The 55,334-nt window shown below is 71.6% G+C and carries 50 protein-coding genes and 1 tRNA gene (2 of these 51 running past the window's edge); 25 read left to right on the forward strand and 26 right to left on the reverse strand.

Annotation, left to right across the window (positions count from 1 at the left end; all coding sequences use genetic code 11):
- Together DY262_RS03990 and DY262_RS03995 are read left to right on the forward strand one after the other, a co-directional pair.
- Positions 1–3,459: the 3' portion of a DUF748 domain-containing protein gene (locus tag DY262_RS03990; protein ID WP_116957688.1), read on the forward strand. It extends 252 nt beyond the left edge of the window; 3,459 of the gene's 3,711 nt are visible here — the last part of the coding sequence; the start codon falls outside the window, past its left edge; the stop codon is at positions 3,457–3,459.
- 92 nt (positions 3,460–3,551) lie between these two features.
- Positions 3,552–6,191 carry a DUF349 domain-containing protein gene (locus tag DY262_RS03995; RefSeq protein ID WP_116957689.1) on the forward strand — a complete coding sequence of 880 codons (2,640 nt, stop codon included), beginning with the start codon at positions 3,552–3,554 and terminating at the stop codon, positions 6,189–6,191.
- Here DY262_RS03995 and DY262_RS04000 read toward each other — a convergent pair.
- Genes DY262_RS04000 through DY262_RS04020 form a run of 5 tightly spaced genes read right to left on the reverse strand, consistent with a single transcriptional unit; the run spans position 6,181 to position 9,545 of the window.
- Complete coding sequence (locus DY262_RS04000) at positions 6,181–7,035, reverse strand: M90 family metallopeptidase (RefSeq protein WP_116957690.1); 855 nt, start codon at positions 7,033–7,035, stop codon at positions 6,181–6,183. The two genes, DY262_RS03995 and DY262_RS04000, sit on opposite strands and share 11 nt — an antisense overlap.
- The gene (locus DY262_RS04005; protein ID WP_116957691.1) at positions 7,032–7,832 is read right to left on the reverse strand and encodes a UDP-2,3-diacylglucosamine diphosphatase; all 801 of its coding nucleotides are present in this window, start codon (positions 7,830–7,832) and stop codon (positions 7,032–7,034) included. The genes DY262_RS04000 and DY262_RS04005 overlap by 4 nt, the downstream gene beginning before the upstream one ends.
- A gap of 17 nt (positions 7,833–7,849) precedes the next feature.
- The gene (locus DY262_RS04010; protein ID WP_070398074.1) at positions 7,850–8,356 is read right to left on the reverse strand and encodes a peptidylprolyl isomerase; all 507 of its coding nucleotides are present in this window, start codon (positions 8,354–8,356) and stop codon (positions 7,850–7,852) included.
- Between the two features lie 2 nt (positions 8,357–8,358).
- Positions 8,359–8,952, reverse strand: coding sequence for a peptidylprolyl isomerase (locus DY262_RS04015; RefSeq protein ID WP_116957692.1), 594 nt, complete (start codon positions 8,950–8,952; stop codon positions 8,359–8,361).
- Positions 8,953–8,963: 11 nt separating this feature from the next.
- Positions 8,964–9,545 carry a tetratricopeptide repeat protein gene (locus tag DY262_RS04020; protein WP_116957693.1) on the reverse strand — a complete coding sequence of 194 codons (582 nt, stop codon included), beginning with the start codon at positions 9,543–9,545 and terminating at the stop codon, positions 8,964–8,966.
- 222 nt (positions 9,546–9,767) lie between these two features.
- Here DY262_RS04020 and cysS point away from each other — a divergent pair, with 222 nt between their 5' ends.
- The 7 genes from cysS (at position 9,768) to DY262_RS04055 (ending at position 16,317) form a co-directional block, all read left to right on the forward strand.
- Positions 9,768–11,216: a cysteine--tRNA ligase gene (gene cysS, locus DY262_RS04025; protein WP_116957694.1), complete on the forward strand. Its 1,449-nt coding sequence runs from the start codon at positions 9,768–9,770 to the stop codon at positions 11,214–11,216.
- Positions 11,216–11,854, forward strand: coding sequence for a DNA-3-methyladenine glycosylase family protein (locus tag DY262_RS04030; RefSeq protein ID WP_116957695.1), 639 nt, complete (start codon positions 11,216–11,218; stop codon positions 11,852–11,854). The genes cysS and DY262_RS04030 overlap by 1 nt, the downstream gene beginning before the upstream one ends.
- Positions 11,855–11,878: 24 nt before the next feature.
- Positions 11,879–12,865, forward strand: coding sequence for an acetyl-CoA carboxylase carboxyltransferase subunit alpha (locus tag DY262_RS04035; protein ID WP_116957696.1), 987 nt, complete (start codon positions 11,879–11,881; stop codon positions 12,863–12,865).
- The gene (gene tilS / locus DY262_RS04040) at positions 12,801–13,826 is read left to right on the forward strand and encodes a tRNA lysidine(34) synthetase TilS (protein ID WP_245980805.1); all 1,026 of its coding nucleotides are present in this window, start codon (positions 12,801–12,803) and stop codon (positions 13,824–13,826) included. The genes DY262_RS04035 and tilS overlap by 65 nt, the downstream gene beginning before the upstream one ends.
- A gap of 98 nt (positions 13,827–13,924) precedes the next feature.
- Positions 13,925–15,205: an aspartate kinase gene (locus DY262_RS04045; protein ID WP_116957698.1), complete on the forward strand. Its 1,281-nt coding sequence runs from the start codon at positions 13,925–13,927 to the stop codon at positions 15,203–15,205.
- A gap of 45 nt (positions 15,206–15,250) precedes the next feature.
- A tRNA-Ser gene (locus tag DY262_RS04050) sits at positions 15,251–15,343 on the forward strand.
- A 77-nt stretch (positions 15,344–15,420) separates the two neighbouring features.
- Entirely contained in the window at positions 15,421–16,317 is an 897-nt protein-coding gene (locus tag DY262_RS04055) for an EamA family transporter (RefSeq protein ID WP_116957699.1), read from the forward strand.
- 21 nt (positions 16,318–16,338) lie between these two features.
- On the opposite strand, the gene DY262_RS04060 is transcribed toward DY262_RS04055, so the two are convergent.
- From DY262_RS04060 to DY262_RS04070, 3 genes are read right to left on the reverse strand one after another with little or no spacing between them, the layout of a single operon-like run.
- Positions 16,339–16,770 (reverse strand): RNA-binding S4 domain-containing protein, encoded by a 432-nt coding sequence (locus DY262_RS04060; RefSeq protein WP_116957700.1) that lies wholly within the window; start codon positions 16,768–16,770, stop codon positions 16,339–16,341.
- Complete coding sequence (locus DY262_RS04065; RefSeq protein WP_116957701.1) at positions 16,767–18,194, reverse strand: sensor histidine kinase; 1,428 nt, start codon at positions 18,192–18,194, stop codon at positions 16,767–16,769. The genes DY262_RS04060 and DY262_RS04065 overlap by 4 nt, the downstream gene beginning before the upstream one ends.
- Positions 18,191–18,859: a response regulator transcription factor gene (locus DY262_RS04070; protein WP_116957702.1), complete on the reverse strand. Its 669-nt coding sequence runs from the start codon at positions 18,857–18,859 to the stop codon at positions 18,191–18,193. The genes DY262_RS04065 and DY262_RS04070 overlap by 4 nt, the downstream gene beginning before the upstream one ends.
- A gap of 121 nt (positions 18,860–18,980) precedes the next feature.
- Between DY262_RS04070 and DY262_RS04075 the strand changes: the two genes are divergently transcribed.
- From DY262_RS04075 to DY262_RS04120, 11 genes are all read left to right on the forward strand, one after another.
- Positions 18,981–19,940 carry a Bug family tripartite tricarboxylate transporter substrate binding protein gene (locus DY262_RS04075; RefSeq protein ID WP_116957703.1) on the forward strand — a complete coding sequence of 320 codons (960 nt, stop codon included), beginning with the start codon at positions 18,981–18,983 and terminating at the stop codon, positions 19,938–19,940.
- 13 nt (positions 19,941–19,953) lie between these two features.
- Positions 19,954–20,475, forward strand: a complete 522-nt coding sequence (locus DY262_RS04080) for a tripartite tricarboxylate transporter TctB family protein (RefSeq protein ID WP_116957704.1) — start codon at positions 19,954–19,956, stop codon at positions 20,473–20,475.
- Position 20,476: 1 nt separating this feature from the next.
- The gene (locus DY262_RS04085; RefSeq protein WP_116957705.1) at positions 20,477–21,979 is read left to right on the forward strand and encodes a tripartite tricarboxylate transporter permease; all 1,503 of its coding nucleotides are present in this window, start codon (positions 20,477–20,479) and stop codon (positions 21,977–21,979) included.
- A gap of 154 nt (positions 21,980–22,133) precedes the next feature.
- Complete coding sequence (locus DY262_RS21555) at positions 22,134–22,352, forward strand: hypothetical protein (protein WP_147326174.1); 219 nt, start codon at positions 22,134–22,136, stop codon at positions 22,350–22,352.
- Between the two features lie 278 nt (positions 22,353–22,630).
- Entirely contained in the window at positions 22,631–24,109 is a 1,479-nt protein-coding gene (locus DY262_RS04090; RefSeq protein ID WP_116957706.1) for a sigma-54 interaction domain-containing protein, read from the forward strand.
- A 162-nt stretch (positions 24,110–24,271) separates the two neighbouring features.
- Positions 24,272–25,468 (forward strand): substrate-binding domain-containing protein, encoded by a 1,197-nt coding sequence (locus tag DY262_RS04095; protein ID WP_116957707.1) that lies wholly within the window; start codon positions 24,272–24,274, stop codon positions 25,466–25,468.
- A gap of 33 nt (positions 25,469–25,501) precedes the next feature.
- A complete protein-coding gene (locus DY262_RS04100; RefSeq protein WP_116957708.1) occupies positions 25,502–26,263 on the forward strand; it encodes an ABC transporter ATP-binding protein in 762 nt (253 codons plus the stop codon).
- Positions 26,260–26,997: an ABC transporter ATP-binding protein gene (locus tag DY262_RS04105; protein WP_116957709.1), complete on the forward strand. Its 738-nt coding sequence runs from the start codon at positions 26,260–26,262 to the stop codon at positions 26,995–26,997. Before DY262_RS04100 ends, DY262_RS04105 begins: the two co-directional genes overlap by 4 nt.
- Entirely contained in the window at positions 26,994–28,028 is a 1,035-nt protein-coding gene (locus DY262_RS04110; protein WP_181936408.1) for a branched-chain amino acid ABC transporter permease, read from the forward strand. Before DY262_RS04105 ends, DY262_RS04110 begins: the two co-directional genes overlap by 4 nt.
- A 12-nt stretch (positions 28,029–28,040) precedes the next feature.
- Complete coding sequence (locus DY262_RS04115) at positions 28,041–29,138, forward strand: branched-chain amino acid ABC transporter permease (RefSeq protein WP_181936409.1); 1,098 nt, start codon at positions 28,041–28,043, stop codon at positions 29,136–29,138.
- A complete protein-coding gene (locus DY262_RS04120) occupies positions 29,135–30,007 on the forward strand; it encodes an alpha/beta fold hydrolase (protein ID WP_116957711.1) in 873 nt (290 codons plus the stop codon). Before DY262_RS04115 ends, DY262_RS04120 begins: the two co-directional genes overlap by 4 nt.
- A 10-nt stretch (positions 30,008–30,017) precedes the next feature.
- Here the strand turns inward: DY262_RS04120 and hemH are convergent, their stop codons facing one another.
- A complete protein-coding gene (hemH, locus tag DY262_RS04125) occupies positions 30,018–31,106 on the reverse strand; it encodes a ferrochelatase (RefSeq protein ID WP_116957712.1) in 1,089 nt (362 codons plus the stop codon).
- A 19-nt stretch (positions 31,107–31,125) separates the two neighbouring features.
- On the opposite strand from hemH, the gene DY262_RS04130 reads away from it, so the two are divergent.
- The 3 genes from DY262_RS04130 to DY262_RS04140 are packed head-to-tail and all read left to right on the forward strand — an operon-like array spanning position 31,126 to position 32,987.
- A complete protein-coding gene (locus DY262_RS04130; RefSeq protein ID WP_116957713.1) occupies positions 31,126–31,869 on the forward strand; it encodes an HAD family hydrolase in 744 nt (247 codons plus the stop codon).
- Between the two features lie 13 nt (positions 31,870–31,882).
- The gene (locus tag DY262_RS04135) at positions 31,883–32,533 is read left to right on the forward strand and encodes a glutathione S-transferase family protein (protein ID WP_116957714.1); all 651 of its coding nucleotides are present in this window, start codon (positions 31,883–31,885) and stop codon (positions 32,531–32,533) included.
- A gap of 22 nt (positions 32,534–32,555) precedes the next feature.
- Complete coding sequence (locus tag DY262_RS04140; protein ID WP_116957715.1) at positions 32,556–32,987, forward strand: GNAT family N-acetyltransferase; 432 nt, start codon at positions 32,556–32,558, stop codon at positions 32,985–32,987.
- 15 nt (positions 32,988–33,002) lie between these two features.
- Here the strand turns inward: DY262_RS04140 and DY262_RS04145 are convergent, their stop codons facing one another.
- From DY262_RS04145 to DY262_RS04190, 11 genes are all read right to left on the reverse strand, one after another.
- Entirely contained in the window at positions 33,003–33,464 is a 462-nt protein-coding gene (locus DY262_RS04145; protein ID WP_116957716.1) for an SH3 domain-containing protein, read from the reverse strand.
- A 160-nt stretch (positions 33,465–33,624) separates the two neighbouring features.
- Positions 33,625–34,938, reverse strand: coding sequence for a hydroxysqualene dehydroxylase HpnE (gene hpnE / locus DY262_RS21940; RefSeq protein ID WP_245980807.1), 1,314 nt, complete (start codon positions 34,936–34,938; stop codon positions 33,625–33,627).
- Positions 34,935–35,801 carry a presqualene diphosphate synthase HpnD gene (gene hpnD / locus DY262_RS21945; protein ID WP_245980809.1) on the reverse strand — a complete coding sequence of 289 codons (867 nt, stop codon included), beginning with the start codon at positions 35,799–35,801 and terminating at the stop codon, positions 34,935–34,937. Before hpnD ends, hpnE begins: the two co-directional genes overlap by 4 nt.
- A gap of 66 nt (positions 35,802–35,867) precedes the next feature.
- The gene (locus DY262_RS04155) at positions 35,868–38,264 is read right to left on the reverse strand and encodes a hypothetical protein (protein ID WP_116957717.1); all 2,397 of its coding nucleotides are present in this window, start codon (positions 38,262–38,264) and stop codon (positions 35,868–35,870) included.
- A gap of 79 nt (positions 38,265–38,343) precedes the next feature.
- On the reverse strand, positions 38,344–38,844 hold the full coding sequence (locus DY262_RS04160; protein ID WP_116957718.1) for a Csu type fimbrial protein: 501 nt from the start codon (positions 38,842–38,844) through the stop codon (positions 38,344–38,346).
- On the reverse strand, positions 38,841–41,135 hold the full coding sequence (locus DY262_RS04165) for a fimbria/pilus outer membrane usher protein (protein ID WP_116957719.1): 2,295 nt from the start codon (positions 41,133–41,135) through the stop codon (positions 38,841–38,843). The genes DY262_RS04160 and DY262_RS04165 overlap by 4 nt, the downstream gene beginning before the upstream one ends.
- A complete protein-coding gene (locus DY262_RS04170) occupies positions 41,116–41,808 on the reverse strand; it encodes a fimbrial biogenesis chaperone (RefSeq protein WP_116957720.1) in 693 nt (230 codons plus the stop codon). The genes DY262_RS04165 and DY262_RS04170 overlap by 20 nt, the downstream gene beginning before the upstream one ends.
- Positions 41,809–41,821: 13 nt before the next feature.
- The gene (locus DY262_RS04175; protein ID WP_116957721.1) at positions 41,822–42,319 is read right to left on the reverse strand and encodes a Csu type fimbrial protein; all 498 of its coding nucleotides are present in this window, start codon (positions 42,317–42,319) and stop codon (positions 41,822–41,824) included.
- A gap of 208 nt (positions 42,320–42,527) precedes the next feature.
- Complete coding sequence (locus DY262_RS04180) at positions 42,528–43,010, reverse strand: acyl-CoA thioesterase (protein WP_116957722.1); 483 nt, start codon at positions 43,008–43,010, stop codon at positions 42,528–42,530.
- Between the two features lie 88 nt (positions 43,011–43,098).
- Complete coding sequence (locus DY262_RS04185; RefSeq protein ID WP_116957723.1) at positions 43,099–44,820, reverse strand: FAD-dependent oxidoreductase; 1,722 nt, start codon at positions 44,818–44,820, stop codon at positions 43,099–43,101.
- On the reverse strand, positions 44,817–45,809 hold the full coding sequence (locus DY262_RS04190; RefSeq protein WP_070398041.1) for a Bug family tripartite tricarboxylate transporter substrate binding protein: 993 nt from the start codon (positions 45,807–45,809) through the stop codon (positions 44,817–44,819). Before DY262_RS04190 ends, DY262_RS04185 begins: the two co-directional genes overlap by 4 nt.
- A gap of 103 nt (positions 45,810–45,912) precedes the next feature.
- Between DY262_RS04190 and DY262_RS04195 the strand changes: the two genes are divergently transcribed.
- Complete coding sequence (locus DY262_RS04195) at positions 45,913–46,821, forward strand: LysR family transcriptional regulator (protein ID WP_116957724.1); 909 nt, start codon at positions 45,913–45,915, stop codon at positions 46,819–46,821.
- Positions 46,822–46,859: 38 nt separating this feature from the next.
- Here DY262_RS04195 and DY262_RS04200 read toward each other — a convergent pair whose 3' ends face one another.
- From DY262_RS04200 to DY262_RS04210, 3 genes are read right to left on the reverse strand one after another with little or no spacing between them, the layout of a single operon-like run.
- Entirely contained in the window at positions 46,860–48,080 is a 1,221-nt protein-coding gene (locus tag DY262_RS04200; protein ID WP_116957725.1) for an efflux RND transporter periplasmic adaptor subunit, read from the reverse strand.
- On the reverse strand, positions 48,077–50,443 hold the full coding sequence (locus tag DY262_RS04205) for an ABC transporter permease (RefSeq protein ID WP_116957726.1): 2,367 nt from the start codon (positions 50,441–50,443) through the stop codon (positions 48,077–48,079). Before DY262_RS04205 ends, DY262_RS04200 begins: the two co-directional genes overlap by 4 nt.
- A gap of 17 nt (positions 50,444–50,460) precedes the next feature.
- On the reverse strand, positions 50,461–51,183 hold the full coding sequence (locus tag DY262_RS04210) for an ABC transporter ATP-binding protein (protein ID WP_116957727.1): 723 nt from the start codon (positions 51,181–51,183) through the stop codon (positions 50,461–50,463).
- A gap of 154 nt (positions 51,184–51,337) precedes the next feature.
- On the opposite strand from DY262_RS04210, the gene DY262_RS04215 reads away from it, so the two are divergent.
- A complete protein-coding gene (locus DY262_RS04215; protein WP_116957728.1) occupies positions 51,338–52,696 on the forward strand; it encodes a class II fumarate hydratase in 1,359 nt (452 codons plus the stop codon).
- A gap of 90 nt (positions 52,697–52,786) precedes the next feature.
- On the opposite strand, the gene pcaF is transcribed toward DY262_RS04215, so the two are convergent.
- The 3 genes in view from pcaF to DY262_RS04230 are tightly spaced (at most 26 nt apart) and all read right to left on the reverse strand, a layout consistent with a single transcriptional unit that may run on beyond the window.
- Entirely contained in the window at positions 52,787–53,995 is a 1,209-nt protein-coding gene (pcaF, locus tag DY262_RS04220; RefSeq protein ID WP_116957729.1) for a 3-oxoadipyl-CoA thiolase, read from the reverse strand.
- Between the two features lie 26 nt (positions 53,996–54,021).
- On the reverse strand, positions 54,022–54,678 hold the full coding sequence (locus DY262_RS04225) for a 3-oxoacid CoA-transferase subunit B (protein ID WP_116957730.1): 657 nt from the start codon (positions 54,676–54,678) through the stop codon (positions 54,022–54,024).
- Positions 54,675–55,334 carry the 3' portion of a 3-oxoacid CoA-transferase subunit A gene (locus tag DY262_RS04230; protein ID WP_116957731.1) on the reverse strand. It continues 57 nt past the right edge of the window, so the window shows 660 of its 717 coding nt (coding positions 58–717); the start codon falls outside the window, past its right edge; it ends in the stop codon at positions 54,675–54,677. Before DY262_RS04230 ends, DY262_RS04225 begins: the two co-directional genes overlap by 4 nt.

Raw genomic sequence — 55,334 nt, forward strand, 5'->3', positions numbered from 1 at the left:
GTGGCCGGCGCCGAGGGCGCCGACGACCTGCTGTCGGTGAAGCAGCTCTATATGAATGCGGAGTTGCAGTCCCTGGTGAGGCTCGCGCCGGTGATCGATGCCCTGAGGATCGACACGCCGCGTCTGGCGCTGCGCCACCTGGGGGGAGGGCGCTGGGACTTCGACGACGTGCTGCAGCGCCTGACGCCGCCGCCGCCCAGCGGGCCCCAGGACAACTCGCCCGCGCGCTTCGCCGTCTTCAATATAGAAGTGGCCGACGGCCAGGCCAGCGTGCGGGACGAGCCCGTGGGCGTGACCCACCACCTGGACGGCCTGCAGATCGCCGTGCCCTTCCTGAGCAACCTGGGTTCGCGCCGCGAGGTGGTGACCGAACCGCGCCTGGCTTTCACGCTCAACGGCAGCGCCTTCGACAGCCGCGTGGCCACCACGCCCTTCGCCGAAGACCACCAGACGCGCGCGCGGCTGCAGATACCCGAGCTGGACCTGGCCCCCTACCGGCCGTACTGGCCCAAGGCCTGGCCGGTGCAGTTCACTTCGGGGGCGCTGCACCTGGACCTGACGCTCGACTTCGAGCAGCACGCCGAGCCGACCCTGGTGGTGGCCGGCACCGTGGGCCTGTCGAACCTGCGCCTGGACGAAGCGGGCGGCGCGCCCCTGCTGCTGTCGCCGCGCCTGGACGTGGCGCTGCAGCGCGTGGAGCCCCTGCGCCGGCGCGTGGCCCTGGGCGCGGTGCGCTGGCAGGGGCTCGAACTCGACCTGGGCCGCGACGCGCAGGGGCGGCTCAATCTCCAGCGGCTGGCGGCCAGCTGGCCCATGGCCCCGGCGGCCGAGGCCACACCCGCCCCCGCCCCCGCCCCGGCGCCGGAAGCGGCCTGGCAACTGGCCATGCAGGGCTTCGAACTCCACGAGGCCCTGGTGCGCTGGCGCGACGCCTCGGTGCATCCCCGCGCCGAGCAGGACCTGCGCATCGCATCGCTGACGCTGGCGCCGATCGCCTGGCCGGTGAAGGACCCCGCGCGCCTGCAACTCGCCGCCGCCGTGGGCGAGGCCACGCTCAAGGCCGAGGGCGAGGTCGCGGGCGACCGCGCCCAGGTGCGCGCCGCGCTCGACAACTGGGGCCTGCGCCTGGCCGCGCCCTATCTGGCCAGCGTGCTGGCGCCCGAACTCGACGGCCGCGCCCGCGCCAGCCTGGTGTTCGATTGGGTGCGCGGTGCCGAGGGCCAGCCCGACCAGCTGGGCCTGCAGGGGGCGGAGCTGGTGCTGGAGAAGCTGCAATTGGGCCCGGCCAAGCGCCCGCTGGCCCGGCTGGACAGCCTGCGCCTGGCCGAGCTGAAGATCGACCTGGCGAAACACCACGCCGAGCTGGGCCAGCTGGCGCTGGACAACCCCGTGCTCGACGCCCACCGCGACGCGCAGGGGCGCTGGATGGTGGAGCGCTGGCTCACGCCCGCGCCGGCCGCGCCCGCGGCCACGAAGGCGGCTGGCCCGGCGGCCGAGCCCACCGCGTCCTGGACCTGGCGCCTGGCCGATGCCCGCCTGCGCGGCGGGCGCGTGCGCTTCATCGACGACAGCAAGGCCAACCCGGTGCGGCTGGACCTCGACCGCTTCGACGTCCGCCTGCAGGACCTGCAGCCCCCCGGCGAGCGCGCCCCCGAGGCGCCGCTGAACCTCAGGCTGCGCGTGGCCGGCGGGGGGGCCACCGCCGGCACCGTGGCCGCCGACGGCCGCCTGCGCCTGCCCGGGCCGGCCGGCGCCGGCCCCGACCTGCACTGGCGCGGCCGCGTGCAGGTGGAGCGCTTTCCCGTGCACGCGCTGGAGCCCTACCTGGCCGACTACCTCAACCTGGAGCTGCTGCGCGCCGACACCAGCGTGCGCGGCGACGTCGATCTGGCCTTGCCGGCCAAGGGCCCGCGCGTGCAGGCCGCGGTGGACCTCGCGGTGGAGGACTTCCGCGCCAACACCCGCTCGCCCGGCGAGGAACTGCTGCAGTGGCAGTCGCTGCAGGTGCGTGGCCTGCGGGTGCGCCAGGCGCCGGGGCAGCCCCTGTCGGTGCAGGTGGCCGAGACCGTGCTGAGCGACTACTACGCGCGCATCGCCATCGACCCCAACGGGCGCTTCAACCTGCAGGACCTGGTCAAGCCCGCGCCGGGCGAGCCGGCCGCGCCCGCCGCCCCGGCACCCGGCGTGGCCGCGCCCAACGCCGACACCACCACAACCGACGTGGCGGCGGCCGCGTCGCCGCCGCCCGGCCCGGCGGCCGACATCCGCATCGGCCCCATCAGCCTGGTCAACGGCCGCATCCTGTTCTCGGACCACTTCGTGCGGCCCAACTACAGCGCCAACCTCAGCGAGGTCACAGGCTCGCTCAGCGCGTTTTCCAGCACCCCGGCCGCGCCCGGCCAGCCGCCGGAGATGGCCACGCTGTCGCTCAAGGGCCGCGCCGAGGGCACGGCCACGTTGGACATCAATGGCCGCATCAACCCGCTGGCCACGCCGCTGGCGCTGGACATCAAGGGCGTGGTGCGCGACCTGGAGCTGCCGCCGCTGTCGCCCTACAGCGTGAAGTACGCGGGCTACGGCATCGAGCGCGGCAAGCTCAGCGTGGACGTGGCCTACAAGGTGGAGCCGAACGGCCAGCTCACCGCCAGTAACCAGATCGTGCTGAACCAGCTCGCTTTCGGCGAGCGGGTGCCCGACAGCCCGGCGAACCTGCCGGTGAAGCTGGCCGTGGCCCTGCTGGCCGACCGCAACGGCGTGATCGACATCAACCTGCCCATCAGCGGCTCGCTCAACGACCCGCAGTTCCGGCTCGGCCCGGTGATCGTGCGGGTCATCGTCAACCTGATCGGCAAGGCCATCACCGCGCCGTTCTCGCTCATCGCCAGCGCCTTCTCGGGCGGCGGCGCGGACGCCAGCCAGATCGGCTTCGATCCCGGCCGCGCCGAGCTGAGCGACGCCAACCGCACGCAGCTCGAGTCACTGGCCAAGGCACTGGAGAACCGGCCGGCGCTGCGGGTCACCATCGTGGGCCACAGCGACCTGGAGGCCGAGCGCGCGGGCTGGCAGCGCGCCCGGCTGGACGGGCTGCTGCAGGCCGAGAAGCGCCGCCGCCTCGCGCGCGCCGGCGGTGAGGTGCCCGCGCGCGTGAGCGTGAGCGCGCAGGAGCGCCCCGAACTGCTGCGCGAGGCCTACCGCCGCGCCGACATCCCCAAGCCGCGCAACCTCATCGGCCTGGCCAAGGACATTCCGCTGGAAGAAATGGAGGCGCTGCTGTTGGCCGCCCAATCGCCCTCCGAGGACACCATGCGCGAGCTGGCGGTGGCGCGCGCGGTGGCGGTGAAGGACTTCCTGGCCGGCCTGCGCCTGCCCGAGGACCGCCTGTTCCTGGGCGCGCCCAAGACCCGGGCCAGCGGCGACCGGTGGGTGCCTCGGGCCGAACTGCAACTCGCGCCGCGTTGAGCGGCGCGACCGCAGGAGCGCCGGCGCCGCGCTGAGCGGCGACAATACGCGTTTATCCGCGCGGCCCGCCGCGCATCCGCTGCCCTTTTCACATGTCGCTGTTTTCTCCGCGCCAGACATCCGCCCCCGAGCCCGCCGTGAACACCCCCTCCAACCCCAAGTCCGCCAACGCCCATCCCCTGGACGCGCTCACCGGCGGCGTCTTCTCGGCCCCCACCGCCGGCGAGCGCGCCGCGCGCGTGCGCGATTGGCTCGCCACCGATCCCTCGGCCGAGCACATGAACGAGGTGTTCAAGGAGCTCAGCCAGCGCGACCGCGGCGCGGCCAAGGCGTTGAAGGAAAAGCTCGACGAGCTCAAGCGCCAGAAGTCGCAGGAGCAGGCCGCCAGCGAATGGTCGGCCAAGGCCGAGGCCCTGCTGGCCGCGTCGCGCCTGAACCTGGCCGACGCCCTGGCCTGGCAGCGCGACGCCGCGCGCGCCGGCGCGCCGCTGTCGCGCGAGCCCCTGGCCACGCTGCGCCAGCGCCTGGCCGAGCGCATCAAGTCCATCGAGGACCTGCAGCACGCGGTGCAGGTGGAGCGCGAGGCCGCCGTGCTGATCGCCCAGCGCATCGAGGTGCTGTCCACCAAGCCCTGGCAGGAGGCCCGCCAGGCCGCCGACGCGCTGCGCGGCGACGTGGCCCAGTGGCAGCAGCAGATCGACGGCCTGACGCAGGACCCGCAATGGGCCAGCGTGGAGGCCAAGTTCCCGCCCATGCTCGAGGCCTCGCGCCAGCAGCTGCAGTTGGTCTGGGACGCCTTCGATGCCGCGCTGGCCCAGGCCACCGCGGCCGCCGCCGACGCCAATGCCCCGCTGCCCGCCGTGCCCGTGTGGGCCGACGAGCTGCGCGCCGCGCGCGGCCTGGCTCCCGCCGAGCAGCAGGCCGCCAACGAGCAGGCGCAACAGGCCCAGCAGGCGCGCCGCGAGCGCGCCGGCGCCGAGATCGAAAAGGCCGTGGCCGCGCTCGAGGCCGAGGTGGCCGAAGGCCATGGCAAGGCCACGCCCAAGGCCGCGGCCGAGCTGCGCCAGCTGCTCAAGCAGCACGGCCGCCTGATCGGCCAGGCGCTGGAAGCGCGCGCGCATGCCGTGCTGTCGCAAGCCGGTGAACTCGAAGGCTGGCAGCGCTGGCGCGCCGACCAGCTGCGTGAGGAGCTGGTGGCCAAGGCCGAGGCGCTGACGCAGGCGCCCGAGGGCCAGCGGCCCACCGGGCGCAAGCTGCAGGAGGCCATCCGCCAGCTGCGCGAACAGTGGAAGACCACCGACCAGGGCGGTGCGCCCAACCACGCCCTGTGGAAGCGCTTCGACGAGGCCTGCACCGAGGCGCACAAGGGTGTGGAGGCCTGGCTGTCGCAGGTGCGCCATCAGGCCGAGGCCACGCGCGCCCAGCGCCAGGCCATCATCGACGAACTCAAGGCCTGGACCGCCGCGCACGCCGAGAGCAGCGACTGGAAAGCCCAGCTGCGCGAGCTGCATGCCTTCTCCGAGCGCTGGCGTCAGGCCGGCCACCTGAGCGAGAAGGCCTTCGCCGAGGTGCAGCCGCTGTGGAAGGACACCATGCACCAGGCGCACGCGCGCCTGGAGGCCGCGCAGGCCGAGAGCGTGGCGCGCCGCCGGGCCTTGATCGAGGAGGCCGCCGCGCTGTCGCAGGCGCAGCCGCTGCGCATCGACGCCGTGAAGGCCCTGCAGCAGCGCTGGCAGGCCGAGGCGCACGCGGTGCCGCTCGACCGCAAGCAGGAACAGAAGCTGTGGGAGGCCTTCCGTTCGCCCATCGACGCCGCCTTCGAGCGCAAGACCAGCGAGCGCCAGCAGCAGGCGGGGGCGCTCAGCGCCGTCGACCAGCGCGTGCTGGACGCCTCGCGCGAGCTCGAGGCCGCCACGCAGTCGGGCGACGCGCAGCGCATCCGCGCGGCCATGGCCGCGCTGGAGGCCGCCGGGCGCGCGGCACCGGCGGCCACGCCGGCCGCAGCGCCTGAGACCGCCGCCGGCGGAGAGACCGCACCGGCCGATGGCGCCGAGACCGCGCCGGCCCCCGCCGCGCCCCCGGCGGCGCCACGCAAGCTGGTGGCCATGCGGGGCGACGACCGCCCCGGCGCCAGGAAAGCCGAACCCGCGCCCCGCGACGCGCGCCGCGATGGCCGCCCTGGCCGCCCCGACGCGCGCGGCGGCCGAGACGGTCGCGATGGCCGTGACCGCCGCGACTTCCGCGATTCGCGCGAAGACCGCGAGCCGCGTGGCCCGCGCCTGGGCGACACCGCCTTTCGCGCGCAGCGCCAGGCCATGGAAGCCGCGCAGGCCAGCCTGCGCCGCCTGGCCGAGCAGGCGCACGGCGAGGTGCTCACCCAGGTGCTGGACGCCTGGCGCGCGCGCGACGCGCAGCAGCTGCCCGCCGCGCAGGCCCTGGGCGGGCGCGTGGCGCCGGCCCAGCGCTCGGCCTGGGCCTCCGCGCTCGGCCAGCCCGCGAATGCCTTGCCCGCCGAGGCCCTGCTGCGCCTGGAGATCGCCGCCGAGGCGCCGACCCCGGCCGAGCACCTGAGCGAGCGCCGCCTGCTGCAGCTGCAGCTGCTCACGCGCCGCAACGCACCGTCGCCCACGGAAACCTGGGCGCAGGACGTGGCCCAGGTGCTGGGTGGGGCGCACGACGAGAAGTCGGCGCGGCGCCTGCAGGCCGCGCTGAAGGCGCTGCTCAAACGCTGAGCGGGCGCGCGCTGAGGAAGAAGGCGTCGTAGAGCGCCAGCAGGGCGGGGAACTCCTGTCCGAAGCGCTCGCGGCTCACGAAATAGGCCTCGCAGGTCACGGCGAAGAACTCGGCCGGGTCCTTCGCGGCGTAGTCGTCCAGCCAGGGCGGCTCGCCGCCGAAGCGCTCGGCCATGGACACGGCTTCGCGAAAGCCCTCGAAGTGCTCCTTCATCACGCGCTGCCAGCGCGCGCGGGCCTCGCGCGGCTTGCGCGTGCCCAGGAAGCCTTGGGGCAGGGTGGGCGCGCCCTGCGGGTGCTCGCCGGCCTGCAGTTCGCGCATGTCCATCTTGTGCACGAACTCGTGGATCACCACGTTGTGGCCGATGGCGGCGCGCTCGCCCGCGCTGGCCACGTCCTCCCAGCTCAGCATCAGCGGGCCGCCGTCCATGGCCTCGCCGGCCAGGGCCTCGGTGTACTCGTGCACCACGCCGGCGGCGTCGTGCACCTTGCGGCGCGCCAGCACGGCGCCGGGCTGCAGGACGATGCCCACGAAGTCGTCGTACCAGTCGAGCAGGTCGGGCGCGCGGCGCGGGGCGCGTCCACCGGGGCCGTGCAGGTGCAGCAGCGGTCGGCAGGCCTGCGCCGCGATCGACAGCGCCATGGCGTCGGTGACCACCAGGCCGTTGGCGCCGCTGAACTCCTTCTCGACCAGGAAATGCTGGCACAGCAGGCGCAGGCGCGCGCGGTCCCCGCCGTCCAGCGCGGCGAGGAAGGGCAGGGCCGCGAGCGTATCGCGCCACAGGGCCTCGGGAATGGGGGCGGGGCGGCGCCAGCGGCGCCGCAGCGAGGCCAGCCAGCTCACGCGGCGCTCACCCGCTGCGCGCCGCGCTCGCTCAGGCGCAGGGCATCGGCGCGCGGCGGTCGGGCGCCCGCGTCCCAGTCGCTGAGCACGAGGCGCCGGCGCCCGGGGGCCAGCGTGTGCTCGGCGGGGCGGTGCGTGTGGCCGTGGATCAGCGTGGCGGCGCCGGCCTGTTCGAGCCAGGCGGTGGCCGCGTTGGCGTCGACGTCGGCCCACAGGCCGGGGTCGGGGCCCAGGCTGCGCTTGCGCGCCTCGCTGCGCGCGCGCAGATCGCGCGCGATGGCCTGGCGTTCGGCCAGGGGGCGGGCAAGGAAGTCGCGTTGCCAACCGGCGCCGCGCACCTGGGTGCGAAAGGTCTGGTAGTCGGTGTCGGCCAGGCACAGCGCGTCGCCGTGGCTCAGCAGCCAGCGCTGGCCGGCGAACACCAGCACGGTGGGGTCGTGCAGGGCCGTCATGCCGCAGGCGGCCAGGCCCTCGGCGCCGAGCAGGAAATCGCGGTTGCCGGCGATGAAGAAGGTGGGGGTGTGGCGGGCGAAGCCGCTCAGCGCCTGGGCGCAGCCGCGCCAGAAACGGCGGTCGGTGTCGTCGTGCGCCTCGTCGGGCGCGAGCAGGTCGTCGCCGACCCAGACCTCGAACAGGTCGCCGAGGATGAAGAGCGCGTCGGGCCGCGGCGCGCGCGCGAGGTAGGCGAGCCAGGCGGCGTGTGTGGCCGCATCGCCCGCGTGCAGGTGCAGATCGGAGATCAGCTCGACGGATCGCCACGACGCGGGCGCCACCAGCTCGGGGAAGCGCTCGGTCATGGGCGTGGGCCGGTCGCTCAGACGGCGACCGCTTTCTCGATCACGACGTCGGTCTTCGGCACATCGTCGTGGAAGCCGCGGCGGCCCGTGGGCGCGCCCTCGATCTGCTTGACGATCTCGCTGCCCGCGACCACCTTGCCGAACACGGCGTAGCCCCAGCCCTGCGCGCTGGGCGCGGTGTGGTTGAGAAAGCCGTTGTTGGTGACGTTGATGAAGAACTGCGCGGTGGCCGAGTGCGGGTCGCTGGTGCGCGCCATGGCCACGGTGTAGACGTCGTTCTTCAGGCCATTGTTGGCCTCGTTCTGGATCGGCTTGTCGGTGGGCTTCTGGTTCATGCCGGGTTCGAAGCCACCGCCCTGGATCATGAAGCCGGGGATGACGCGGTGGAACACGGTGTTGTCGTAGTGGCCCTTGTTCACATAGGCCAGGAAGTTGGCGGTGGACTGCGGCGCCTTCTCGGCATCGAGTTCGAGCGTGATGACGCCCATGCCGGCGATGTGCAGTTCGACTTTCGGATTGGCCATGTTCATTTCTCCAGGCTGGCTTTGACGATGGTGACGGGGGTCTGCGGAACGTTCTGGTGCATGCCGCGGTTGCCGGTGGGCACCGCGCGAATCTTGTCGACCACGTCCATGCCGGCGACCACCTTGCCGAACACGGTGTAGCCGTGGCCGTCGGGCGAGGGCGCGTTGAGGCCCGGGTTGTTCACGACGTTGATGAAGAACTGCGAGGTGGCCGAGTCCGGGTCACCGGTGCGCGCCATGGCGATGGCGCCGCGGTCGTTCTTCAGGCCGTTGCCGGCCTCGAGCGGCACGGGCGCGCGCGTGGGCTTTTGCTGCATGTCGGCCGTGAAGCCGCCGCCCTGGATCATGAAGTTGCCCATCACGCGGTGGAACACCGTGCCGTCGTAGTGCTTGTCCTTGACGTACTGCAGGAAGTTCTCGACCGTCTTCGGCGCCTTGGCGGGGTCGAGCTCGACGACGATGTCGCCGAGCGAGGTGGACAGGCGCACGCGCGGGGCCTTGTTGTCCTGGGCCTGGGCCGCGAAGGCCAGGGCGAGCGTCAGGCTGGTGGTCAGCGCGGTGGCCAGGCGGGCGAAGCCGCGGCGGTGCAGTGTCATGGGCGAAGTCCTCAGCGGGGGGGTGGGGCGAGCAGGTTCTGCACGGCTTTGAGTTTGGGCGCCAGGCGCGGGTTCTGCGTGTCGATCTCGCGCGCGCGCTGCCAGGCGCGCTCGGCCAGCCGCGCATGGACGTCGCCCAGGTTCTCCAGCGCCACCGCGTAGCGCGGGTTGGCGCGGATGGCGGCCTCGAGCGCAACGCGGGCTTCGTCGTAGCGGCCGGCCGCGGCGTGCAGCACGGCCAGGTTGTTGTGCGGTTCGGGCAGCTCGGGGTTGTCCTGCGTGAGGCTGGTGAACGTCTCGAGCGCGGCCGCGCTGTCGCCCGTCTGGTTCTGCGCCACGCCGAGCAGGAAGCGCATCTGCGGATCGCGCGGGTTGCTGCGCAGGTAGTCCTGCGCGCGGCTCAGGGCCTGGTCCAGCTGTTGGGCCCGCATGAGGCGCGAGACCTCGTCGTAGGCCGAGGGCGCGGGGATGCTGGGCGACTGGGCCTGCGCCAGCCAGGGCAGGGCGGCGGCCAGGCCGACCAGCAGCGCACGGGTGAAACCACGGAAACAAGCGAGGACGGCGCGGTCCAGCGGTGAAGCTCGGTGAGACATGGAACCTCATGGGATGCGCCGGGCGAAGCGGATGCCCGACCAGTGGCGCCCATCGGTGCGTGCGTGCGCGGGATGGGCGTCGATATACTGGCGCATTGTATCTGAGGGGTACCGGCGAGCCGGTCGTTTCAGACCGTGCCTGCGGGGCGCCGGACCCGTGAGGCGCCGCGCTGGCGAGCGTGGTTGGAAGCGGTCGGCACCGCGCCTGCCCTGCGCCTTGCGATGACCCTGCATATCCACAACACCCTCACGCGCCGGCTCGAGCCTTTCGCGCCCATCGAGCCCGGCCACGTGCGCATGTACGTTTGCGGCATCACGGTCTACGACCTGTGCCATGTGGGCCACGCCCGCTCCAACATCGCCTTCGACGTCGCGCGCCGCTGGCTCGAGGCCAGTGGCTACCGCGTCACCTTCGTGCGCAACATCACCGACATCGACGACAAGATCATCCGCCGCGCGGTGCAGAACGGTGAAACGGTTCGCGGCCTCACCGACCGCATGATCGAGGCCATGTACCAGGACTTCGACGCCCTGGGCATCGCGCGCCCCACGCACGACCCGCGCGCCACCGACTACGTGCCGCAGATGCTCGACATCGTGCGCACGCTCGAAGACAAGCAACTGGCCTACCGCGCGGCCGACGGCGACGTGAACTACGCGGTGCGCCGCTTCCCCGGCTACGGCAAGCTCTCCGGCAAGACGCTCGACGAACTCCAGGCGGGCGAGCGCGTGGCCGTGGCCCAGGGCAAGGGCGACCCGCTGGACTTCGTTCTGTGGAAGGCCGCCAAGCCCGACGAACCCGCCGACGCGCAGTGGGACTCGCCCTATGGCCGCGGCCGTCCGGGCTGGCACATCGAGTGCTCGGCCATGGCCTGCGCGCTGCTCGGCAAGACCTTCGACATCCATGGCGGCGGCGCCGACCTGCAGTTCCCGCACCACGAGAACGAGATCGCGCAGAGCGAGGGCGCCAACGGCGTGCCGCTGGCCGCGGTGTGGATGCACAACGGCTTCGTCAACGTCGACAACGAGAAGATGTCCAAGAGCCTGGGCAACTTCTTCACCATCCGCGAGGTGCTGCAGAAGTACGACGCCGAGACGGTGCGCTTCTTCATGCTGCGGGCCCACTACCGCAGCCCGCTCAACCACAGCGACGCCCACCTGGACGACGCGCGCGCCGCGCTCAAGCGCCTGTACACCGCGCTGTCGGTGGTGAAAGCGGCGGACGTTTCCATCGACTGGAGCGAGCCCTTCGCCGCGCGCTTCAAGGCCGCGATGGACGACGACTTCAACACGCCGGTGGCCTTGAGCGTGCTGTTCGAACTCGCGAGCGAGGTCAACCGCGGCAAGGACCCGTGCCACGCGGGCCTGCTGCGCGCGCTGGGCGGCGTGCTGGGGTTATTGCAGGCCGATCCGATGGCATGGTTGCAGGGCGGACCATCTAGGCATCATGAAGCGTCTGGTGCCCTTGTCGGGCAGGGCGCCTGCGTCTCTGGCAATGCCCATGTGACATCGGGCTTGGACGAGCCCGCCATCGCCGCGCGCATCGCCGCGCGCGCCGCCGCCAAGCAAGCAAAGAACTTCGCCGAAGCCGACCGCATCCGCAACGAGCTGCTCGGCCAGGGCATCGTGCTGAAAGACAGCGCCGCGGGCACCACCTGGGAGCGCGCCTGATGAGCGCCGTGCTGACCGTGCCCGAGCCCGCCTACTGGCAGGACGCCTGCAAGCACCTGATGAAGCGCGACCGCGTGATGAAGAAGCTCATCCCGCGCCACCCCGACGTGTGCCTGCAGTCGCGGGGCGACGCTTTCGTCACGCTGGCGCGCAGCATCGTGGGCCAGCAGATTTCGGTGAAGGCCGCCCAGTCGGTGTGGGACCGCTTCGAATCGCTCACCCGCAAGATGACGCCCGCGCAGGTGCTCAAGCTCAAGGTGGACGACATGCGCGCGGCCGGCCTGTCGGTGCGCAAGGTCGAGTACCTGGTGGACCTGGCGCTGCATTTCTCGGACAAGCGCGTGCGCGTGAACGAGTGGCCGCACATGGACGACGAGGCCATCATCGCGGAGCTGGTGGCCATCCGCGGCATCGGCCGCTGGACGGCCGAGATGTTCCTCATCTTCCACCTCATGAGGCCCAACGTGCTACCGCTGGACGACCTCGGCTTGCAGAACGGCATCAGTCAGGCCTATTTTTCGGGTGAGCCCGTCAGCCGCAGCGAGATCCGCGAGGTGGCCGGCTCCTGGGCCCCGTTCTGCAGCGTGGCCACTTGGTATATTTGGCGGTCGCTCGATCCGCTCCCCGTGAGCTATTGAGCCGCCTGAGCAAAGGAGCCTATCTTGGCCAAAAAGAACTTTCTCGACTTCGAGCAACCGATCGCGGAACTCGAATCCAAGATCGAGGAACTGCGCTACGTCCAGACCGAATCGGCGGTCGACATCTCCGAAGAGATCGACAAGCTGGCGTCCAAGAGCCTGCAGCTCACCAAGGACATCTACAGCAACCTCTCACCCTGGCAGATCACCAAGATCGCGCGCCACGCCGACCGGCCCTACACGCTGGACTACGTGCGCGAAATCTTCACGCACTTCGTCGAGCTGCACGGCGACCGCCACTTCTCCGACGACCTGTCCATCGTCGGCGGCATGGCGCGTTTCAACGGCCAGCCCTGCATGGTCATCGGCCACCAGAAGGGCCGTGACACGAAGGAGCGCGGCCTGCGCAACTTCGGCATGACCAAGCCCGAGGGCTACCGCAAGGCCCTGCGGCTGATGAAGCTGGCCGAGAAGTTCAAGCTGCCGGTGTTCACCTTCGTCGACACGCCGGGTGCCTATCCGGGCATCGACGCCGAAGAGCGTGGCCAGTCCGAGGCCATCGGGCGCAACATCTTCGAGATGGCGCAGCTCGAGGTGCCCATCATCTCCACCATCATCGGCGAGGGCGGTTCCGGCGGCGCGCTGGCCATCGCCGTGGCCGATCAGGTGCTGATGCTGCAGTACTCGGTGTATTCGGTGATCAGCCCCGAGGGCTGCGCCTCCATCCTCTGGAAGACCAGCGAACGCGCGAGCGACGCGGCCGAGGCCCTGGGCATCACGGCGCACCGCCTCAAGGCCCTGGGCCTGGTGGACAAGATCGTCAACGAGCCCGTGGGCGGCGCGCACCGCGACCACAAGCAGATGGCCGCCTTCCTCAAGCGCGCCCTGGCCGACGCCTACCGCCAGGTGGCCGACCTCAAGGTGAAGGAACTGCTGGAGCGCCGCCATGCGCGCCTCGATGGCTATGGCCGCTTCACCGACACCAAGGCCGACGCCAAAGACCGCCGCTGAGGCGGACGCTTTTCCCGGTGCCGCCGAGCTGCAGCGCTGGGCGGCGCGCCACGCCCTCGACCAGGACACCGCGCCGATCGGCATCGCCTGCAGCGGCGGCGCCGACTCGGTCGCCCTGCTGCTGGCCGCGCACGCGCGCTGGCCGGGGCGCTGCGTGGCCCTGCACGTGCACCACGGCCTGCAGGCCGCAGCCGACGGCTTCGAGGCCTGCGTGCGTGAGGTCGCGGCGTCCCTGGGCCTGCCCGTGCAGGTGGCCCGCGTCGACGCCCGGCACGCACCGGGCCAAAGCCCCGAGGACGCGGCCCGGCTCGCGCGCTACGCCGCGCTGGCCGGCCTGGCGCGGGACCAGGGCATCGGCTGGGTGCTGCTCGCGCAGCATGGCGACGACCAGGCCGAGACCGTGCTGCTCGCGCTCTCGCGCGGCGCGGGCCTGCCCGGCCTGTCCGCCATGCCCGAGGCCTTCGAGCGCCATGGTCAGCGGTTTGGCCGGCCCTGGCTCGGCGTGCCCGCGCACACGCTGCGCGAAGCGCTGATCGCGCGCGACCAGCGTTTCGTCGACGACCCCAGCAACGGCGACGAGCGCTACACGCGCAACCGCATCCGCGCGCAGTTGATGCCGGCCTGGGCGCGCGCCTTTCCGGGCTACCGCGCGGCGCTCGCGCGCAGCGCGGCGCACGCGGCGCAGGCGCAGCGCCTGCTGGACGAGTTGGCGGCGTTGGACCTGGCGGCCAGCGGCGAGCCGCCGCGCATCGCCACCCTGCAGGGCCTGTCGCGCGACCGCCAGGCCAACGCCTTGCGGCACTGGCTGCGCCGCGCGCACGGCGTGGCGCCCAGCGCCGCGCAGCTCGACGAACTGCTCGACCAGGTCGGGGCCTGCCGCACGCGCGGCCACGCGATCCGGCTCAAGGTGGCCGAGGGCTTCGTGGTGCGCGATGGCCCGTGCCTGGCCTATACCCCCTAGGTATAATCCCGCGGTTCTGCCCGGCCCCAGTGGCTGTGCGGCGCGCGCCCCGACGAAGCCCTGAAGGACGCGCCGCGCCGCGTCCTTCCTCCCTTCCAATGGCCCTCATCGTTCACAAGTACGGCGGCACCTCCATGGGGTCGACCGAACGCATCCGCAACGTCGCGCGTCGCGTCGCCAAATGGCACAAGGCCGGCCACCAGATGGTGGTGGTGCCCAGCGCCATGAGCGGCGAAACCAACCGCCTGCTGGCGCTCGCCAAGGAACTCGCGCCCGCCAAACCGGGCACGTCCTATGGCCGCGAACTCGACATGCTGGCGGCCACCGGCGAACAGGCCTCCTCCGCGCTGCTGGCCATCGCGCTGCAGGCCGAAGGCCTGGAGGCGGTGAGCTACGCGGGCTGGCAGGTGCCGATCAAGACCAACGACGCCTACACCAAGGCCCGCATCGAATCCATCGACGACGCGCGCGTGCGCGCCGACCTGGACGCGGGCAAGGTGGTCATCGTCACCGGCTTCCAGGGCATCGACGACGGCGGCAACATCACCACGCTGGGCCGCGGCGGCAGCGACACCTCGGCCGTGGCCGTGGCCGCGGCGCTCAAGGCCGCCGAGTGCCTGATCTACACCGACGTCGACGGCGTCTACACCACCGACCCGCGCGTGGTGCCCGAGGCGCGCCGCCTGTTGCGCGTGAGCTTCGAGGAAATGCTGGAGATGGCCAGCATGGGCTCCAAGGTGCTGCAGATCCGCTCGGTGGAGTTCGCGGGCAAGTACCACGTGCCGCTGCGCGTGCTCTCCAGCTTCACGCCCTGGGACATCGACCTGGCCGAAGAAGCGGCCTCCGGCACCCTGATCACTTTTGAGGAAGACGAAGACATGGAACAAGCCGTCGTTTCCGGCATTGCCTTCAACCGCGACGAGGCCAAGGTCTCGGTGCTCGGCGTGCCCGACAAGCCCGGCATCGCCGCGCAGATCCTGGGCGCGGTCGCCGACGCCAACATCGAGGTCGACGTCATCATCCAGAACCTGAGCAAGGACGGCAAGACCGACTTCAGCTTCACGGTGCACCGCAACGAATACCAGAAAACGCTGGACCTGCTCAAGTCGCAGGTCGTGCCCGCGCTGGGCGCCGCCGACGTGGTGGGCGACAACCGCATCTGCAAGGTCAGCATCGTGGGCATCGGCATGCGCAGCCACGTGGGCGTGGCCAGCCGCATGTTCCGCTGCCTCAGCACCGAAGGCATCAACATCCAGATGATCTCCACCTCGGAGATCAAAACCTCGGTGGTCATCGACGAGAAGTACATGGAGCTGGCCGTGCGCGCCTTGCACCGCGAGTTCGATCTCGACCAGGCCGCCGACACGATCAGCGCCTGAGAGGGCCTGGCCCGCGTGTGCTTTGGGGCATAATGCGGGCTTCGCGGAGTGATGACCGAGTGGCCGAAGGTGCTCCCCTGCTAAGGGAGTATGGGGTGTAGAGCCTCATCGAGGGTTCGAATCCCTCTCACTCCGCCAGATGTTCACATCGACAAGGCGCCCTGCGGGGCGCCTTTGTTTTTTGTCCTCCTGCTGTTCTTGCCGCCGGACCCGCCATGTCTCAGAGCCTGTCGCGCACCGCGTTCGCCACCCTGTTGCTCATCGCCTTCATGATGGGCGCCAACCACGTGGCCGCGCGCCTGGCCTTCGACCACGGCGTGACCGTGGCCACGGCCGTGACCTTCCGCAGCGGCGTCACGGCGCTGGTGGTGGCCGGCATTCTGTTCTTCTACCGCGTGCCCCTGGCGCTCACCGCGCGGCACCGCAAGGCGCTGCCCGCCATCGGCCTGCTGGTGGGTGTGCAGAGCCTGTGCCTGTACGCGGCGGTGGCGCGCCTGCCGGTAGCGCTGGCGCTGCTGGCCTTCAACACCTACCCGCTGTGGACGGCGCTGTGGTCGCGCATCGTCTATGGCCAGAAGCCGGCACCGCACCTGCTCAAGGCCATGCCGCTGATGCTGCTGGGCCTGGCGCTGGCGCTGGACGTGTCGGGCGCGGCCTCGGGCCTGGGCGCGGGTGGGCATTGGGCGCGCATCGGCGTGGGCGTGGGCTTCGCGCTGGCGGCCGCGGCGAGCTTCGGATTGGCGCTGGTGTTCACGCAGCACGAAGCGGGCGATCTCGACGGCCGCCTGCGCACCGCCACCACCATGGGCATCGTCGCGGTGATCGCGCTGGCCGCGAGCGCCACGCAGGGCGGGCTGCATTTCCCGAACGCCCTGCCGGGCTGGTGGGGGCTGCTGGGCCTGACCTTCCTCTACGGCACGGCCTTCACCATCATGTTCACGGTGCTGCCGCGCCTGGGGGTGGTGGGCAACTCGGCCATCATGAACATCGAGCCCATCTTCGCGCTGGTGCTGGCCTGGGTGTTCCTGGGGCAATCGATCGCGGCCATTCAGGTGGCCGGTGGCCTGATCGTCGTGGCCACGGTCATGTGGCTGGGCCTGCGCAAGGGCTGAGGCCGGCGCGCGGGGCCAGGTTCATTCGTTGCCGTCGTCGTCGAGCGACGCGCTCCAGCGGTCTCCCCAGTCCTTGAGCGTGCGCCGGTCGCGCTTGGTGGGGCGTCCCATGGGTTGGCTCAATGCCGGTTCGGGGGCCAGGCGCCGCTGCTCGGCCGCGGCCAGCCGGCGCGCCACCGACGCGGGTGTTTCCTCGTAGAGCTGCTGCGCCACGGGCGCCGGCCCGCGCACCGCGCTCAGGCCCTTCACGGTCACCACACGTGCCTCATTGCCCTGGCGGAACTCGATGGTGTCGCCCACGCGCGGCTCGCGCGAGGCCTTGGCCGCCTGGCCGTTGACGCTCACGCGGCCCTTGTCGATGGCCTCGGCGCTGAGCGCGCGGGTCTTGAAAAAGCGCGCGGCCCAAAGCCATTTGTCCAGGCGCACGCGCTCGGGTTCGGTTCTGCTTGTCATGCGTTCGCGGGTGTCAGGGGCAGGCGCACCGTGGCGTCGAGTCCGCGCACGCTGCCGCCGTCGGCGCGGTTGTCCAGCTCGATCTGGCCACCGAGCGATTGCACGATCTCCCGGCAAATGGCGAGCCCGAGGCCCGAGCCCGAGAGGCTGGGGCCCGCGCGGTGGTCGGTAGCGAATGGCTGGAACAGGCGCTCGCGCAGCGCCGGCGCGATGCCGGGGCCGCTGTCGCGCACGATCAGCGCCGCCGTGCGTTCGTCGCTCAGCAGGCCCACGCGCAGCGCGCCGCCCGGTGGCGAGTGCTTGATGGCGTTGTGCAGCAGGTTGCGCGTGAGCTCGCGCAGCGCCCATTCGTGCGCGCGCACCGGCGCGGCCTGGCCGACGTCGAGCGCGAAGTCCAGGGACCGCTCGGCGATCAGCGCCGACAGGTCGAGCGCCACCGCGCGCACCACGGCGGCCCAGTCGCTCACCGGCACGTCGCGGTCCTGGCGCAGCTGCTCTACCTTGGCCAGGGCCAGCATCTGATTGGCCAGTTCGGTGGCGCGGTCCACGGTGTGCGCGATCTCGTCGAGCGCCTGGCGCGGCTCCACGTCGCCGCGCCGCGCCGACTGCACCTGCGTCTTCAGCACCGCCAGCGGCGTGCGCAGCTGGTGCGAGGTGTCGCGCACGAAGCGCTTCTGGTGTTCCAGCAACTGCGACAGCCGCTGCATGTGCTGGTTGGTGGCGTCCAGCAGCGGCAGCAGTTCGCGCGGCGCGTCCTGGCCGGGCAAGGGCGACAGGTCGTTTTCGCTGCGCGAGGCCAGGGCGCGGCTGATGTCGCGCACCGGCCGCGTGGCGCGCTGCACCACCAGCACCACCACGAAGGCGATCACGGCCAGCAGCGCGGCCTGGCGCCACAGCGTATCCACCAGGATCTGGCGCGCCAGTGTCTCGCGCAGTTCCAGGGTCTCGGCCACCTGAATGGTGGCCATGCCCTGGCCCTGCACGCCGGCCACCGGCTGCAGCAGCACGGCCATGCGCACCGGCATGTCGCGGTAGTGGTCGTCGTAGAAGCTCACGAGCGCGGCGTAGATGTTGTCCGAGGGCGCGTGGCGCCGCGGCGCGGGCATGTCGGCGAAGCCCGAGACCATCTCGCCCTGGAAGCCGCTCACGCGGTAGAAGAGGCGGCTGCGGTTGTCGGCCTCGAAGGCCTCCAGCGCGGAGTACAGCACCGTGGCCTGCACATGGACCTCGCCGCCCTGCGACGTCACCTGCAGCTGTTCGCCCAGCGACTTGGCGGTGGCCAGCAGCGTGCGGTCGTAGGCGGTGTCGGCGGCCGCCAGGGCCTGGCGGTACAGCACCACGGTGTTGAACACCACGTAGCCGAACACCGGCAGCAGGATGCCCAGCAGCAGGGTGCGGCGCAGCGAGGTCGCGCGCCGCTTCATGGCTGGGCCTTGATGAGGTAGCCCAGGCCGCGCAGGGTGACGAGTTGCGCGCCGGTGTGCGCGATTTTCTTGCGCAGCCGGTAGGCCACGACCTCGATCGCCTCCGGCTGCACGTCGGGTTCACCGGGAAAGACGAGTTCGAACAGGCGCTCCTTGGCGATGGCATGGCCCGGGCGCGCGAGCACGGCGCGCAGCAGGGCGAGCTCGCGCGGCGGCAGCTCCAGGGGCTGGCCCAGGTGGTACACGGCGCCGCTCTCGCGGTCCACGGCCATGCCGCACCAGGCGGCGGGCGCGGCGTCGGCGTCGCCCGCGCGGCGCACCAGGGCGCGCACGCGGGCCTCCAGCTCGTCCAGGTCGAAGGGCTTGGGCAGGTAGTCGTCGGCGCCGGTGTTCAGGCCCAGGATGCGATCGCCCACGGTGCCGCGCGCGGTGAGGATGATCACGGGCGTCTTCAGGCCGCCGCCGCGCGCCTGGGCCAGCACCTCCAGGCCGTCCTTGCCGGGCAGCGACAGGTCCAGCAGCACGGCGTCGGGCTGGGTGTCGCGCCACACCGCCAGCGCGCGCTCGCCGTCGTCGCAGGTCACCACCTGGATGCCGCGCCGCTCGAAGGCGCGGCTCAGCGTGGCCTGCATGGTGGTGTTGTCTTCGACGAGCAGGAGTTTCATGGGGGGACCGATTATGGGGACGCGCGCGCCTCAGGGTTTATCCCAGGGTGCCCGACAGCCAACTGACAGCCCGCCCGCCGACCATTCGCGGCGTCGTTCCCATCAACCACGGAGACAAGCCATGCGCCGCGATACCTTCCTCAAATCCCTGGCCGCCCTGGCCGCCGCTGGCGCTCTGCCGAACGCGGCCTGGGCCAGCGCCAACATCAAGATGATGATCCCCGCCAACCCCGGCGGCGGCTGGGACGGCACCGGCCGTGCGCTGGGCGACGCCCTGCGCGACGCCGGCGTGGCCTCCTCGGTGACCTTCGAGAACAAAGGCGGCGCGGCCGGCGCCATCGGCCTGGCCCAGTTTTTCAACGCCAGCAAGGGCGACCCGAATGCGCTCATGGTCATGGGTGCCGTCATGCTGGGCGGCATCATCACCGGCAAGCCGCCGGTGTCCATCACGCAGGTCACGCCCATCGCGCGCCTCACCACCGAGTACAACGTCTTCGTGCTGCCGGCCGATTCGCCGCTCAAGACCATGAAGGACGTGATCGAGCAGCTCAAGAAGGACCCCGGCAGCGTCAAGTGGGGCGGCGGTTCGCGCGGCGCCACCGAGCACATCGCGGCGGCGCAGATCGCGCAGGCCGTGGGCGTGCCGGCGGCCAAGATCAACTACGTGCCCTTCCGTGGCGGTGGCGAGGCCGTGGCGGCCATCCTGGGCAACAACGTCACCGTGGGCGGCAGCGGCTTCAGCGAGTTCCAGCCCTACATCGAGAGCGGCAAGATGCGCGCCATCGCCGTCACCTCGGGCAAGCGCCTGGACGGCATCAACGTGCCCACGCTGAAAGAGCAGGGCATCGACGTGGAGATCGGCAACTGGCGCGGCGTGTATGGCGCGGCCGGCATCACCCCCGCGCAGCGCGACGCGCTGGTGGCCATGGTGGTGAAGGCCACGCAGAGCAAATCCTGGGCGGAGGCGGTGAAGAAGAACAACTGGACGCCCGCGCTGCTGACCGGCAAGGCCTTCGAGGAGTTCGTGGACCGCGACTTCTCCTCCCTGCGCGCGACCATGGTGCGCGCGGGCATGGTCTGACGCGGACGGCGACATGAGCGACATGCAGCAGCCCGCGTCCACGGACGTGGGACAGGTGGCCATCGGCCTGGGCGCGCTGGGCGTGGCCTTGGTGCTCGCCGTAGGCGCCTGGCAGATCCCCTCGGCCGCGGGTTACTCGGGCGTCGGCCCCGACTTCCTGCCCTGGCTGATGTGCGCGGCCATGGCCGTGTGCGGCGCGCTGCTGGTGTGGCAAGCGTTGCGCGGCGGCTGGCGCCACGTGGAGACGCCTTCGGGCGCCGAGCGCGGCGACTGGCGCGCGCTGGCCTGGGTGGCCGGTGGCGTGGTGGCCAACGCCTCGCTCATCACCACCATCGGCTTCGTGCTGAGCTGCACGCTGTGTTACGCCCTGGCCGTGCGCGGCCTGCGCCTGAGCGAGGGCCGGGCCGGCGGCGGCGCGCGCGCCACCTTCATCGACCTGGTCACCGGCGTGCTGATTTCGGCGCCGGTGTTCTGGGTGTTCACCAAGGTGCTGGCGGTGAACCTGCCCGGCATCAGTCCCAGCGGCTGGATCTGACATGGGCGACATCCTCTCGCAACTCCTGGGTGGCTTCGCCACCGCCGGCACGCCCATCAACCTGCTGTGGGCGCTGGCCGGCTGCGCGCTCGGCACCGCCATCGGCGTGCTGCCGGGCCTGGGGCCGGCCGTCACGGTGGCCATGCTGCTGCCCATCACGGGCCAGGTGGAGCCCACCGCCTCGATGATCTTCTTCGCGGGCATCTACTACGGCGCGATGTACGGTGGCTCCACCACCTCCATCCTGCTCAACACGCCGGGCGAGACCGGCACCATGGTGACCGCGCTCGAAGGCTTCAAGATGGCCAAGCACGGCCGCGCGGGTGCCGCGCTGGCCACCTCGGCCATCGGCTCCTTCGTGGCCGGCACCATCGCCACCGTGCTGGTGACGCTGTTTGCGCCCATCCTGGCCGACTTTGCCGTGCAACTGGGCCCGCCCGAGTATTTCTGCCTGATGCTGCTGGCCTTCACCACGGTGAGTTCGGTGCTGGGGCAAAGCGCCTTGCGGGGGCTGGCCGCGCTGTTCCTGGGCATCTCGCTGGGCCTGGTGGGCATCGACCAGATCACCGGCCAGGTTCGCTACACCGCAGGCATCCTGGAGTTCATGGATGGCGTGGAGGTGGTGCTGGTGGCCGTGGGCCTGTTCGCGGTGACGGAGGCGCTCTACAACGCGCTGTACGAAGGCCGCATGCAGACCGCCATGAACCACCTCAACAAGGTGCACATGACGCGCGGCGAGTGGCGCCGGTCCTGGCCAGCCTGGCTGCGCGGCACGGCGATCGGCTTTCCCTTCGGCACCATTCCCGCCGGCGGCACCGAGATCCCCACCTTCCTGAGCTACGCGACCGAGCGCAAGCTGGCCGACGCCGAGGCGCGGCAGCAGTTCGGCACCACGGGCGCGATCGAAGGCGTGGCCGGCCCCGAGGCGGCCAACAACGCGGCCGTCACGGGCACGCTGGTGCCGCTGCTGACGCTGGGCATCCCGACCTCGGTGACGGCGGCGATCCTGCTGTCCGCGCTGCAGAACTACGGCATCAACGCGGGGCCGCAGCTGTTCCAGACGTCGTCCGCTCTGGTGTGGGCGCTGATCGCTTCGCTCTACATCGGCAACGTGATGCTGCTGGTGCTGAACCTGCCGCTGGTGGGCCTGTGGGTGAAGCTGTTGAAGATCCCGCGCCCGCAGCTCTACGCGGGCATCATGATCTTCGCGACGGTGGGCGTCTACGGCATGCGCCAGAGCGCCTTCGACCTGTACCTCATGCTGGGCATCGGCCTGCTGGGCGTGCTGATGCGCCGCTTCGATTTCCCGGCGGCGCCGGTGATCGTGGGCCTGATCCTCGGGCCGCTGGCCGAAGCGCAGATGCGCAACGCGCTGTCGATCGGCGAAGGCAACTGGCTGATCTTCGTGCAGCGCCCGATGTCGCTGATCCTGCTGCTCGTGGTGCTGGCGGTGCTGGTGGTGCCGAGGCTGTTGGCGCGGCGGCAGGCGATGGCCGCCGCCTGAAACCACCCCACTTCGGCGCAGCGGCTCGCGGACCCCAGGCCGCGAGCCGCTTCTTGCTTTTCATCATTGCCTGAACCCGCCGATTCGAGGGCATCGTTGTCCGGGGTGCTCGCCTAGAGTCGCCCGCTTCTTCGCATGTGCCGATAGGCGAGCCATGAAAGCACTCTCTTGGCGGCTGTATGCCGTCGCCTACCTGGTGGCCTATCTGACGACAGTCCTGGGTACGGCGTTGTCGATTTTTCTTTGGGCAGCGCCAATGGATTCGTGGCCTGATATCTGGCGAGGGCTGCTCTGGAAAGCCTTGCCGCACGCCGTGCCGCTGGCATGCATCCTGCGTATCGCATGGAACAAACGACGTCAGCCCAAGGGTTGAGACAAGGCGGGGCAGAGACATGAATGGTGATGGGTTGGGTGGGGTGGCATTGGGCCTGACCTTGGCCGTGTTGCTGGTGCGGCCAAAGCCCCGCCATCAACTGCCGCTGGGCGCCGGCGCAAGCCTCTGCCAGTTGAGGGCCGCCCTGGAGGGACGATGGTCGCTGCTGGCCTGGCCACTGGGCGCGGCAGTGGTGGTGCTCGGAATGGCAAGCTGGGCGAGTCGATCGGAATAAGGCCGCTTTCTCTCGCATACCCGCCCCGGGTACCATCCCGGGCATGACCCGCGACGACCGCCTGCCCCGTGACGCGCAGAGCATCCTGGAGCTCGCCGCGCGCTCCATGTTCGATCTCTTCGCCAACGCCAGTGAGGGCATGCTGCTGGTGGACCGGCACGCGCGCGTGGTGTGGATCAACGACCAGTACCGGCGTTTCCTGCCCGCGCTGGGCTTCGACCGCGAGGAAGACTTTGTCGGCCAGCCCGTGAGCAATGTGGTGCACAACACCCAGATGCACCGCGTGCTGGAAACCGGCAAGCCCATCCTCATCGACCTGCTCACCAACCGCGCGGGCACCTTCGTGGTCACGCGCATTCCGCTGCGCGACGACGCGGGCGAGGTCATCGGCGTGCTCGGCATCGTGCTGTTCGACCACCCCGAGACCACGCTGCAGCCCCTCATCACCAAGTTCGCGCGGCTGGAGCAGGACCTGAACGACGCGCGCCGCGAGCTCGCCCACCAGCGCCGCAGCAAGTACACCTTCGCCAGCTTCGTTGGCACCAGCGCGGCGGCGGTGGAGGTCAAGCGCCAGGCGCGCCGCGCGGCGCTGTCCAGCAGCCCGGTGCTGTTGCTCGGCGAGACGGGCACCGGCAAGGAACTGCTCGCGCACGCCATCCACGCGGCCTCGCCGCGTGCGGGCCGGCCCTTCGTCAGCGTGAACATGGCCGCCGTGCCCGAGACCCTGCTGGAGGCCGAGTTCTTCGGCGTCGCGCCCGGCGCCTACACCGGTGCCGACAAGAAGGGCCGCGACGGCAAGTTCAAGCTGGCCGATGGCGGCACGCTGTTCCTCGACGAATTGGGCGACATGCCCATGGCCATGCAGGTGAAGCTGCTGCGCGCCCTGCAGGAGGGCGAGATCGAGCCCCTGGGCTCGAACCAGTTGGTGCCCTTCGACGTGCGCGTGGTGGCCGCCACCTCGCGCGACCTGCCGCTGATGGTGAGGGAAGGGCGCTTCCGCGAGGACCTGTACTACCGCCTCAACGTGCTGCCCATCCGCGTGCCGCCGCTGCGCGAGCGCCAGAGCGACGTGCCGCTGCTGATCGAGGCCCTGTGCGAAGACATCGCCGCGCGCGGCGGAGGACCGCAGCTGGAGTTCGGCCCCGAGGCCCAGGCCCTGCTGGCCGCGCAGGCCTGGCGCGGCAACATCCGCGAGCTGCGCAACGTGCTGGAGCAGCTCGCGCTGCGCACCGACTCGGCCCTCATCGATGCCGCGCAGGTGGACGAGGTGCTGCGCGAGGCCGGCCTGCCCGCCTTGGCGCCGGTGCGCGAGGCGCCGCCCGCGGCGCCCGCGCAGCAGGACGCTCTGCGCCCCCTGGCCGAGCAGATCGCCGAGCTCGAACGCCGGGCCATCGCGCAGGCGCTGGCGGCCACAGGCGGCAACCGCAGCGCGGCGGCCAAGCTGCTGGGCATCTCCCGCGCCAGCCTGTACGACCGGCTCGCCGCGCTGGATAAGCTGTCTGAAATTCCGGCGACTGTCTGAATTTCAGACAAATCGTGTGCGATGGGTTGTCTGAAATTCCGGCAATCGATCGGGTGTCAAAGAAAAATTCCTTTGATATCAAGGCATTGCTGGGTTGGCACGGCATGTGCAAAAGAGGCGCACGGCGCACCGCGCTGTGCCAGCAACCATCAGGAGACAAGCATGTTCGACACCACCCGCCGCCTGGCGGTGATTGCCCTGGCCTGCACGGCCACCCTGGGTTTCGCCCAAGCCAACAAGGGCGAGATCCGCATCGCCCACATCCACAGCAAGACCGGCCCGTTGGAGGCCTACGCCAAGCAGACCCAGGCGGGCCTGATGATGGGCCTGAACTACGCCACGGGCGGCACCATGATGGTGGCCGGCAAGAAGATCGTGGTGATCGAGAAGGACGACCAGGGCAAGCCCGACGTGGGCAAGAGCCTGCTGGCGGCGGCCTACGCCGACGACAAGGTCGACCTCGCCATCGGCCCGACCGCCTCGCCCGTGGCGCTGGCCATGCTGCCGGTGGCCGAGGAGTACCGCAAGATCCTGCTGGTGGAGCCCGCCGTGGCCGACTCCATCACCGGTGACAAGTGGAACAAGTACATCTTCCGCACCGGCCGCAACAGCAGCCAGGACGCGGCCGCCAACGCCGTGGCCCTCGACGCCCCGAACAACGTGATCGGTGTGCTGGCCAACGACAACGCCTTCGGCCGCGACGCCGTGAAGGCCTCCAAGGACTTCACCAAGAAGGCCAAGATCGTGCACGAGGAGTACCTGCCCGTGGGCACGACGGACTTCACTGCCGGCCTGCTGCGCCTGGTCGACAAGCTCAAGGACCAGCCGGGCAACAAGTACATCTCGGTGGTGTGGTCGGGCGCGCCCACGCCCTTCCCCAAGATCGCCGAGATGGAGCTGGACAAGCGCTACGGCATCAAGCTCGCCACGGGCGGCAACATCCTGCCGGCCATGGTGGCCTACAAGCAGTTCCCGGGCATGGAAGGCGCGCTGTATTACTACTTCGGCATCCCCAAGAACCCGGTCAACGACGCCATGGTGGCCGAGCACTACCGCCAGTTCAAGCAGCCGCCGGACTTCTTCACCGCCGGTGGCTTCTCGGCCGCCATGGCGGTGGTGACCGCGCTGAAGAAAACCAATGGCGACACCAACAGCGAGAAGCTCATCCAGACCATGGAAGGCATGAGCTTCGACACGCCCAAGGGCACCATGACCTTCCGCAAGGAAGACCACCAGGCCATGCAGAGCATGTACCACTTCAAGATCAAGGCCGACCCGGCCTTCGCCTGGGGGGTGCCGGAGCTGGTGCGTGAGATCAAGCCCGGGGACATGAACATCCCCATCCGCAACAAGCGCTGAACCTGGCGTGCGCCCGCCGGGCGCACGATCCCCATGCTGCAAACCTCGAACCTCACGGTCCGCTTCGGCGGGCACGTGGCGGTGAACGCTGTCTCCTGCGGATTCGCGCCGGGCACGCTCACCGCCATCGTCGGCCCCAACGGCGCGGGCAAGACGACCTACTTCAACCTGATCTCGGGACAGATCAAGGCCACGGCCGGCACGGTCACGCTCGATGGGCGCGAGCTCACGCCGCTGAGCGCGCCGCTGCGCACGCGCGCCGGCCTGGGCCGGGCCTTCCAGCTCACCAACCTGTTCCCGCAGCTCAGCGTGCGCGAGAACGTGCGCATGGCGGTGCAGGCGCGCGCGGGCGCGGGGCTGGACTTCTTCCGCATCTGGAGCGACCGCAAAGACCTGCTGGACCAGGCCGACGACATCCTGCGGACCGTGGCCCTGGCCGACAAGGCCGAGGCGCGCGCGGCCAGCCTGCCGCACGGCGACCAGCGCAAACTGGAGGTGGGCATCCTGATGGCGCTGGACCCCAAGGTTTACATGTTCGACGAGCCCACCGCCGGCATGAGCGTGGACGAGGTGCCGGTGATCCTGAACCTGATCCGCCGCCTCAAGGCCGACAAGAGCAAGACCATCCTGCTGGTGGAGCACAAGATGGACGTGGTGCGCGAGCTGTCGGACCGCATCATCGTGCTGCACAACGGCGAGCTCGTGGCCGACGGCGAACCCGAGGCGGTGATCGCTTCGCCCGTGGTGCAGCAGGCGTACCTGGGCATCAACCCCGAAGAAGAGGTCGCGGCATGACGCAGCCACTGCTGACGCTCGAGGGCGTGCACACGCACATCGGGGCGTACCACATCCTGCACGGCGTGGACCTCGCCGTGCCCGCCAACCAGCTCACCATGCTGCTGGGCCGCAATGGCGCGGGCAAGACGACCACGCTGCGCACCATCATGGGCCTGTGGCACGCGAGCCGGGGACGGATCACGCTCGCTGGCCAGGACATCACCGCGAAGGCGACGCCCGACATCGCGCAGAGCGGCGTGGCCTACGTGCCCGAGAGCATGGGCATCTTCGCCGACCTGAGCGTGAAGGAGAACATGCTGCTGGCCGCGCGCGGCGCGCGCTCCATCGACGGCATCGACACGCAGCGCCTGGAGTGGATCTTCGACATGTTCCCGGCGATGAAGAAGTTCTGGCTGCACCCGGCGGGCAAGCTCTCGGGCGGGCAGAAGCAGATGCTGGCTGTGTCGCGCGCCATCGTCGAGCCGCGCCAGCTGCTGCTCATCGACGAGCCCAGCAAGGGCCTGGCGCCGGCCATCATCCAGAACATGATCGAGGCCTTCCGCGAACTCAAGGTCGCGCAGACCACCATCCTGCTCGTCGAGCAGAACTTCAACTTCGCGCGCCAGCTCGGTGACAGCGTGGCCGTGATGGACGACGGCCGCGTGGTGCACAGCGGCGCGATGGCCGAACTCGCCGAGGACAGCGCGCTGCAGGCGCGCCTGCTCGGCCTCTCGCTGGGAGCGCATCAATGAACACCACGGCCATCCCCACGCCCGCCAGCGGCAGCCTTGCGCGCTGGCAGGCGCTGAGAGACTTCGACTGGAAGCCCGTGGCCCTGGTGCCGCTGCTGGCCGCGCTGGCGCTGCCGGCCGTGGGCAGCGGCTCGACCTGGCTCACGCTCACCGTGGCCGGACTGGCCATGGGCCTGATCGTCTTCATCATCGCCTCCGGCCTGACGCTGGTGTTCGGCCTGATGGACGTGCTCAACTTTGGCCATGGCGTGTTCATCGCGCTGGGCGCCTTCGTCGCGGTCAGCGTGTTCGGTGGCCTGAACGCCTACGCCATCGCCGACAGCTTCTGGCTCAACCTCGTGGCCCTGGTGCCGGCCATGCTGGCCGCCATGGTGGTGGCCGGCGCGGTGGGTCTGGTGTTCGAGCGCGTGATCGTGCGCCCGGTCTACGGCCAGCACCTGAAGCAGATCCTCATCACCATGGGCGGCATGATCATCGGCGAGGAGCTCATCAAGGTGGTCTGGGGCCCGGGCCAGCTCGCGCTGCCGCTGCCCGAGACGCTGCGCGGCAGTTTCCTGCTGGGCGATGCCTCGATCGAGAAGTACCGCCTGCTCGCCATGGCCGTGGGCCTGGCGGTGTTCGCCGCCATGGTCTGGACGCTCAACCGCACCAAGGTCGGCCTGCTGATCCGCGCCGGCGTGCAGGACCGCGAGATGGTGGAGTCGCTGGGCTACCGCATCCGGCGCCTGTTCGTGGGCGTGTTCGTGGCGGGCAGTGCGCTGGCCGGCCTGGGCGGCGTGATGTGGGGGCTTTACCAGCAGACCGTGCTGCCGCAGATGGGTGCGCAGGTCAACGTGCTGATCTTCATCGTCATCATCATCGGTGGCCTGGGCTCCACGCTGGGCGCTCTGGTGGGCGCGCTGCTGGTGGGCCTGATGGCCAACTACACCGGCTTTCTCATGCCCAAGGTCGCGCTGTTTTCCAACATCGCGCTGATGGTGGCCATCCTGCTGTGGCGACCGCAGGGCGTGTACCCCGTTGCGAACCGCTGAGGAGCGCCGATCGTGTTGTCCCGTCTGCTCTCCCACGACCTGCCGCGCAGCCGCTGGCTGGCGCTGCTGCTCACGCTGCTGGTGCTGGGCCTGGCCTTCGCGCCTTTCCTGTTTCCCGGCGTGAAGGCGCTCAACGTCGCGGCCAAGGTGCTGATCTTCATCGCGCTGGTGGTCAGCTTCGACCTGCTGCTGGGCTACACCGGCATCGTGAGTTTCGCGCACACCATGTTCTTCGGCATCGGCGCTTATGGCATCGCCATCTCGGCCAGCGCGCTCGGCCCCACCTGGTGGGCGCTGGTCGTGGGCGCCGTGGGCGCGCTGCTGCTGTCCTTCCTGCTGTCGCTGCTCATCGGTCTGTTCTCGCTGCGCGTGCGGGCGATCTTCTTCGCCATGATCACGCTGGCCGTGGCCTCGGCCTTCCTCACGCTGGCATCGCAGCTGTCGGACATCACCGGTGGCGAAGACGGCCTGACCTTCCGCCTGCCCGAGCTGCTGTCGCCCGGCTTCGCGCTGATGGAGGAGGACTTCCAGGGGCCCTTCGGCGCCGTGCCGCTCAATGGCCGCTTCATCACCTACTACCTGCTGTTCGTGAGCGTGGTGGTCATGTTCCTGGTGATGCTGCGTATCGTGAACTCGCCCTTCGGCCGCGTGCTGCAGGCCATCCGGGAGAACGACTTCCGCGCCGAGGCCCTGGGCTATCGCGTGGTGGTCTACCGCACGCTGTCCAATGTGATCGCCGCGTCCTTCGCCACGCTCGCGGGCTGCCTGCTCGCTCTCTGGCTGCGCTACAACGGGCCGGACACCTCGCTGTCCTTCGAGATCATGCTGGACATCCTGCTCATCGTCGTGATCGGCGGCATGGGCACGCTGTACGGCGCCATCATCGGCAGCGTGGTCTTCCTGGTCGCGCAGAGCTACCTGCAAGACCTGCTGCGTTGGCTCGGCGGGCTCTTCGAGGGCCTGCCGCTGCTGCCCGCGCTGCTCACGCCCGATCGCTGGCTGCTGTGGCTGGGCCTGCTGTTCGTGCTGTCCGTCTACCACTTCCCCACGGGTGTCGTCGGCAAGCTGCGCGAGCGCGCGGCGCACAAGGCGACGAAGGAGTCGACATGAACTTCGCCGCTCTCGAACCGCGCTCGCGCTACATCACCTGCGAGGAGCGCGAGATCCACTTCATGGACTGGGTACCCGCGCAGGCCGGTGGCCCGGTGGTGGTGGCCTGGCACGGCCTGGCGCGCACCGGGCGCGACATGGACCCGCTGGCGGCGCATCTGTGCGCCCAGGGTTGGCGGGTGATCTGCCCCGACACCATCGGGCGCGGGCTGTCGCAGTGGAGCCCGGACCCGAAGGCCGAGTACTGCCTGGACTTCTATGCGCGTCTGGCGAAGTCGCTGGTCGACCAGCTCGGCCTGAAGCAGTTCCATTGGGTGGGCACGTCCATGGGCGGTGCCATCGGCATGGCCTGCGCGGCCGGGCCGCTGCGCGGGCGCATCGAGCGCCTGGTGCTCAACGACATCGGCCCGCAGCTCGCGGCGCCCGCGGTGCAGCGCATCCGCAGCTACGCGGGCAGTCCCGCGGCCTTCAACACCATGCGCGAGCTGGAGCAGTACTTTCGCGCCGTCTACAAGCCCTACGGCCACTTGCCCGACGCGCAGTGGCGCCTGCTCAGCGAAAGCTCCATGCGCCGGTTGCCCGACGGCCGCGTGACACCGCACTACGACCCGGCCATGGTGCAGCAGTTCGAGCACCACCCCGACGACTACGAACTCTGGCCGGTGTTCGACACCATCGATGTGCCCGTGCTGTGCCTGCGCGGCGCGGAGTCCGACCTGCTGCTGGCCGAGACCGCCGAGGCCATGCGCGACCGCGGGCCGCGCGCCCTGGTGGTGACCATCCCCGGCTGCGGACACGCGCCCGCGCTCAACGTGCCCGATCAGCTGGAGCTGGTGCAGCGCTTCCTGAGCGATCCGCGCGCGCACTGAGCCCGCCGGCTCAGTCCTTCGCGCCCAGGGCCAGCGCGCGTTCGCGGCTGGCGGCCCGCTCGGCCTCGTCGGCGGGCGCCGTGGGCCAGCCCTGCAGGTGCCGCGCGGCGATATCGCCCAGGGCTTGGATCCATTCGGGTCGGTCGTTGAGGCAGGGGATGTAGGCGAAGCGTTCGCCGCCGGCCTGCAGGAAGGCGGCGCGCGCTTCCATGTCGATTTCTTCCAGGGTCTCGATGCAGTCCGCCACGAAGCCGGGGCAGATGAGGTCCACGCTTTTCACGCCCTGGCCCGCGAGCTCCACCAGCGTGGGCTCGGTGTAGGGTTGTAGCCATTTGGCCTTGCCGAAGCGGCTCTGGAAGGTGACGGCGAAACGCTCCGGCGCCAGGCCCAGCGCCTGCGCCAGCAGCCGCGCGGTCTTGTGGCACTCGCAGTGGTAGGGGTCGCCCAGGTGCAGGGTGCGCTCGGGCACGCCGTGAAAACTCATCACCAGCCGCTCGGCCTGGCCATGGGCCTGCCAGTGCTGGCGCACCGAGCGCGCGAGCGCCTCGATGTAGCCCGGGTCATCGTGGTAGCGGTTGACGAATCGCAACTCGGGCACGGCGCGCTGGCGGGCGCTCCAGGCGTTCACGGCGTCGATGAGGCTGGCGGTGGTGGCCCCGCTGTACTGCGGGTAGGCCGACAGCACCAGCACGCGCGTGGCGCCCTGGGCCTTGAGCTCGTCGAGCACCGAGGCGATGGAGGGATGGCCGTAGCGCATGGCGTGGCGCACCAGCACCGCGTGCCCGCGCTCGCCCAGGTGGCCCAGCAGGCGCTTGGCCTGCTTCTCGGTCCAGACCTTCAGCGGCGAGCCTTCGGGTGTCCAGACGCTGGCGTACTTGGCGGCCGACTTCGCGGGCCGCACGCGCAGGATCACGCCGTGCAGGATCGGCCACCACAGCAGGCGCGGGATCTCGACCACGCGCGGGTCGGCGAGGAACTCGGCCAGGTAGCGCCGCAGGGCGGCGGGCGTGGGCTCCTCGGGGGTACCCAGGTTGCACCAGATCACTGCCGTGCGCTCGGCGCGGCCATGGCGGAGGGGCGGTTCGGTCGCGAAGGGCATGCGCTATTCTCTCGCAAGCATGAAAGACGATTCCTTGAGCACGGAGCCCGCGGGGTCCGGCGCCGCCACGCTGGAGCCGTCGCGCGTGCGCGCGATCAGCATCGACCTCGACGACACCCTCTGGCCCATCGCACCCACCATCGAGCGGGCCGAGGCCGCGCTGCTGGCCTGGTTCCGCGAGCACGCGCCGGCCGCGGCCATCCTCGCCGCCAACCCGCAGTCGCTGCGCGAGGCGCGGCACTTCCTGCAGATCAAGCGGCCCGATCTGTCGCACGACCTGAGCGCGCTGCGCCGCGAGTCCATCCGCTTCGTATTGCTCAAGGCCGGCGACGACCCTGAGCTGGCCGAGGAGGCGTTCGATGTTTTCTTCGCCGAGCGCCAGCGCGTGGAGTTGTTCGACGACGCCTTGCCCGCGCTCGAATGGCTGGCCGGGCGCTACCCGGTGGTGGCTCTGTCCAACGGCAACGCCGACGTGCGGCGCATCGGCCTGGGCCAGCACTTTCGCGCGGCCATCAGCGCGCGCGAGTTTGGTGTCGCCAAGCCCGACGCGCGCATCTTTCACGCGGCGGCCAGCGCCGCGGGCGTGCGCCCAGGCGAGGTGCTGCACATCGGCGACGACGCGCAGCTCGACGCGCTCGGCGCCCTGGTGGCGGGCCTGCAGGTGGCCTGGCTCAACCGCGACGGCCACGCCTGGGACCATGCGCCGCTGGCGCCGCACACCACCGTGGCCGACCTCATGACGCTGTGCAACCAGCTGGCCTGACGGAGTCCGTCCCATGAGCCTCACCATCCACGGCATCCCCGCGTCGCGCGCCCTGCGCCCGCTGTGGGCCGCGGCCGAGCTGGGCCTGGATGTCGCGCACGTGCCCACGCCCTACGTGGACGGCAGCACGCGCACGCCGGCGTTTCTGGAGCTCAACCCCAACGGCCATATCCCGGTGCTGATCGACCGGCGCCCCGAAGGCGAGGTGGTGGTGTGGGAGAGCATGGCCTGCACCCTGTACCTGACGCGCGTGCACGGCCGGCCCGATGGCCGCGGCATCGCGCCGGCGACGGCGCGCGAGGAAGCCGAGGCCCTGCGCTGGTCGTTCTGGGTGGTCAACGAGGTGGAACGCGACGCGCTCACCGTGCTGGCGCACTTGCACGCCATGCCCGAAGAGCGCCGCAGACCCGAGCTCGCGCTGGCGGCCGAGCGGCGCCTGGCGGTGCCCTTGCGCGTGCTCGAACAGCACCTGAAGCGCCAGCAGGCCGCGGGACAGGACTGGCTGGCGGCGGGGCGCTTCACCGTCGCCGACCTGTGCGTGGCCAGCGTGCTGAACTGGGTGCGCGTGTCGCGGCCCCTGCTGGGCGCGCACCCGCTGATGCACGAATGGCTGCGGCGCTGCATGGAGCGGCCGGCCTACCTGCGCGTGCGCGAGAGCGGCTGAGTTCAATGATCGGAGCAGACGCATGGCACTCGATTGGCGGCACACGGCCGAAGGCATCGATTGGGATGAGCTGAGCGCGCTCTATCGGGACGCGCCGCTGGGCGACAAGCCGCCGGACCTGTTGCGCACGGTGTTCGGCAACAGCCTGTTCAAGTGCTTCGTGTTCGAGGGCGGCCGCCTGGTCGGCGCCGGCCGGGCGCTGGCGGACGGCGCCGACTGCGCCTACCTCTGCGATATCGCCGTGCTGCCTGGTCACCAGGGCACGGGCCTGGGCAAACAGATCGTTGCCCAGCTCGTGGAGCGCTCACGCGGCCACAGGAAGATCATCCTGTACGCGGTGCCCGGCAAGGAGCCGTTCTATCGGAAGTTCGGCTTCCTGCGCATGAAGACGGCGATGGCGATCTTTTCGAATCCGCAGCAGCAGCTGGAGCGGGGCTACCTCAGCGAGGACTGAGCGCCCGCCCGCGCCTCACCAGCCCCAGACCAGGCGCTCGGACACCCAGCCCGACTCGCCCGTCTCGCGCTCCACGCGCACCCAGTCGCCGCGCTTCTCCAGGGTCTTGAGCAGTTCGCCGTACTGGGCCTGCACCACCACCTCGTTGTTCAGGCCGGGGCCGCTGCGCACGTTGAGGATCTTGCTGGTGACGATGTGGTGCGGTTCGTCGCCGGTGAGCGAGCGCGCCACCCAGCCGGTGTCGCCCTCGAAGTCCTTCACCTCGAGCCAGTTGCCGCGCCGCTCGGTCACCTGCAGCGGAAAGCCGCGCCGCAGCTCCCACAGCACGGTGCTTTTCAGGCTGGGGCCATCGCGCATGTTCACGGTGCTGCCGCTGATGCTGACCATGTTCTGGGCATGGGCGCTGATGGCGGCCACACCCAGAGTCAGGGCGAACAGGCCGCGGAACAGGGATCGTGCAACGGTGTTGACCGGCATGGCGATGGGCTCCTTTCCTCGGGTCAAGAAAAAACAAAGGGGGTGGGAGCCGCTCGCGCGACCCAGGTTCCCCCGAGGGGCCAAGGTTAACAGCCCCGATTCGCCATGCCGAGGGGCGAAGCGGTTCATGAGACCGCCGTACGTCACGGATGGGGCGTTTTCAGCGCCCGCGCGCGGCGGCCCGGCCCGCCGCCTGGCCGCTGCGCACCGCGCCTTCGATGGTGGCGGGGTAGGGGCCGTCGACGTGGTCGCCCGCCGCCCAGAGCCCGGGCGCCACGGTGGCCGGCGGACGGCGCAAGCCGGGCGTGCAGGCGAAGGTGGCGCGCCGCTCGGTGATGGTGCGCAGCGGGATCAGGCCCTCCAGGCCGAGTTGCGCGCGCGCCTGCTCCAGCGTGGCGGCCTGCAGGTCCTCGCGTTCGCCGTGGCTGTCGCTGAGCACGAAGGCCAGCACGCCGGCGTCGGCGGTGCGCAGCCGGCCGCGGTCGAAGGCGAACTGGGCGGGACCGCCGCGCAGCGACACCATGGGCGCGGGCAAGGGCGGGTGCTCGCGCGGGCCCAGGGCGTAGACCGTGGTGATGGCGGTGTGGGCCAGCGCCGCCGCCGTGCCGGCCCAGTCGGGGGCAATGCCACGCAGCGCGTCGGCCGCCACCGGCGCGGGCGTGGCCCAGACCACGCGGTCGACGCGCTCGCTCTGGCCTTCGCCGCTGAGGCGCCAGCCTTGCCCGTCCGCCTCGATGCGTTCGATGCGCCGGCCCAGGTGCACGGCGTGGCCGCGCTCGCGCAGCCAGCGCGCGGCCGGGTCGGGGCCGAGTTTGGACAGGTCGTGGCGCGGCAGCAGCAGGGCCGAGGGCGCGAAGCCCGGCGCGCCGCGGCCGAACAGCGCGTCGCGCATCACGCGCAGGAAGGTGGCGCCGCTGGCCTGGTCGGGCGGCAGGTTCAGGGCCGAGACGCACAGCGGCCCGATCAGCTCGTCCATCACGCGCGGGGGCAGGCCCTCGCAGACAGTGGCCACGGTGTCCGACGCGCCGCAGGCAAAACCTTGCGCGCGCCAGCGCAGCGACACGCGCAGCAGGGCCAGCCGCTCGGCGGCGCGCCAGCCGCGCGCGCCGAGCATGGCGGCCAGCGCGTCCAGCGGCGCGGGCCAGCGCGCGGCCCAAGGCGGCACCGCCAGGCCCTGGCCGTCGGCGAAGCGCAGCGACAGCGGCAGCGCCAGCAGGGCCTCGCGCGGGTTCACGCCCACGGCGCGCATGAAGGCCAGGGTGGCGGTGTAGGCGCCAATGAGGATGTGCTGGCCGTTGTCCAGCGGCAGGGGCGCGCCGTCGGGGGGGGCGATGTCGACCCGGCGGGCCCGCCCGCCCAGGGTGTGGGTGATCTCGAACAGCGTGACCCGGGCGCCACCTTGCGCGGCGGCCACGGCGGCGGCGCAGCCGGCCCAGCCGCCACCGACGATGGCGACGCTGGGGCCCGTGCTCACAGCCGCCCCAGCGCCTGCACCTTCCACGCGAGCCAGAACTTGCGCAGCGGCGTCAGGCTCACGCGGCGCGTGAGCACCAGCAGCGGCTCGGCCTCGATCTCGCGCAGCAGCGTGCGGTAGATGCTGGCCATCATCAGGCCGGGTTTCTGGCTGCGGCGGTCGGCGTCGGGCAGCAGGGCCAGGGCCTCGTCGTAGGTGGCCAGCGCGCGTTGGCACTGGAAGGCCATGAGCGCGGTGAAGCGGCGCTCGAAATCGGCCGCTTCGCCACCCGGCGCCGCGCCGCGGCGCAGCAGCTCGTGCGCCTTCACGTCGAAGCGCTGCAGCTCGTCGATGGGCAGGTAGATGCGCCCGCGCACCGCGTCCTCGCCCACGTCGCGCACGATGTTGGTGAGCTGGAAGGCCAGGCCCATGCGGTGCGCGTACTCGGTGGTGCGCTCCTGCGTCTGGCCGAAGATGCGCGCGGCAACCTCGCCCACGAGGCCGGCCACCAGGTGGCAGTAGCGCTGCAGGTTGGCGAAGTCGAGGTAGCGGCTCTGCTCCAGGTCCATCTGGCAGCCGTCGATGACGCCCAGCAGGTGGCGCGCCTCGATGCCGTAGGCGGCGGCCAGCGGCATCAGGGCCTGCGTCACCGGGTGGCTGGGCTGGCCCGCGAAGGCCTGCGCCACCTCGCCGCGCCACCAGGCCAGCTTGGTCTGCGCCACGCCCGGATCGCTCACCTCGTCGACCACGTCGTCCACCTCGCGGCAGAAGGCGTAGAAGGCCGTGATGGCGGCGCGCCGCTCGGGCGGCAGAAAGAGGAAGGCGTAGTAGAAGCTGCTGCCGGAAGCGGCGGCTTTCTGCTGGACGTAGTCTTGCGGGCTCATGGGGTGCCACGAGTGTACGCATGGCGCCCGGGGCCTCGGGACGCGCCGCCGGGGCCGCGCCCGGCGTCAGCCGGCGAAGGGCGGCGGCTCGGTGGCCGGCCTGTCGGTCGCGGGCAGGGGCGTGGTGGTCCCGGGCCGTGCGGGGACCAGCGCCCGCCAGGCCGCCTGCAACAGGCCCAGGCCTTGGGGCCGCTGCAATGGCGCGAGGTGTTGCGGGGCGGGCTGCAGCAGCGCGTGGCCGAACAGCTCGACCGGTGCGGCCTGGCGGCTCGATGGCTCGCGCCGGTCCAGCCGCAGCAGGGTGGGGTGCAGCGCGCGGGCCAGTTCGGCGCAGGCCTCCTCGGCCACGGCGGTGTGCTCGACGGGGGGCATGACGATATCGACGGCGAAGCGCAGCAGCTCGGGCGACTGCAGGCGGGCGGCGCTGTGGTCCTGCTCCAGCCAGGCGATCAGCAGCCCTTGGGCCAAGGGGCGCCACTCGGGCACGTCGGCGACGCCGCTGTTGTCGAGCGTGTGCAGCACGTGCGCCATCACCGCCTCGGGTTTCGTGCCTTTGGCCAGTTGGTTCAGGCCGAAGCACAGGGCGCCCACGGCCTCTTGCTCGGTGCGGGTGCCACGGGTCAAGGGACCCCGCTCCAGCCAGAGCTTCAGCAGCGTGGCCCGGGGACGCGGCGCGCGCAGCACCAGGGCGATCAGGCGCCCGCGCTGGGGTGTGGTCCACGGGGTGCCGCTGGGCAGGGCCTTCAGCAGTTGGGTCAGGCGCTCGGTGAGGGGGCCGCCGTCCAACCGGTCGAGCAGCCGCAGCGCGCTGTCGATGGGGGGCGGGGTCGGGGCGGGGAAGGCGCTCAGGGTGAACTCCACCAGCCGCTCGATGAGCGCGCGGGGGGCTTGGGGGCTGTCCGCGAGGGCCTCGATGTAGTGCAGGAGCTGCGCCTGGCGCTGCAGAGCGAGCCCGGGCGTGGCCGCGTCGTCGCGCGACAGGTAGAGGCGCACGGCGTCGTCCACCGGGCGCTTGTCGAAGGACGGCAGCCAGGACGCCATCGCCTCGCGCATGTCGTCAATGCCTTGTTCGAGCGCGAGTTGCTGCGGGGTCTTCTGACCCATGGCTTGCAGGGCCGCCTGCACGGCCTGGGCCTGGGCGTCGTTCCCACAGACGGCGCGCAGCGATCGCATCAACGCCAGGGCGCCGCTGCCATCCAGGCCATTGGCGCCCAGCAGGCGGTGGACCTTCTGGATGTCGAGCACCAGCCGCGCCGCGAGGGCCTGCCGCTCCTCTGCCGCGCCCATGGCGCCCAGGCGCTGGATGTCCAGGGTGATGCCCCGCAGGCGAAGCCCGGCGACGCAGCCCGGGGCCTGGTGCCGCTGGGCAATCGATTCAAAGGTCTGCAGCCATTCGGCGGGGAGCGCGCCACGGGCGACCAGCTCGCCGACGCGCGCGCACAGCGCCGTCAAGACTTCGTGGGGCAGTGCGCCGCTGCGGGCTGGCGGGGCAGTGCCGAGGTGCTGTTGGGTGAGCCGGTCGAGCAGGGCCCTGCCGCAGCGTTCGATCAGATCGATTTCCTTGCCGCCTTGGTGGTGGGCGGCCAGGCTCAGGGCCGCGAGCAGGTTCGCCGCGCCGGGGATGTGCAGTGCCTGCAGTTGGTGGGCGAACCAGGCCAACTGGTCGAAACGCCCGCCACGCTCGTCGCCGGGGGGCACGAGGCAGTGCTGGCAGCCGCCGTCGTTCCACACGGTGAGTGCGGGCGGCTCGCCCGACTGCAGGGTGTCGAACGCTTGCCGCAGATCGTCGCGCTCCAGGGCCTGGCGGCGCTGCTCGGCGCTGGCGCCGAGCTGGTCCAGCAGCGCGTCGAAGGCGGGGTGGGGCGGCGGATCCTTCTCTGCTGAAAGGAACAGCGCGAGTTCATCGGGCGACAGCCGGTTCGCCTGGGCGCAGTCGCTGGCCAAGCCCTGCAAGGCCTGCAGCAGTTGGGGGTCGATGGCCCCGCGCACCTGGCGAACGGCCTGGCCGCAGGCGAGCATGAGCCGGGGCATCTCCGGGTGATGAGGGTCTTTCAGTTGCAGCACGGTCGCCGACAGCACGAACACGGCGCTCCTCTGTCGGTGCTGGAGCAGAAACTGGCCGAGGTGCAGCAAGTGCTCCACCTGCTGCGCATTTGTCGGCGTGGCGCTGCAGTGCCAGCCGCCGTTGCCGTCCCAGATGCGCAGCACCGGGGGGCGGCTGTCGAGCAGGGCATTGAGCGTCGACTCCAAGGCCTGCGTGGCCTGCGCGAGGACCCGCTGGTCCTGGATGTTCAGCGATGCCTCCAGGAACCGGGCGTTGCGTCGGTTGGCTTCGTTGCGACTGGAGGGGCGGGGTGTGTCGGCGGCCTCGGTGCCGCTTCGGTTGATGAGGGGCTTGTGCTCGGCGCGGGGGATGGACGGTGGTTTGGGATTCGAGAAGAAGAAGGACGAGAAGCGTTGCATGTCGAGGGAAAGCGCGAGCGGAGGGGAAGCGCCTTCAGTAACCGCCACGTCCCGCGCGGCTCATCACCTTTCCCTCACCTCAGTAGGTCACCGTCAGCACCACGCTGTCGCTGTAGCTGCCGGCCGGCACGCTCTGGTTGGCGGGTAGGCGGCCGTAGACGGTGTGCGACTTGCTGCCCGGCAGGCACACCAGGTTGAGCAGGCTGGTGGTGATGGTGCCGCCGGTGGTGGGACCGCTGGCGCCGCCATCGCCCCAGGGCTGCTGGCGCAGGCTGTCGCTGAACAGGCCGTAGGCCAGGCGGCCCGCGCCGGCGGCCAGTTGCCGCTGGGCGCCGCTGGCGTGGTCGCCCACGGACAGCGAGAGCGTGTAGCTGCTCTTGCAGGCGAGCAGCAGGTACTGGGGCGTGCAGGTGACCAGCACGGCCGCGCTGCTGTCGGCGCGCGCGCCGCCTGGCGAGGTGTAGTTGCCGAAGGCCAGGGCCGTGGCGCTCACGCTGCAGCTCTGCGCCCGGGCGGCGGTGCCGCAGAGCAGGGCGGTCAGCAGCAGGAGCAGTGCGCGCAGGAGGGGCTTGGTGTTCATGGTGTGCAGGTGAATGGGCCCAGGGTGGCGGCGGCGCCCAGGGTCGGTGCGAGCGCAAAGCTCACCCGGCACAGGCCCTGCGGGCCTTCGACGCGCAGGGTGTTGAAGTCGTCGAGATCGGTGAGCCAGACCTGGCCGCCGTGGGCGAAGGGCGCGCCTTCGTCGCCGGCCGGGGCGCCACCGGGCGCGCGGTAGGCGCGCGCGCCCGGTGGCACGGGGCTGCCGTCGGGCAGGCGCACGCTGACCAGCGCCGAGCGCGTGCGCCGGGCAGGGAAGCGCACGCGCACCACGGTCTGCGCGGGCGGGCGCACCTGCAGCTCGGGCACGCCCAGCACCACGTCCAGCGGCAGCACGTCGGCGGCCACGCCCAGGGTGTTCTCTTGCCAGGGCTGCAGGCCCCAGACCCAGGCCTGGCCTTTGGCGTCGGTGACGGCGGTGTCGCGGTGGTTGAGGCGCACGCCCACGCCGCCCATGCCCTCGATTTCCACGCGCGCGGCGGCGGCCTCGCCGATGGTGCGGCCCAGCATGGGCTGGCCGCCAATCCACAACACGCCGCCCTGCGCCGCGACGCGCAGGTGGGCCTCGGGGTCGTGGCGCCATTTCGTGGCTTGCGCTTCCACACGGCCGAGTTGGCCCAGCCAGCTCACGCCGGCCAGGGCGCTCAGCGCGTCGCTGCCCCCCTGCAGGCGCCAGCCCAGGCCGCCGGCGTCGGGCTCGCTGCGCTGCGCCTGCACGGTGAGGCCGGCGTCCGCGCCGGCCTGCGCGCGCGCGGCCAGCGTGGTGTCGGGGCTCAGCGCGCGGGTGAGCAGCAGGGCCGCGCTGAACTGGCCGTCGCGCCGGTACAGGCTCAGGCCGGCGTGCCAGTGCGCGCCCAGGCGGCGCTGCAGGCCGGCGGTGAGCACGCGTGTGTCCTGCCCCTGGGCGCCGCGCTGCCACACCAGGCCGGCGGACAGGCTGGTCTGGCCGATGCCGGTGCCGGCGAACAGGGTGGTGCGCCGCTGCGGCAGGCGCGAACCGTCGAGCGAGCGGAAGCCGGTGCCGGCGGTGTCGATCGTGGCGCTCAGGCTGCCGGCGCGCGCCACGCGCTCGAAGCCGATGGCGGTGCGCTGGCCGGCGCCGGTGCCGTCGGCCTGGCTGCGCCCGAGCTGCAGGCTGAGCACGCCCGCGCCCGCCACCACCCAATGCGCGCCCAGGTGCACGGCGCGCACGGCCTGGCCCGCCTCGGCGCGGCCCAGCAGGGTGAGCGTGTCGCTCAGTCCGTGGCGCAGGCTGCCGGCGATAAAACCGCCACCGTAGGTGTCGCTGGCAGAGGCGTAGCCGCGGCGCAGCACGCCGGCCTCCGCGCAGTGCTCGCTCAGGCCCTGGCGCAGCAGGCGCGGGCTGCTGTAGTAGGGCACCACCTGCACGCGCTCCACACCCAGCAGGTCGCGCTGCACCACGCGGATCTCGCCCGCGCCGGTCACGCCGGGCAACTGATCCAGGGTGTAGTTGCCCGGCCCCACCTGGGCGCTGCCGGCCGGGCGGTTGTCGATCAGCAGGTCCACGCCGCTGGGCACCTGCGCGCTGCCCGACACCGAGGGCAGGGGCTGGGTGACGAGGTCGGGGCGCAGGCTGAAGTCGGTGCCGTATTGCGCGCCGGCGAAGCGCAGCGCGGGCGCAAGCTCGCCGCCGCAGGTGATGGCGTCGCCCAGGCTGGTGCGCCACAGGCCGTTGGGGTCGCTGTGCTGCAGGCTGGTGTCCAGCCGCTGCCAGCGCGGCAGTCCGGCCGGGTTGGCGCCGGCGCGCAGCACACCGCTGGCGCGCGCCAGGCCGCCGGTGCTCCAGCCGAAGCCGCGCAGGTCGAGCAGGGCGGCGGTGCTGCTCTGGCCGCCGCTGCGTTCGGCGTTCACGCTGTAGTCCATGGCCAGGCCGGGCAGGGGCTCCATCAGCGGCGCCTCGCTGTCGCTGCGACCGTCCAGGCGCAGGCGCTGGGCCAGGAACTGCTCGGGCGGCGCCTGCAGCGCCAGCCGCTGCTGGGCCTTGTCGAAGCGGGGCGACCAGTTCTGCAGGCCATGGTGCGCCACGCCGGCGATGGTGCGCGGCGGATCGGCGGGGCGCAGGCGCCAGCGCGCCAGGGTCTCGGCCGTGGCGTACCAGCGGCCGTCGTCCTCCATCAGCGGCGCGAAGCCGTCGACGCGTTCGCCGTTGAGCCAGACCTCCAGCAGGCGCGGCGCGGGTTCGGCCCGCGCGGGTGTGAGCGCGCCGCACAGGCCGATGGCGAGCAGCAGGGCCTCAACGCGGCGCCACCGCATCGACCACCCCGCGAAGCGGCCCCGCGCTGGTGTCGGCGTCGTAGCGCGTGGTGGCGGCCGACCAGCCGGCCGGCAGCGTCCAGCGGCACCACTGGCCGGGCAAGGCGTAGCAGGGGCCGAAGTGGGTGCTGCCGCCCTGGTCCGACAGGAGTTGCAGGCCATGCACGTGCAGGTGGCGCCCGCCGGCGTTGTGCAGCTCCAGCGTGTCGCCGTGGCGCCGCCACTGCGGCTGGGCCGCCGGCGTGGCCACGCCGGTGACGAACACCGGCAGGCTCACGCGCAGCAGCAGCTGCACGCCGTCGTCGACGTCCCCAGGCGTGGGCACCTGGCTCAGCCAGAGGCGGTGGCTGCGCTCCACGCCCGACTCCACCGCCTGGCGCAGGCCCACGCGCACCACCTGGGTGGCGCCTGGCGCGAGCTCGAAGATGGGCGGGTTGACGATGAGCGCCTGCGTGGGCTTGAGCCGGTCGGCCCCGCCGTCCTGGCTCCAATCGAAGGCCTCGGCCTGCAGCAGCAGGGGGCGGGTGGTGGGGTTGTGCACCGTCAGCTGCGAGGCCGGGGCGCGGCTGCCCAGCTCCAGCCGCACGGGCCGCACCTGGAAGGCCGACGCGGCCGGCGGGAAGGCCAGCGCGAGAACCACTGGCGCGAGCAGCGGGGCGAGCAGGCGCTTCATGCCGGACCCCGCCTCAGTAGGTGGCGGTCACGGTGATGGTGTCGGCGTAGACACCCACCGTGGCGGTGGCGCTGGACGGCACCCGACCGTACACGGTGAAGGACTGCAGCAGGCCGGTACCGGTGCTGCTGTTGAACACGGTGCCGTTGGTGCCATCGCCCCACAGCTGGGTGCGCCCGGCGTCGCGGTAGAGGCGGTAGGCCAGGGTGTCAGTGCCGCTGGTCATGCGCCGGTCGGCCACCGTGGCGCCACTGCCCGTGCCGGCGTCGAGCGAGAGGCTGTAGGGGGTGCCCACGGTGCAGGTGGCGGTGACGACGGTGCTGCTGTCGGCCTGCACGCCGGGCGACACGATGCCGAATGCCAGGGGAATGCCGCCGACCACCGTGCAACTGGCCAGCACGGTGGCCGTGACGCCGAAGGTGGCGCTGCTTTGCGCGAGCGCGGGCAGCGCGGCCAGGCACAGGCCGGCGGCGGCCAGGGTGCGGCGGATGGGGGTGTGACAGCGGGACATGGCGACCTCCTGGACAGACATCGAGACCTCGGCCGCACGGTCCGGGTGGGGTGCGTGCCTGTCTGCGATCTCGGAGGCCCGCAATCTATCTTTTGAGGGCGCGCGTTTCGGGCAGAGGTTTTCTTGAGGTTTGACGCCAAGTCGCAAGCTTTCCCGGCATGCGGTGGCGCGCGCCGTCAAGGTTTCCCGGCAGGCCGGGCGGCGCGGCTCAGCTCGCCTGGCGAAGGGCCTCGGTGCGCTGCGCGAACTCCTGGCGCAGCTGCTTGCGCACGCGCGCGGCGGCCTGGCGGCGGTGCTCGTCGGGCGTGGCGGGCTTGAGCGGTGGCACCGGCACGGGCTTGCCGCCGTCGTCCACCGCCACCATGGTGAAGAAGCAGCTGTTGGCGTGGCGCACCACCTGCGAGCGGATGTTCTCGGCCACGACCTTGATGCCGACCTCCATGGACGAGGTGCCGGTGTGGTTGATGGACGCCAGGAAGGTGACGAGCTCGCCCACGTGGATGGGCTGCAGGAACATCACCTGGTCCACCGAGAGCGTGACCACGTAGCGCCCCGCGTAGCGGCTGGCGCAGGCGTAGGCCACCTGGTCCAGCAGCTTGAGGATGGTGCCGCCGTGCACATTGCCCGAGAAGTTGGCCATGTCGGGCGTCATGAGCACGGTCATGCTCAGCTGGTGGGAGGGGAGGTCCATGGCCGGTTCGATGGGGTGCGCGCGGGGTGCGCCAATGTACACGGCACGGGGGCCCCGCCGGCGCGGGGGCCGGCGGGGGCGGGCGGCCTCAGGCCAGCGCGGCGCTGGGGTGGGGCGCGGCGCTGGTGCCCGTGCGGGCGGCGCCGCGCAGCATCGCCACCAGCGCGCGCGCGTCGGCGGGCACCGTGTCGCCGCGCCAGACCACGTGCTGGTCGGGGCGGCAGAGCAGCAGCGCGTGGCGGTACTCGGGCGGGCGCCGCGCTTCGCGAGAGACATCCAGCACCGTCAGCGGCACGCCGGCCTCGGCGGCGGCGTCGAGCAGCGGCTGGGCCTCGGTGTCGGCCTGCGCGAGCAGCAGCGTGTAGCCGGCGCCGAAGGCGTCGTAGAGCGATCGGCCGTCGGCCAGCCAGAAGTGCGGCGCGCGGCAGCCCGGCACCGTGGAGGGCGTGAAGTCACCCATGGTGTAGGCCGGCGGCGCCTCGCCATCGGCCGCGATGATGGGCGAGCCGCTGTAGTAGTAGCCGTAATTCAGGCCCGCGCAGCAGAACTGCTGCACGTTGAGCTGGTAGGCCTCGTCGCCGATGAGGGCGCGCGCCGCCGCGCCGGCCGCGTCGTTGGCTTCGATGTTCGGCGGCACCGCGCTGCGCGCCTTGATCATCTTCTGCGCGTGGTCCATGGCGAAGCGCGACACCTGTTCGGTGATGGGCTGGCGTTCGGCCTCGTAGGCGTCGAGCATGGACGGGTCGGCCCAGCCCTGCACCTGCGCGGCCAGCAGCCACGACAGGTTGAGCGCGTCCGCGATGCCCGCGTTCATGCCGTAGCCGGCATAGGGCACCCACAGGTGGGCGGCGTCGCCGGCGATAAAGGCGCGCCGGTCGCGGAAGCGGTCGGCCACCAGGCGGCGGCCCACCCAGTCCTCCTTGGAGATGACCTCGTACTGGAAGTCGTCACCCACGCCCAGGATGTGGCGGATGCTCTGGTCGCGGTCCACCGAATCGAACTCGGTCTCGTGCGGGTTGAGGTGGTTGTGCACCAGCCAGGTCTCGCGGCCGTCGATGGCGAAGGCCGTGCCGCAGCGGCGGGGGTTCACCGAGTAGTAGCACCAGGCGGGCTTGCCGGGCAGGCGGCTCAGCAGGTCCTTGGCACGGATGTAGGTGGACTGCACGCGCTGGATCACGGCCGTGCCCTCGAACCGCGCGCCGATGGCCTTTCGCACGCCGGAGGAGCCGCCGTCGCAGCCGACCAGGAAGCGCGCGCGCACGCGGCGCGGGGTGCCACCGTCCAGGCCGACGAGCGTGGCCGTGACGCCATCGGCGTCCTGTTCGAAGCCGTCCACGCGCGTGCGGTTGAGCAGGGTCACGTTCGGCAGCGCCGCCGCGTGCTCCAGCAGGATGGGCTCCAGGTAGATCTGGTTGATGCGGTGCGGTGGCTCGGCGGTGGGCCACCAGGTGTCGGGGCCGCCGTTGTCGACGAAACGCTCCAGCCGGTTCGGGATGGGGATGCGGGTGAGCTCGATGCCCGTCATGGCGGTGCGGAACACCACGTCGTTGGGGTGTTCATCGGGCAGGCCCGCCTGGCGCAGCCGGTCGGCCACGCCGAGCTGACGGAAGCGCTCCATGGTGCGCGAGGCCACATGGTTGCACTTCACGCTGGGCGGCTCCTTGTAGGCGCGCAGCTCGGCGATGGTGACGCGCACGCCGCGCGCGGCAAGGTCCATGGCGAGCGTCAGGCCGACGGGGCCGGCGCCCACGATGAGCACGTCGGTGGACGACGCGCTGGTCGGGTCGGTCAGGGGGGCGGAGGGGTTCATTCGAGTTTGATGCCAGCGGTGCGGATCACCTTGGCCCACTTGGTGGTTTCGGACTTGATGTAGTCACCGAAGGCCTTGGGCGTGGTCGGCGCGGGTTCCACGCCCAGGCCGCGGATGGTGGCCTGCGTGGCGGGGTCGTTGAGCGCCTCGACCAGGGCCGCGTTGAGCTTGTTGACGATGGCGTCGGGCGTGGCCGCGGGCGCGACGATGCCGAACCAGCCCACCGATTCGTAGCCCGCCAGACCGGCCTCGGCCACGGTGGGCACGTCGGGCAGGGCGGGCACGCGCTTGTCGCTGGTGACCGAGAAGGCCTGCAGCTTGCCGGCGCGGATGTGCGGCAGCGCGGCGGGCAGGTCGGTCACGGCCAGCGGGATCTGGCCCGCCAGCGCATCCACGGCAGCGGGGCCGGAGCCGCGGTAGGCCACCTGCACGATCTTCGTGCCCGCCATCTGGTCGAACAACGAGGCCGTGAGGTGCATGGCCGTTCCGTTGCCGCCGTGGCCGATGGTCAGCTTGCTCGGGTCGCGCTTGGCCAGGGCGATCAGCTCGGCCTGCGTGCGCACGCCCACCGACGGGTGGCCCACGAACACGAAGGGGATGGCCGCGACCAGCGAGACCGGTTTGAAGTCCTTCACCGGGTCGTAGGGCATTTGCGGGTAGAGGCTGACGTTGGCCGACAGCGCGCCGGCCGCGCCCAGGCCCACCGTGTGGCCATCGGGCTCGGCCTTGGCCACGGCGGTCAGGCCGATGTTGCCGCCCGCGCCAGGGCGGTTCTCGATCACCAGCGGCTGGCCCAGCTTCTCGCTCACGCGCGGGCCGATGGCGCGCACGATGGCGTCGGCGCTGCCGCCGGGCGGGAAGGTCACGATCACGCGGATGGGCTTGGTGGGCCAGGCGGCCTCGTTGGCCAGCGCGGGGGCGGCGAGCGCGAGCAGGGCGCTGGCGCCAAGGGCGGCGCCCAGCGCGCGCCGGAGGGCGGAAGGCTTCATTGACTTGTCTCCTGTTTCTGGTGGTGCTTGTCCGCCCGCGATTCAACCCGCTCCCGATTCATGCGTAAAGTAAAACTTATCGAACCATTTATTATTCGAACTCATGAATATGGACGCCCGCTTCATCCCCAGCATGCGCCAGTTGCGCGCCTTCGCTGCGGTTTTCCACCTGCGCAAGGTGAGCGCGGCGGCCGAGCAGCTGTCGGTCACGCAGTCGGCGGTGAGCCTGTCGCTGCGGCAGCTGGAAGAGGGCCTGGGCGCGCGCCTGTTCGACCGCACCACCCGCACGCTGCAGCCCACGCAGGCCGCGCTCGAGGCCATCGTGCTGGCCGAGCGCATCCTGCGCGACGCGGAGGCCCTGGGCGCGGGCACGCTGGAGCTGTCGCAGCTGCGGCGCGGGCGCGTGAGCGTGGCCGTCACGCCCACGCTGGCCGAGCTGCTGCTGCCGGCGGCCGTGGTGCGTTTTCGCGAGCGCCACCCGGGCATCCACGTCGATATCAACGACTGCGCGCCCGACCAGTTCGTCTCGCGCGTGGTGGGCGAGCAGGTGGACTTCGGCATCGGTGTGCCCGAGCAGGCCGGCGCCGACGTGGACACCGACACCCTGGTGCGCGACCACCTGGCGGTGGTCTGCCCGGCGGGCCATGCGCTGGCGGGCCGCTCGCGCCTGCGCTGGGCCGACCTGGACGGCCACCCGGTGATCACCGTGCGCCCGGGCTACGGCGTGCGCCCGCTGATCGACGCCAGCGCCGCGCGCGCGGGCGTGCGGCTGCGCGTGGTGCACGAGGTGACTTTCCTCTCCACCGCGCTGTGGATGACGCGCGCCGGCATGGCGATCGCCATCATGCCGGCGGCGTATGCGCGCGCGGCGCGGCCACAAGAACTGGCGGTGCTGCCGCTGAGCGCGCCGCGCGTCTCGCGCGACATCTGCATCGTGACCAAGCGCGGGCGCGCGCTGTCGCTGACGGCGCAGGCGCTGGTGCGCGAGGTTCGAGCGGCGCTGCGGGCCTAGCGAGCCGCGCCGGTCGAGGCCGGTGCGGACGCCAGGCCTCAGCGCTCGCGCACGCGCTGTCCCTCGCGCACCCCGTTGCCCGGGTACAGCACCACCCGCTCGCCAGCGCGCAGCCCGTCGGTGGCGACGGCCTGCTCGGTGCCGCGCGGCCCCAGGGTGAGGGCGCGCGCCCGCGCCCGCCCGTCCCCGTCCACCACGAAAACCTGCCAGCCGGTTGGTGTGCGCACCAGGGCCGCGTTCGGCACCAGCAGCGCGTCGGCCTGCGCCAGCGTCACGATGCGGGCCTCCACGCGGTAGCCCTCGCCCAGCGGCAACCGGTCGGGCCAGGGAGCGGCCGGCTCCACGTGCACGTTGACGCGCTGCTCCTCGATGCCGAGCGCGGACACCTTGGTGAACGCCACCGGCTCCACGCGCGTGACGCGCCCCGGCAAGGCCGGCAGGCCGCTGCCCGCCTGCAGCGTGACCGCCGCGCCCGGCGGCACGCGCGCCGCATCCCCCGACAGCAGGTCCACGATGGCTTCCAGCCGCGTGGTGTCGCCCAGCTCCATCAGGGCCTGCCCTGCGCCCACCGGGCCCGCGCTGTCGCGGTGCACCGCGATCACGCGGCCCGCGATCGGGCTGCGCAGCGTCCACAGGCCCTCGCTGGCCTCGCCGCCGCCGTCGGCGCGCGCCAGCGCCGCGCGCGCCTCGCTCAGGCCATGCGCCGCCACGCGCTGCTCGGCCTGCGCGCCGGCCAGGGCCTGGCGCGCCGCGGTGAGGTTGAGCTGCGCCTGTTCGCGCGCCGACGGCGCCACGAACTGCGCGCGCGCCAGTTCCTCGCTGCGCCGCGCGTCCAGCTCGGCCTGCGCCAGCGCGGCCTGCGCGCGCGCGGCCTGCGCCCGTGTGGCCGCCAGCGCGGCCTCGGCGCTGCCGACGCGCTGGCGCAAGACCTCGCGCGTGCGGCTGTCGATCATCGATGGCGCCGCGGGCCGCAGCACCGCCAGCGGCTCGCCCTCGGCGACGGTGTCGCCCACCTTCAGGCCGGGCCGCAGCAGTTCGCCGGCGGTGGGCGCCGCCACGGTGTAGCGCTGCAGCAGCCGCAGCACGCCGTCCTCCTCGATGGATTGCTCGAAGTCGCCGCGCTGCACCGTGGCGATCTCCACCGGCAAGGCCGCGGGCCGCAGGGCCCAGACGAGCAGGGCGGCGATGGCCAGGGCCGCGGCCGTGGCGGCGGCGATCAGGCGCACGCGGCGCCTGGGTGGGGTCTTGTCGTCGTTCATTCGCGCACCTTCAGAACAGCCACCAGGTCGAGCCGGTCGACGTGGCGGCGCACGAGCAGGGCACTGGCCGCGCCAGCGGCCAGCACGATGAGCGCCGCCCACGCGTAGGTGGACGGCGCGATGACCACGGGAAAATCGATGTTGTCCGATGACATGAGGCGCATGAGCAGGCCGGCCAGGGCGCGCCCCGCGAGCAGGCCCAGCGGCAGCGCCAGCAGCAGCTCCACGGCGAGCTGGCCCAGCAGCAGCACCGAGACCTCGGCGCGCGTCATGCCCAACACGCGCAGGCTGGCCAGGTCCCAGGCGCGTTCGGACAGCGCGATGCGCGCGGCGTTGTAGGTGATGCCCACGGCCATGGCAATGGCGAACAGCGTGAGGATGGCGCTGAAGGCCCCCATGTTGTGCTGGGTGCGCTCGTCGAAGGTCTGTTGGACCGATCGCTTGTCGAACACCCCGCCGATCGAGGGCGCTGCCTTCACGGCCGACCAGAACGCCGGCATCGAGGCCGGGTCCACCTGCAGCACGGCTTGCGACAGGCCCGCGCCATCGCGCGTGAGGCCCTGCAGGGTGGACAGGCGCATGTAGGCCTGCTGACCCATGAGGGCGTGCACCTCGGCCACCACGGGCAGGTCGATCCGGCGCCGGTGGCCGGTACGGAACACCACCGTCACGGTGTCGCCCACGCGCGCGTCCAGCGCGCGCGCGAGCAGGTGCGACAGCACGAGGCCTTCGTCGGGCAGTTCCACCGCGCCGAGCGGATCGTCCACCACGCGCATCAGCCGCGCCCCCGGCGGCATGCCGGCGAGGCTGGCGTCTTTCCAGCGCGCGCCGTGGTGCACGCGCACGGCCTCGTTGCGGTAGCCCTCGGCCTGCAGCACGCCGGGCAGGCGGCGCAACTCGTGCAACACGCCCTCGGGCGCGCGCGGCTCGAACTGCAGCGCCACGTTGCCGGGCTGCACCTGGCGGAACTGCACGTCCACGATGTGGGCGATGGCGTCGAGCCAGAAGGCGCCCGAGATCTGCAGCGCCATGGCCATGGCCACGCCGCCGATGGTGAAGGCGGTGCGCCAGGGCCGGTGCTGCACATCGCGCAGCACCAGCAGCGGCGCGGCGCGCACGCGCCGGCCCGCCAGGCGTTCCAGCAGCGTGCGCCGGTAGTGCGGGGGGGCCGGTGGCAGCATGGCCTGGGCCGGGCGCAGCCGCACCACGGCGCGGATCGAGGCCCAGGTGCCCAGGCCCGCCGCCAGCAGCGACAGCAGCACCGACACGCCCACGGCGGCGGTCGTGGTGCGGTAGGCCAGGGCATCGAATCGGAACACCGGCTCGTACAGGCCCAGCATGAGCCGGCCGATGACGGCGCTGAGCAGCAGCCCGCCGAGCACGCCCAGGCCGGCCACCACCAGCGCCAGCTGCAGGTAGTGCCCGCCGATGACCGCGTCGTCGTAGCCCAGGGCCTTGAGCGCGGCGATCTGCGGGCGCTGCGTGGCCACCTGGCGCGCCAGCACGCCGTTGAGGATGAACATCGCCACGCCGAGAAAGATGGCGGGCAGCACCGTGCCCATCACGCGCAGCTGGTCGAGTTCGTCGTCCACCACGCGCGCCGAGAGCTGGTCGGCGCGCGCCACCGCGCCCAGCGAGCCATAGGGCTCGAGCAGGCGGTCCAGCGCGTCGATGACGGCTTCGCTGGAGGCACCGGTGTCCAGCCGCAGCGCCGCCTGGTTGAAGGCGCCTTGCAGGTCCAGCAGCTCGCCCAGGCGGCGCGCGTCGGTCCACCAGATGCCGAAGCTGCGTTCGTCGGGCGCGGCGCCGCCGGAGGCGAACACGTACTCGGGCGAGATCGCCAGGCCGACGATGCGCACCGTCTGCTGCCGGCCGTTGAGCACGGCCCGCGCACTGTCGCCGGGCTTGAGGCCGCGCGCCTTGGCGAAGGCCTCGCTCACCAATGCCTCCAGGGTGGTGCCCGCCTCGGGCCAGCGCCCCTCGCGCAGACGCAGGGCATTGAGTCCCTGTTCGCCGCGCTGCACGCGCGCCAGGTCCAGGGCCACGAAGCGGCCCGTCACGGGCGGGCCGGGGTCGCCCAGGTCGACGCGCGCGTCGAAGGCCAGGCCGGTCTTCACCTCGGCCACGCCGGGCAGGGCGGCGATGCGCTCGCGCAGCGCCAGCGGCGCGCGCTTGAGCGCGACGAACACGTCGGCCAGGCGGTGGCTGGCGTAGAACCGGTCGCGCGCGTCGAGCAGGGACGCGTGCACCGAGAACAGGCCGACGAAGCCGCCCACGCCGATGGCCACGACCATGGCGATGGTCAGCACCTGGGCGCGCAGGCGCCACAGGTCGCGGCCCAGCTTGATGGTCAGCGCGCGCATGGTCCTGGCCTCGCTGCTCACCAGCTCAGCGCCGCGGCGGCGAGCTTGCTCGGGTTGGCCTGCACCGAGGCGATGCGCCCGTCGGCCAGGCGCAAGACGCGGTCGGCCATCTGCGCGATGGGCGCGTTGTGCGTGATGACCACGGTGGTGGTGCCCAGTTCGCGGTTCACCCGCTCGATGGCTTCCAGCACGCGCACGCCGGTGGCGCAGTCCAGCGCGCCGGTGGGCTCGTCGCACAGCAGCACCTCGGGGCGCTTGGCGATGGCGCGCGCGATGGCCACGCGCTGCTGCTCGCCGCCGGAGAGCTGGGCCGCGAAATGGTCCAGACGCCCTTCCAGGCCCACGAGCGCGAGCGCTTCCTCGGGCGCCATGGGATCGGTGGCGAGGTCGGTCACCAGGGCCACGTTCTCGCGCGCGGTCAGGCTGGCGATGAGGTTGTAGAACTGGAACACGAAGCCCACGTGCTCGCGCCGGTAGCGCGTGAGCTCGGCGTCGCTGGCGCCGGCCAGCTCGTGGGTCTGGCCGGCGTGCGTCCAGCGCGCCGAGCCCCCCGAAGGGGAGTCGAGCCCGCCCAGGATGTTGAGCAGCGTGCTCTTGCCGCTGCCCGAGGCCCCGAGCAGCACGACGAACTCGCCCGGCATGACGTCCAGGTCGACGCCGCGCAGGGCGTGCACCGCGGTGGGGCCTTCGCCGTACACCTTGGTGAGCGCGCGCGCGGAAAAGACAGGCGTGGCAGGCATGCCGGGGATTGCAGCATGGGGGCGGCCCCGGCCGCTTGACGAACGTCAAGCGCGGGCCTCAAGCTGGCGGATCGGGGACGGATGGGCACACCGCTTGCCGCTCGCCCGACGGCCGCCGTACGGCCACACGGCCACCCGACGTCAGGAACACGCCATGAACCCACCTTCGCCTTCGCCCCGCACCGAACACGATGCCTGGGGCGAGATCCAGATCCCCGCCGACGCGCCCTGGGGCGCACAGACGCAGCGGGCCATCGGTCACTTTGCCATTTCCACCGAGAAGATGCCGCCTGAGCTGCTGCACGCGCTGGCACTCACCAAGCGCTGCGCGGCGCGCGTGAACGCGGCCCTGGGCACGCTGGAGCGGCCCGTGGCCGACGCCATCGCGCAGGCCGCCGCCGAGGTGGTGGACGGCCGCTGGCCCGATGCCTTTCCGCTGTCGCTCTGGCAGAGCGGCTCGGGCACCCAGAGCAACATGAACATGAACGAGGTGATCGCGCGCCGCGCCTCGGCGCTGCTGGGCCGGCCGGTGCACCCGAACGATGAGGTCAACCTCGGCCAGTCGTCCAACGACACCATTCCCACCGCCATCCACCTGGCGGCGCTGCTGGGCGTGGAACGCGCCTTGCAACCGGCGCTGCGCACCCTGCGCGGCACGCTCGCCGCCAAGGCCGAGGGCGTGCGCGATGTGATGAAGACGGGCCGCACCCACCTGCAGAACGCGCTGCCGCTCACGCTGGCCGACGAGCTGCTGGCCTGGGTGGCGCAGCTCGATCAGGCCGGGGCCGCGCTGGCGCCGGCGCTGCGCGCGGTGCAGGGCCTGGCCATCGGTGGCACGGCGGTGGGCAGCGGCGCCAACGCCCACCCCGACTTCGGCCCGCGCATGGCCGAGGCCTTGAGCGAGGCCACCGGCCTGCCGCTGCGCCGCGCCGACAACCCCTACGCGGCCCAGGCCGCGCACGACGCGCTGCTGCAGCTGCACGGCGCGTTGCGGGGGCTGGCGCTGGCGCTGTGCAAGATCGCCGACGACCTGCGCTGGGAGGCCAGCCCGGGGCTGGGTGAATGGCGGCTGCCGGCCAATGAGCCCGGCAGCTCCATCATGCCGGGCAAGGTCAACCCCACGCAGTGCGAATCGCTGCTCATGGTGTGCGCGCAGGTGATGGGCAATGACGTGAGCATCGGCATTGGCGCCACGCTGGGGCAGTTCCAGATGCACGCCGCCAAGCCGCTGCTGGCGCACAACCTGCTGCAGAGCATCCGCCTGCTGGCCGATGGCATGCGCAGCTTCGAGGAACATGCCGTGCGCGGCATGGAGCCCGATCGCGAGCGCATCGCGGCCACGCTGTCGCCCGCGATGCTGCAGGCCACGCTATTGGCCAAGCGCATCGGGCACGAGGAAGCGGCGGTGTTGTACCGCGAGGTCCAGGCCTCGGGGAGACCGCTGCGCGAGCTGGTGCTCGAACGTGGGCTGGCCAGCGCGGAGCAGTTCGATGCCTGGGTGAAGGGGGGGTGAGCCAAGGGCCGGGGCGGGCCAGCGTTGCAAGCCGACGACCGGGTTGATGGCCGAGTGCCGGGTGCTTCGCCCCGGCCAGCCCCGCAGCGCTCAAACCCGCTCGACGATCACCGCGATGCCTTGCCCCACGCCGATGCACATGGTGCACAGCGCGTAGCGCCCACCCGTGGCGTGCAGGCGGTTGACGGCCGTGGTGGCCAGGCGCGCGCCGCTGGCGCCCAGCGGGTGGCCCAGGGCGATGGCCCCGCCCCAGGCGTTCACGCGCGCATCGTCGTCCTTCAGGCCGAGCAAACGCAACACCGCCAGGCCCTGGGCCGCGAAGGCCTCGTTGAGCTCGATCACGTCCATCTGCTCCAGCGTGAGGCCGGTGAGCGCGAGCACCTTCTCGCTGGCCGGCGCGGGGCCGATGCCCATCACGCGCGGCGCCACGCCGGCCGTGGCCATGCCGACCACACGCGCCTTGGGCGTGAGGCCATGCTTGGACGCGCTCGCCTCATCGGCCAGCAGCAGGGCGCAGGCGCCGTCGTTCACGCCGCTGGCGTTGCCGGCGGTCACGCTGCCCTCGGGCTTGACCACGCCCTTGAGCTTGGCCAGCGCCTCCAGGCTGGTCTCGCGCGGGTGCTCGTCCTTGTCGACGATGACCGGGTCGCCTTTCTTCTGCGGGATGGTCACCGGCACGATCTCGCGCGCCAGGTGGCCGGCCTTCTGCGCGGCCACGGCCTTGAGCTGGCTGGCCAGGGCCATGCGGTCCTGGGCCTCGCGCTCGATCTTGTAATCCACCGCCACGTTCTCGGCCGTCTCGGGCATGGAGTCCACGCCATACTGCCCCTTCATGAGCTTGTTGACGAAGCGCCAGCCGATGGTGGTGTCGTACACCGCATTGGCGCGGCTGAAGGCGCTCTCGGCCTTGGGCATGACGAAGGGCGCGCGGCTCATGCTCTCCACGCCGCCGGCGATCATCAGGCCCGCCTCGCCGGCCTTGATGGCGCGCGCCGCGCTGCCCACCGCGTCCAGGCCCGAGCCGCAGAGTCGGTTGATGGTGGCACCGGGCACCTCGATGGGCAGGCCCGCCAGCAGCGCGGCCATGCGCGCCACGTTGCGGTTGTCTTCGCCGGCCTGGTTGGCGCAGCCGTACAGCACGTCGACCACGGCGGCCCAGTCCACGGACGGGTTGCGCTCCATCAAGGCCTTGATGGGGATCGCACCGAGGTCGTCGGTGCGCACGCTGGACAGCGCGCCGCCGTAGCGGCCGAAGGGGGTGCGGATGGCGTCGCAGATGAAGGCTTGACGGGTGCTCATGGGTTCTCCGGAAGAAGTGAAGGGGTTCAGGCGGGCGTGGCCGGGGCGGCGATGGGCAGGCCCACGAGGCGCTGCAGTTCGTCGAGCGAGAGGCCCTCGACCGTGTCGATCAGGCGCAGGCCCTGGGGCGTGCATTCGAGCGTGGCCAGGTCGCTGTAGATGCGCTTGACGCAGCCGATGCCGGTGAGCGGGTAGCTGCATTGCGGCACCACCTTGCTCGTGCCTTGCTTGGTGAGCAGGTCCATCATCACCCAGGTCTGCTTGGCGCCGATGGCCAGGTCCATGGCGCCGCCCACGGCCGGGATGCTGCCGGGCTCGCCGGTGCTCCAGTTGGCCAGGTCGCCCGTGGCCGAGACCTGGAAGGCGCCGAGCACGCAGATGTCGAGGTGGCCGCCGCGCATCATGGCGAAGCTGTCGGCGTGGTGGAAGAAGGCGCCGCCGGGCAGCAGGCTCACGGGCTGCTTGCCGGCGTTGATGAGGTCGTAGTCCTCCTGGCCGCTGGCGGGCGCCGGGCCCATGCCGAGGATGCCGTTCTCGCTGTGCAGGATCACCTCGATGCCCGGTGGCAGGTGGTTGGCCACCAGCGTGGGCTGGCCGATGCCCAGGTTCACGTAAGCGCCGTCGTGGATGTCTTGCGCGACGCGCTTTGCGAGCGCGTCCTTGGTGCGTCGGGTGTAGCTCATGCCGCCTCCTTGAAACCGCCGGCCTGCGTGGCCACGCGCGCAATCTTCACCACCGCGCTGACGTGGATGCCTGGGGTAACGATGGTTTCGGGGTCGAGCGCGCCGAGTTCGGCGATGTCGAATACGCTGGCGATGCAGCGCTTGGCGGCGGTGGCCATCACCGGGCCGAAGTTGCGCGCGGCCTTGCGGTAGACCAGGTTGCCCCAGCGGTCGCCGCGCTCGGCCTTGATGAGCGCCACGTCGCCGTGGATGGGGTACTCCAGCACATAGGGCCGGCCGTCGATGACACGCGTTTCCTTCGGCGAGCCGTCGGCGTTCTTGGCGAGCTCGGTGCCGTAGCCCGTGGGCGTGAAGAAGGCGCCGATGCCCGCGCCCGCGGCGCGCAGGCGCTCGGCCAGGTTGCCCTGGGGTACCAGTTCGAGCTCGATCTGCTTCGAGCGGTACAGGCCGTCGAACACCTGGCTGTCGGCCTGGCGCGGGAAGCTGCAGATGATCTTGCGCACGCGCCCGGTCTTGAGCAGCGCGGCCAGGCCGTGCTCGCCGTTGCCGGCGTTGTTGTTCACCACGGTGAGCTCGCGCGCGCCCTGTTCGATCAGGCCGGCGATGAGTTCGTTGGGAATGCCGGCGGTGCCGAAGCCGCCGATGAGCACGGTGGC

This window comes from Hydrogenophaga borbori, assembly GCF_003417535.1.
Lineage (GTDB): Bacteria > Pseudomonadota > Gammaproteobacteria > Burkholderiales > Burkholderiaceae_C > Hydrogenophaga > Hydrogenophaga borbori.

What these genes read in the sequence shown, in the direction of transcription:
- DY262_RS03995 (WP_116957689.1), top strand. Translation starts at nt 3,552, where the DNA reads ATGTCGCTGTTTTCTCCGCGCCAGACATCCGCCCCCGAGCCCGCCGTG.
- DY262_RS04005 (WP_116957691.1), bottom strand. Translation starts at nt 7,832, where the DNA reads ATGACCGAGCGCTTCCCCGAGCTGGTGGCGCCCGCGTCGTGGCGATCC.
- DY262_RS04010 (WP_070398074.1), bottom strand. Translation starts at nt 8,356, where the DNA reads ATGGCCAATCCGAAAGTCGAACTGCACATCGCCGGCATGGGCGTCATC.
- DY262_RS04015 (WP_116957692.1), bottom strand. Translation starts at nt 8,952, where the DNA reads ATGACACTGCACCGCCGCGGCTTCGCCCGCCTGGCCACCGCGCTGACC.
- DY262_RS04020 (WP_116957693.1), bottom strand. Translation starts at nt 9,545, where the DNA reads ATGTCTCACCGAGCTTCACCGCTGGACCGCGCCGTCCTCGCTTGTTTC.
- cysS (WP_116957694.1), top strand. Translation starts at nt 9,768, where the DNA reads ATGACCCTGCATATCCACAACACCCTCACGCGCCGGCTCGAGCCTTTC.
- DY262_RS04030 (WP_116957695.1), top strand. Translation starts at nt 11,216, where the DNA reads ATGAGCGCCGTGCTGACCGTGCCCGAGCCCGCCTACTGGCAGGACGCC.
- tilS (WP_245980805.1), top strand. Translation starts at nt 12,801, where the DNA reads ATGCGCGCCTCGATGGCTATGGCCGCTTCACCGACACCAAGGCCGACG.
- DY262_RS04045 (WP_116957698.1), top strand. Translation starts at nt 13,925, where the DNA reads ATGGCCCTCATCGTTCACAAGTACGGCGGCACCTCCATGGGGTCGACC.
- DY262_RS04055 (WP_116957699.1), top strand. Translation starts at nt 15,421, where the DNA reads ATGTCTCAGAGCCTGTCGCGCACCGCGTTCGCCACCCTGTTGCTCATC.
- DY262_RS04060 (WP_116957700.1), bottom strand. Translation starts at nt 16,770, where the DNA reads ATGACAAGCAGAACCGAACCCGAGCGCGTGCGCCTGGACAAATGGCTT.
- DY262_RS04065 (WP_116957701.1), bottom strand. Translation starts at nt 18,194, where the DNA reads ATGAAGCGGCGCGCGACCTCGCTGCGCCGCACCCTGCTGCTGGGCATC.
- DY262_RS04070 (WP_116957702.1), bottom strand. Translation starts at nt 18,859, where the DNA reads ATGAAACTCCTGCTCGTCGAAGACAACACCACCATGCAGGCCACGCTG.
- DY262_RS04075 (WP_116957703.1), top strand. Translation starts at nt 18,981, where the DNA reads ATGCGCCGCGATACCTTCCTCAAATCCCTGGCCGCCCTGGCCGCCGCT.
- DY262_RS04080 (WP_116957704.1), top strand. Translation starts at nt 19,954, where the DNA reads ATGAGCGACATGCAGCAGCCCGCGTCCACGGACGTGGGACAGGTGGCC.
- DY262_RS04085 (WP_116957705.1), top strand. Translation starts at nt 20,477, where the DNA reads ATGGGCGACATCCTCTCGCAACTCCTGGGTGGCTTCGCCACCGCCGGC.
- DY262_RS21555 (WP_147326174.1), top strand. Translation starts at nt 22,134, where the DNA reads ATGAAAGCACTCTCTTGGCGGCTGTATGCCGTCGCCTACCTGGTGGCC.
- DY262_RS04090 (WP_116957706.1), top strand. Translation starts at nt 22,631, where the DNA reads ATGACCCGCGACGACCGCCTGCCCCGTGACGCGCAGAGCATCCTGGAG.
- DY262_RS04095 (WP_116957707.1), top strand. Translation starts at nt 24,272, where the DNA reads ATGTTCGACACCACCCGCCGCCTGGCGGTGATTGCCCTGGCCTGCACG.
- DY262_RS04100 (WP_116957708.1), top strand. Translation starts at nt 25,502, where the DNA reads ATGCTGCAAACCTCGAACCTCACGGTCCGCTTCGGCGGGCACGTGGCG.
- DY262_RS04105 (WP_116957709.1), top strand. Translation starts at nt 26,260, where the DNA reads ATGACGCAGCCACTGCTGACGCTCGAGGGCGTGCACACGCACATCGGG.
- DY262_RS04110 (WP_181936408.1), top strand. Translation starts at nt 26,994, where the DNA reads ATGAACACCACGGCCATCCCCACGCCCGCCAGCGGCAGCCTTGCGCGC.
- DY262_RS04120 (WP_116957711.1), top strand. Translation starts at nt 29,135, where the DNA reads ATGAACTTCGCCGCTCTCGAACCGCGCTCGCGCTACATCACCTGCGAG.
- hemH (WP_116957712.1), bottom strand. Translation starts at nt 31,106, where the DNA reads ATGCCCTTCGCGACCGAACCGCCCCTCCGCCATGGCCGCGCCGAGCGC.
- DY262_RS04130 (WP_116957713.1), top strand. Translation starts at nt 31,126, where the DNA reads ATGAAAGACGATTCCTTGAGCACGGAGCCCGCGGGGTCCGGCGCCGCC.
- DY262_RS04135 (WP_116957714.1), top strand. Translation starts at nt 31,883, where the DNA reads ATGAGCCTCACCATCCACGGCATCCCCGCGTCGCGCGCCCTGCGCCCG.
- DY262_RS04140 (WP_116957715.1), top strand. Translation starts at nt 32,556, where the DNA reads ATGGCACTCGATTGGCGGCACACGGCCGAAGGCATCGATTGGGATGAG.
- DY262_RS04145 (WP_116957716.1), bottom strand. Translation starts at nt 33,464, where the DNA reads ATGCCGGTCAACACCGTTGCACGATCCCTGTTCCGCGGCCTGTTCGCC.
- hpnD (WP_245980809.1), bottom strand. Translation starts at nt 35,801, where the DNA reads ATGAGCCCGCAAGACTACGTCCAGCAGAAAGCCGCCGCTTCCGGCAGC.
- DY262_RS04155 (WP_116957717.1), bottom strand. Translation starts at nt 38,264, where the DNA reads ATGCAACGCTTCTCGTCCTTCTTCTTCTCGAATCCCAAACCACCGTCC.
- DY262_RS04160 (WP_116957718.1), bottom strand. Translation starts at nt 38,844, where the DNA reads ATGAACACCAAGCCCCTCCTGCGCGCACTGCTCCTGCTGCTGACCGCC.
- DY262_RS04165 (WP_116957719.1), bottom strand. Translation starts at nt 41,135, where the DNA reads ATGCGGTGGCGCCGCGTTGAGGCCCTGCTGCTCGCCATCGGCCTGTGC.
- DY262_RS04170 (WP_116957720.1), bottom strand. Translation starts at nt 41,808, where the DNA reads ATGAAGCGCCTGCTCGCCCCGCTGCTCGCGCCAGTGGTTCTCGCGCTG.
- DY262_RS04175 (WP_116957721.1), bottom strand. Translation starts at nt 42,319, where the DNA reads ATGTCCCGCTGTCACACCCCCATCCGCCGCACCCTGGCCGCCGCCGGC.
- DY262_RS04180 (WP_116957722.1), bottom strand. Translation starts at nt 43,010, where the DNA reads ATGGACCTCCCCTCCCACCAGCTGAGCATGACCGTGCTCATGACGCCC.
- DY262_RS04185 (WP_116957723.1), bottom strand. Translation starts at nt 44,820, where the DNA reads ATGAACCCCTCCGCCCCCCTGACCGACCCGACCAGCGCGTCGTCCACC.
- DY262_RS04190 (WP_070398041.1), bottom strand. Translation starts at nt 45,809, where the DNA reads ATGAAGCCTTCCGCCCTCCGGCGCGCGCTGGGCGCCGCCCTTGGCGCC.
- DY262_RS04195 (WP_116957724.1), top strand. Translation starts at nt 45,913, where the DNA reads ATGAATATGGACGCCCGCTTCATCCCCAGCATGCGCCAGTTGCGCGCC.
- DY262_RS04200 (WP_116957725.1), bottom strand. Translation starts at nt 48,080, where the DNA reads ATGAACGACGACAAGACCCCACCCAGGCGCCGCGTGCGCCTGATCGCC.
- DY262_RS04205 (WP_116957726.1), bottom strand. Translation starts at nt 50,443, where the DNA reads ATGCGCGCGCTGACCATCAAGCTGGGCCGCGACCTGTGGCGCCTGCGC.
- DY262_RS04210 (WP_116957727.1), bottom strand. Translation starts at nt 51,183, where the DNA reads ATGCCTGCCACGCCTGTCTTTTCCGCGCGCGCGCTCACCAAGGTGTAC.
- DY262_RS04215 (WP_116957728.1), top strand. Translation starts at nt 51,338, where the DNA reads ATGAACCCACCTTCGCCTTCGCCCCGCACCGAACACGATGCCTGGGGC.
- pcaF (WP_116957729.1), bottom strand. Translation starts at nt 53,995, where the DNA reads ATGAGCACCCGTCAAGCCTTCATCTGCGACGCCATCCGCACCCCCTTC.
- DY262_RS04225 (WP_116957730.1), bottom strand. Translation starts at nt 54,678, where the DNA reads ATGAGCTACACCCGACGCACCAAGGACGCGCTCGCAAAGCGCGTCGCG.